General features: G+C 62.8%; 49 protein-coding genes, 1 rRNA gene and 5 pseudogenes (1 of these 55 only partly in view). 28 read left to right on the forward strand and 27 right to left on the reverse strand.

The window, feature by feature from the left end; all coding sequences use genetic code 11:
- The 4 genes from rrf to GV818_RS27840 all read left to right on the forward strand — a co-directional run.
- Nucleotides 1-84: ribosomal RNA gene (rrf, locus tag GV818_RS35355) — 5S ribosomal RNA — on the forward strand; the annotation flags it as partial.
- Between the two features lie 147 nt (nt 85-231).
- Complete coding sequence (locus GV818_RS27830) at nt 232-891, forward strand: paraquat-inducible protein A (RefSeq protein WP_161778062.1); 660 nt, start codon at nt 232-234, stop codon at nt 889-891.
- Nucleotides 878-1,501, forward strand: coding sequence for a paraquat-inducible protein A (locus GV818_RS27835; protein ID WP_161756893.1), 624 nt, complete (start codon nt 878-880; stop codon nt 1,499-1,501). The genes GV818_RS27830 and GV818_RS27835 overlap by 14 nt, the downstream gene beginning before the upstream one ends.
- Nucleotides 1,494-3,797 carry a PqiB family protein gene (locus tag GV818_RS27840; protein ID WP_161756892.1) on the forward strand — a complete coding sequence of 768 codons (2,304 nt, stop codon included), beginning with the start codon at nt 1,494-1,496 and terminating at the stop codon, nt 3,795-3,797. The genes GV818_RS27835 and GV818_RS27840 overlap by 8 nt, the downstream gene beginning before the upstream one ends.
- A 128-nt stretch (nt 3,798-3,925) precedes the next feature.
- On the opposite strand, the gene mksF is transcribed toward GV818_RS27840, so the two are convergent.
- From mksF to mksB, 3 genes are read right to left on the reverse strand one after another with little or no spacing between them, the layout of a single operon-like run.
- On the reverse strand, nt 3,926-6,775 hold the full coding sequence (gene mksF, locus GV818_RS27845; protein ID WP_161756891.1) for an Mks condensin complex protein MksF: 2,850 nt from the start codon (nt 6,773-6,775) through the stop codon (nt 3,926-3,928).
- Nucleotides 6,772-7,479 carry an Mks condensin complex protein MksE gene (gene mksE, locus GV818_RS27850; RefSeq protein WP_161778063.1) on the reverse strand — a complete coding sequence of 236 codons (708 nt, stop codon included), beginning with the start codon at nt 7,477-7,479 and terminating at the stop codon, nt 6,772-6,774. The genes mksF and mksE overlap by 4 nt, the downstream gene beginning before the upstream one ends.
- Nucleotides 7,469-8,746 carry an Mks condensin complex protein MksB gene (mksB, locus tag GV818_RS27855; RefSeq protein ID WP_178125148.1) on the reverse strand — a complete coding sequence of 426 codons (1,278 nt, stop codon included), beginning with the start codon at nt 8,744-8,746 and terminating at the stop codon, nt 7,469-7,471. Before mksB ends, mksE begins: the two co-directional genes overlap by 11 nt.
- A gap of 179 nt (nt 8,747-8,925) precedes the next feature.
- Between mksB and GV818_RS27860 the strand changes: the two genes are divergently transcribed.
- Nucleotides 8,926-9,714, forward strand: a complete 789-nt coding sequence (locus tag GV818_RS27860; protein ID WP_161778065.1) for an energy transducer TonB — start codon at nt 8,926-8,928, stop codon at nt 9,712-9,714.
- A gap of 8 nt (nt 9,715-9,722) precedes the next feature.
- Nucleotides 9,723-10,175: a ribosomal protein S18-alanine N-acetyltransferase gene (gene rimI, locus GV818_RS27865; protein ID WP_161756887.1), complete on the forward strand. Its 453-nt coding sequence runs from the start codon at nt 9,723-9,725 to the stop codon at nt 10,173-10,175.
- A gap of 114 nt (nt 10,176-10,289) precedes the next feature.
- On the opposite strand, the gene GV818_RS27870 is transcribed toward rimI, so the two are convergent.
- Nucleotides 10,290-10,622 (reverse strand): serine kinase/phosphatase, encoded by a 333-nt coding sequence (locus GV818_RS27870; protein WP_161778066.1) that lies wholly within the window; start codon nt 10,620-10,622, stop codon nt 10,290-10,292.
- A 151-nt stretch (nt 10,623-10,773) separates the two neighbouring features.
- Here GV818_RS27870 and can point away from each other — a divergent pair, with 151 nt between their 5' ends.
- Complete coding sequence (gene can / locus GV818_RS27875) at nt 10,774-11,418, forward strand: carbonate dehydratase (RefSeq protein ID WP_161756885.1); 645 nt, start codon at nt 10,774-10,776, stop codon at nt 11,416-11,418.
- A gap of 130 nt (nt 11,419-11,548) precedes the next feature.
- On the opposite strand, the gene GV818_RS27880 is transcribed toward can, so the two are convergent.
- The 5 genes from GV818_RS27880 to GV818_RS27900 form a co-directional block, all read right to left on the reverse strand.
- Nucleotides 11,549-12,721 carry a hypothetical protein gene (locus GV818_RS27880; RefSeq protein ID WP_161778067.1) on the reverse strand — a complete coding sequence of 391 codons (1,173 nt, stop codon included), beginning with the start codon at nt 12,719-12,721 and terminating at the stop codon, nt 11,549-11,551.
- Nucleotides 12,722-12,820: 99 nt separating this feature from the next.
- Nucleotides 12,821-14,446, reverse strand: coding sequence for a J domain-containing protein (locus GV818_RS27885; protein ID WP_161778068.1), 1,626 nt, complete (start codon nt 14,444-14,446; stop codon nt 12,821-12,823).
- An 11-nt stretch (nt 14,447-14,457) separates the two neighbouring features.
- The gene (locus tag GV818_RS27890; RefSeq protein ID WP_161756882.1) at nt 14,458-16,155 is read right to left on the reverse strand and encodes a molecular chaperone HscC; all 1,698 of its coding nucleotides are present in this window, start codon (nt 16,153-16,155) and stop codon (nt 14,458-14,460) included.
- A 163-nt stretch (nt 16,156-16,318) separates the two neighbouring features.
- Entirely contained in the window at nt 16,319-18,019 is a 1,701-nt protein-coding gene (locus GV818_RS27895; RefSeq protein WP_161778069.1) for an acid phosphatase, read from the reverse strand.
- A 198-nt stretch (nt 18,020-18,217) separates the two neighbouring features.
- Nucleotides 18,218-19,636, reverse strand: coding sequence for a short-chain fatty acid transporter (locus GV818_RS27900; protein ID WP_161756880.1), 1,419 nt, complete (start codon nt 19,634-19,636; stop codon nt 18,218-18,220).
- Nucleotides 19,637-19,750: 114 nt separating this feature from the next.
- Here GV818_RS27900 and GV818_RS34610 point away from each other — a divergent pair, with 114 nt between their 5' ends.
- Together GV818_RS34610 and GV818_RS27910 are read left to right on the forward strand one after the other, a co-directional pair.
- Nucleotides 19,751-19,984, forward strand: a complete 234-nt coding sequence (locus tag GV818_RS34610; RefSeq protein WP_161756879.1) for a helix-hairpin-helix domain-containing protein — start codon at nt 19,751-19,753, stop codon at nt 19,982-19,984.
- 4 nt (nt 19,985-19,988) lie between these two features.
- Nucleotides 19,989-21,377: a PLP-dependent aminotransferase family protein gene (locus GV818_RS27910; RefSeq protein WP_161756878.1), complete on the forward strand. Its 1,389-nt coding sequence runs from the start codon at nt 19,989-19,991 to the stop codon at nt 21,375-21,377.
- On the opposite strand, the gene panB is transcribed toward GV818_RS27910, so the two are convergent.
- Entirely contained in the window at nt 21,365-22,192 is an 828-nt protein-coding gene (gene panB, locus GV818_RS27915; RefSeq protein WP_161756877.1) for a 3-methyl-2-oxobutanoate hydroxymethyltransferase, read from the reverse strand. The two genes, GV818_RS27910 and panB, sit on opposite strands and share 13 nt — an antisense overlap.
- A gap of 174 nt (nt 22,193-22,366) precedes the next feature.
- On the opposite strand from panB, the gene GV818_RS27920 reads away from it, so the two are divergent.
- Together GV818_RS27920 and GV818_RS27925 are read left to right on the forward strand one after the other, a co-directional pair.
- Nucleotides 22,367-23,686 (forward strand): MFS transporter, encoded by a 1,320-nt coding sequence (locus GV818_RS27920; protein WP_161756876.1) that lies wholly within the window; start codon nt 22,367-22,369, stop codon nt 23,684-23,686.
- A gap of 179 nt (nt 23,687-23,865) precedes the next feature.
- The gene (locus GV818_RS27925; protein WP_161778070.1) at nt 23,866-24,366 is read left to right on the forward strand and encodes a hypothetical protein; all 501 of its coding nucleotides are present in this window, start codon (nt 23,866-23,868) and stop codon (nt 24,364-24,366) included.
- A 75-nt stretch (nt 24,367-24,441) separates the two neighbouring features.
- Here the strand turns inward: GV818_RS27925 and GV818_RS27930 are convergent, their stop codons facing one another.
- Together GV818_RS27930 and GV818_RS27935 are read right to left on the reverse strand one after the other, a co-directional pair.
- Complete coding sequence (locus tag GV818_RS27930; protein WP_161778071.1) at nt 24,442-24,861, reverse strand: lysozyme inhibitor LprI family protein; 420 nt, start codon at nt 24,859-24,861, stop codon at nt 24,442-24,444.
- Between the two features lie 86 nt (nt 24,862-24,947).
- Nucleotides 24,948-26,318 carry a gluconate:H+ symporter gene (locus tag GV818_RS27935; protein ID WP_161756873.1) on the reverse strand — a complete coding sequence of 457 codons (1,371 nt, stop codon included), beginning with the start codon at nt 26,316-26,318 and terminating at the stop codon, nt 24,948-24,950.
- A gap of 249 nt (nt 26,319-26,567) precedes the next feature.
- On the opposite strand from GV818_RS27935, the gene GV818_RS27940 reads away from it, so the two are divergent.
- On the forward strand, nt 26,568-27,464 hold the full coding sequence (locus GV818_RS27940) for a cation diffusion facilitator family transporter (RefSeq protein ID WP_161778072.1): 897 nt from the start codon (nt 26,568-26,570) through the stop codon (nt 27,462-27,464).
- A gap of 73 nt (nt 27,465-27,537) precedes the next feature.
- Here GV818_RS27940 and GV818_RS27945 read toward each other — a convergent pair whose 3' ends face one another.
- A complete protein-coding gene (locus tag GV818_RS27945; RefSeq protein ID WP_161756871.1) occupies nt 27,538-28,212 on the reverse strand; it encodes a heavy metal response regulator transcription factor in 675 nt (224 codons plus the stop codon).
- Between the two features lie 387 nt (nt 28,213-28,599).
- Here GV818_RS27945 and GV818_RS27950 point away from each other — a divergent pair, with 387 nt between their 5' ends.
- The 3 genes from GV818_RS27950 to GV818_RS27960 all read left to right on the forward strand — a co-directional run bounded on the left by GV818_RS27950 (nt 28,600) and on the right by GV818_RS27960 (nt 34,444).
- Nucleotides 28,600-29,850 (forward strand): TolC family protein, encoded by a 1,251-nt coding sequence (locus GV818_RS27950; protein WP_161756870.1) that lies wholly within the window; start codon nt 28,600-28,602, stop codon nt 29,848-29,850.
- Nucleotides 29,851-30,050: 200 nt separating this feature from the next.
- A complete protein-coding gene (locus GV818_RS27955; RefSeq protein ID WP_161778073.1) occupies nt 30,051-31,235 on the forward strand; it encodes an efflux RND transporter periplasmic adaptor subunit in 1,185 nt (394 codons plus the stop codon).
- A gap of 44 nt (nt 31,236-31,279) precedes the next feature.
- Entirely contained in the window at nt 31,280-34,444 is a 3,165-nt protein-coding gene (locus GV818_RS27960) for an efflux RND transporter permease subunit (RefSeq protein WP_161756868.1), read from the forward strand.
- Between the two features lie 275 nt (nt 34,445-34,719).
- Here GV818_RS27960 and GV818_RS27965 read toward each other — a convergent pair whose 3' ends face one another.
- On the reverse strand, nt 34,720-34,941 hold the full coding sequence (locus tag GV818_RS27965) for a hypothetical protein (RefSeq protein ID WP_161756867.1): 222 nt from the start codon (nt 34,939-34,941) through the stop codon (nt 34,720-34,722).
- Nucleotides 34,942-35,118: 177 nt separating this feature from the next.
- Complete coding sequence (locus GV818_RS27970; protein WP_161778074.1) at nt 35,119-36,447, reverse strand: OprD family porin; 1,329 nt, start codon at nt 36,445-36,447, stop codon at nt 35,119-35,121.
- A 332-nt stretch (nt 36,448-36,779) separates the two neighbouring features.
- Here GV818_RS27970 and GV818_RS27975 point away from each other — a divergent pair, with 332 nt between their 5' ends.
- On the forward strand, nt 36,780-37,112 hold the full coding sequence (locus tag GV818_RS27975; protein WP_161778075.1) for a DUF2790 domain-containing protein: 333 nt from the start codon (nt 36,780-36,782) through the stop codon (nt 37,110-37,112).
- A gap of 64 nt (nt 37,113-37,176) precedes the next feature.
- Here the strand turns inward: GV818_RS27975 and GV818_RS27980 are convergent, their stop codons facing one another.
- Nucleotides 37,177-37,671 carry a RidA family protein gene (locus GV818_RS27980; protein WP_161756864.1) on the reverse strand — a complete coding sequence of 165 codons (495 nt, stop codon included), beginning with the start codon at nt 37,669-37,671 and terminating at the stop codon, nt 37,177-37,179.
- Nucleotides 37,672-37,884: 213 nt separating this feature from the next.
- Between GV818_RS27980 and GV818_RS35160 the strand changes: the two are divergent.
- The 4 pseudogenes from GV818_RS35160 to GV818_RS35175 all read left to right on the forward strand — a co-directional run.
- Nucleotides 37,885-38,655: pseudogene (locus GV818_RS35160) on the forward strand (PAS domain-containing protein); the annotation flags it as partial.
- A 114-nt stretch (nt 38,656-38,769) separates the two neighbouring features.
- A pseudogene (locus GV818_RS35165) lies at nt 38,770-39,201 on the forward strand (methyl-accepting chemotaxis protein); the annotation flags it as partial.
- A 192-nt stretch (nt 39,202-39,393) separates the two neighbouring features.
- Nucleotides 39,394-40,119, forward strand: a pseudogene (locus GV818_RS35170) (PAS domain-containing protein); the annotation flags it as partial.
- 156 nt (nt 40,120-40,275) lie between these two features.
- Nucleotides 40,276-40,710: pseudogene (locus GV818_RS35175) on the forward strand (methyl-accepting chemotaxis protein); the annotation flags it as partial.
- Nucleotides 40,711-40,725: 15 nt separating this feature from the next.
- Here the strand turns inward: GV818_RS35175 and GV818_RS27995 are convergent.
- The gene (locus GV818_RS27995; protein ID WP_161756861.1) at nt 40,726-41,631 is read right to left on the reverse strand and encodes a LysR family transcriptional regulator; all 906 of its coding nucleotides are present in this window, start codon (nt 41,629-41,631) and stop codon (nt 40,726-40,728) included.
- Between the two features lie 110 nt (nt 41,632-41,741).
- Entirely contained in the window at nt 41,742-42,515 is a 774-nt protein-coding gene (locus GV818_RS28000) for an SDR family oxidoreductase (RefSeq protein ID WP_161778077.1), read from the reverse strand.
- Between the two features lie 160 nt (nt 42,516-42,675).
- Here GV818_RS28000 and GV818_RS28005 point away from each other — a divergent pair, with 160 nt between their 5' ends.
- Complete coding sequence (locus tag GV818_RS28005) at nt 42,676-43,281, forward strand: flavin reductase family protein (RefSeq protein WP_161778078.1); 606 nt, start codon at nt 42,676-42,678, stop codon at nt 43,279-43,281.
- Nucleotide 43,282: 1 nt separating this feature from the next.
- Here the strand turns inward: GV818_RS28005 and GV818_RS28010 are convergent, their stop codons facing one another.
- The gene (locus GV818_RS28010) at nt 43,283-44,365 is read right to left on the reverse strand and encodes an SDR family oxidoreductase (protein WP_256679543.1); all 1,083 of its coding nucleotides are present in this window, start codon (nt 44,363-44,365) and stop codon (nt 43,283-43,285) included.
- A 95-nt stretch (nt 44,366-44,460) separates the two neighbouring features.
- Here GV818_RS28010 and GV818_RS28015 point away from each other — a divergent pair, with 95 nt between their 5' ends.
- Nucleotides 44,461-45,363, forward strand: coding sequence for a LysR family transcriptional regulator (locus GV818_RS28015; RefSeq protein WP_161756858.1), 903 nt, complete (start codon nt 44,461-44,463; stop codon nt 45,361-45,363).
- Between the two features lie 96 nt (nt 45,364-45,459).
- On the opposite strand, the gene GV818_RS28020 is transcribed toward GV818_RS28015, so the two are convergent.
- A complete protein-coding gene (locus GV818_RS28020; protein ID WP_161756857.1) occupies nt 45,460-46,344 on the reverse strand; it encodes a LysR family transcriptional regulator in 885 nt (294 codons plus the stop codon).
- Between the two features lie 98 nt (nt 46,345-46,442).
- On the opposite strand from GV818_RS28020, the gene GV818_RS28025 reads away from it, so the two are divergent.
- Nucleotides 46,443-47,849 (forward strand): MFS transporter, encoded by a 1,407-nt coding sequence (locus GV818_RS28025; RefSeq protein WP_161778079.1) that lies wholly within the window; start codon nt 46,443-46,445, stop codon nt 47,847-47,849.
- Between the two features lie 5 nt (nt 47,850-47,854).
- Here GV818_RS28025 and GV818_RS28030 read toward each other — a convergent pair whose 3' ends face one another.
- Nucleotides 47,855-48,787: a DMT family transporter gene (locus tag GV818_RS28030; RefSeq protein WP_161756855.1), complete on the reverse strand. Its 933-nt coding sequence runs from the start codon at nt 48,785-48,787 to the stop codon at nt 47,855-47,857.
- A gap of 104 nt (nt 48,788-48,891) precedes the next feature.
- Between GV818_RS28030 and GV818_RS28035 the strand changes: the two genes are divergently transcribed.
- Nucleotides 48,892-49,791 carry a LysR substrate-binding domain-containing protein gene (locus GV818_RS28035; RefSeq protein ID WP_161778080.1) on the forward strand — a complete coding sequence of 300 codons (900 nt, stop codon included), beginning with the start codon at nt 48,892-48,894 and terminating at the stop codon, nt 49,789-49,791.
- 38 nt (nt 49,792-49,829) lie between these two features.
- On the opposite strand, the pseudogene GV818_RS35180 reads toward GV818_RS28035, so the two are convergent.
- From GV818_RS35180 to GV818_RS28050, 4 genes and pseudogenes are all read right to left on the reverse strand, one after another.
- Nucleotides 49,830-50,035: pseudogene (locus GV818_RS35180) on the reverse strand (sensor histidine kinase); the annotation flags it as partial.
- A gap of 123 nt (nt 50,036-50,158) precedes the next feature.
- Entirely contained in the window at nt 50,159-50,554 is a 396-nt protein-coding gene (locus tag GV818_RS28040) for a cupin domain-containing protein (RefSeq protein WP_161778081.1), read from the reverse strand.
- Nucleotides 50,555-50,634: 80 nt separating this feature from the next.
- The gene (locus GV818_RS28045; RefSeq protein WP_161756852.1) at nt 50,635-51,444 is read right to left on the reverse strand and encodes an AraC family transcriptional regulator; all 810 of its coding nucleotides are present in this window, start codon (nt 51,442-51,444) and stop codon (nt 50,635-50,637) included.
- A gap of 73 nt (nt 51,445-51,517) precedes the next feature.
- Nucleotides 51,518-51,862, reverse strand: a complete 345-nt coding sequence (locus GV818_RS28050) for a DUF190 domain-containing protein (RefSeq protein WP_161756851.1) — start codon at nt 51,860-51,862, stop codon at nt 51,518-51,520.
- 126 nt (nt 51,863-51,988) lie between these two features.
- Between GV818_RS28050 and GV818_RS28055 the strand changes: the two genes are divergently transcribed.
- From GV818_RS28055 to GV818_RS28070, 4 genes are all read left to right on the forward strand, one after another.
- On the forward strand, nt 51,989-52,630 hold the full coding sequence (locus GV818_RS28055) for a LysE family translocator (protein ID WP_161778082.1): 642 nt from the start codon (nt 51,989-51,991) through the stop codon (nt 52,628-52,630).
- Between the two features lie 74 nt (nt 52,631-52,704).
- On the forward strand, nt 52,705-53,184 hold the full coding sequence (locus GV818_RS28060) for a GNAT family N-acetyltransferase (RefSeq protein WP_161778083.1): 480 nt from the start codon (nt 52,705-52,707) through the stop codon (nt 53,182-53,184).
- Nucleotides 53,185-53,227: 43 nt separating this feature from the next.
- Complete coding sequence (ddlA, locus tag GV818_RS28065; protein ID WP_161756848.1) at nt 53,228-54,322, forward strand: D-alanine--D-alanine ligase; 1,095 nt, start codon at nt 53,228-53,230, stop codon at nt 54,320-54,322.
- A 30-nt stretch (nt 54,323-54,352) separates the two neighbouring features.
- Nucleotides 54,353-54,706, forward strand: coding sequence for a gamma-glutamylcyclotransferase family protein (locus GV818_RS28070; RefSeq protein WP_161756847.1), 354 nt, complete (start codon nt 54,353-54,355; stop codon nt 54,704-54,706).
- 10 nt (nt 54,707-54,716) lie between these two features.
- Here GV818_RS28070 and GV818_RS28075 read toward each other — a convergent pair whose 3' ends face one another.
- Both GV818_RS28075 and GV818_RS28080 read right to left on the reverse strand, forming a co-directional pair.
- A complete protein-coding gene (locus GV818_RS28075) occupies nt 54,717-55,298 on the reverse strand; it encodes a hypothetical protein (protein WP_161778084.1) in 582 nt (193 codons plus the stop codon).
- A gap of 90 nt (nt 55,299-55,388) precedes the next feature.
- Nucleotides 55,389-55,896, reverse strand: the 3' portion of a protein-coding gene (locus tag GV818_RS28080; protein ID WP_161756845.1) for a polyphenol oxidase family protein. Its footprint extends 218 nt past the window's final position; 508 of the gene's 726 nt are visible here — the last part of the coding sequence; its start codon lies off the right edge, out of view — the gene reads right to left on this strand; its stop codon occupies nt 55,389-55,391.

The raw sequence follows: 55,896 nt of genomic DNA on the forward strand, positions 1-55,896 counted from the left end.
TCCCATCCCGAACTCAGTAGTGAAACGATGCATCGCCGATGGTAGTGTGGGGTTTCCCCATGTGAGAGTAGGTCATCGTCAAGATTAAATTCCGAAACCCCAATTGCGAAAGCAGTTGGGGTTTTGTTTTGCTCGAAAGAAAAGCTGCTCTTATCCGAAAACAAATTTGCACAGTTATTTTCAGATTGGAACACTAGAATAGCCGCTACTTTTTCACTTCCAGAGCCTTCTATGCCTGATCCGGTTGAGGCCCTCGGGTTGTCAGAATTACCACTGGACGACCTGGTTGCCTGCCATGAGTGCGATTTTCTGATGCGCAAGTCAACGCTTGCCCATGGCGAAAAAGCCCAGTGCTCGCGCTGTGGTTATGAGCTGTACGCACATCGGCACAATGTCGTCGAGCGCAGCCTGGCTCTCGTAATTGCCGCTTTGCTGCTCTATGTGCCAGCGAACTTTCTACCCATCATGCAGCTCAATTTATTGGGGCAGTCTTCCGAGGATACCGTCTGGAGCGGCGTGCAAAGTCTGTTCGATACCGGTATGGAAAGCGTGGCGCTGGTGGTGTTCCTGTGCAGCATGGGTATTCCACTGCTCAAGTTGATTTGTCAGTTATTGGTGCTGTTGAGCATTCGTTGGGACATCGGCCGTAGCTACGGCCTGCTGCTCTATCGCATTTATCACCATCTACGCGACTGGGGCATGCTCGAGGTCTATTTGATGGGCGTGCTGGTGGCCATCGTCAAGCTGGCCGACATGGCGTCCATTACCGTGGGCCTTGGCCTGGTATGTTTTATCAGTCTGCTGTTGGTGCAGGTCTGGCTGGAAGTGGTGATGTCGCCTCACCAGATCTGGCAGGCATTATCTGGAGAGGACATGCATGCGGGCGATTGATGCAGGTATTCTGATTTGTACTGAATGCCACGAGTTGAACCGGCGGGAAGCCGACAGCGACGAGCAGATCTGCACTCGTTGTGGCGCTCTAGTACACCCACGTCGTCCCAACAGTATCCTGCGCACCTGGGCGCTGCTGCTCACCGCTGCGATTCTCTATATCCCTGCCAATGTGCTGCCGATCATGACGGTCAATTCCCTGGGCCAGGGTGACCCCAGCACTATCATGTCGGGCGTCATCCAGTTGGTGCAGCACGGCATGTTCCCGATCGCCGCGGTGGTGTTTGTCGCCAGTATCCTGGTACCGACCTTCAAACTGGTGGGTATTGCCTTGTTGCTGTTCTCCGTGCAGCGCCACCAGCCGTTGTCCGCAAGACAACGCATCATCATGTACCGCTTTATCGAGTTCATCGGCCGCTGGTCGATGCTGGATATCTTCGTCATTGCCATCCTGGTGGCGGTGGTCAACTTTGGACGACTGGCCAGTATCGAGGCCAATCTCGGTGCGGTCGCCTTTGCCAGCGTGGTGATCCTGACCATGCTCGCTGCAGTAACTTTCGATCCCCGACTGATCTGGGATAACACGGAGTCGGACGACGACCATGAGTGATTTGCCTACTGCCAAAACCCGCCCAGCCTCCAACTGGTCGGCCATCTGGGTACTGCCCCTGATCGCCTTGATCATCGGTGGCTGGCTGGGCTGGCGTGCCTACAGCCAGACCGGTATCGAGATCCAGTTGCGTTTTGAGAGTGGTGAAGGGATTTCTGCCAACAAGACCGAAGTGGTCTACAAAGGCATGTCTGTGGGCAAGGTCAAGGCCCTGGCTCTGGACGACGAAGGCAACTCCAGGGGGGTGATCGCCACGGTCGAGATGAACAAGGACGTCGAACAGTACTTGAGGACCAAAACGCGCTTCTGGCTGGTCAAGCCGAGTGTCAGCCTGGCTGGGATCACCGGCCTGGAAACCTTGGTTTCAGGCAACTACATCGCCGTCAATCCAGGAGAAGGGGAGCCCTCGCGCAAGTTCAAGGCCCTGGCTGAAGAGCCACCCTTGTCGGACGCCAAGCCCGGCCTGCACCTGACCATCAAGGCTGAGCGCCTGGGTTCGTTGAACCGTGGCAGCCCGGTGTTCTACAAGCAGATCCAGGTCGGACAGATCAAAAGCTACCTGCTCTCGGAAGATCAGAACACTGTCGAGCTCAAGGTCTATATCGAGCCGACCTATGCCAGCCTGGTGCGCAAGCACACGCGTTTCTGGAACGCCAGCGGCATCAGCATCGACGCCAACCTGTCCGGGGTAAAAGTGCGCAGCGAGTCATTGTCCAGCATCGTTGCCGGCGGTATCGCCTTCGCCACTCCGGAGAATCGCAAGGACAGCCCGCCTACCGATCCCAGCTTGCCGTTCCGTCTCTACGAAGACTTCGATGCGGCCCAGGCTGGCATCCGGGTAAAGGTCAAACTTAGCGACTTCGAAGGCCTGCAGGCCGGGCGCACCCCGGTGATGTACAAGGGTATCCAGGTGGGTAGCCTAAAAGCCCTGAAGGTTGATCCTGACCTGTCCAGTGCCACCGCCGAACTGACTCTGGACCCACTGGCCGAAGACTACCTGGTCCAAGGCACTCAGTTCTGGACGGTCAAACCCTCGATCTCCCTGGCCGGCATTACTGGCCTGGAGGCACTGGTCAAAGGTAACTACATCGCCATTCGTCCTGGCGACAAGGGCGCTGCGCCACAGCGTGAGTTCGAGGCGCGAGCCAAGGCGCCACCGTTGGACCTGCGTGCGCCGGGCCTGCACATGGTGCTGTTCACCGACAACCTCGGCTCCCTGGATGTTGGCAGTCCGATTCTCTACAAGCAGGTCAAGGTCGGCTCAGTGCAGAGCTACCAGTTCTCCCACACCCGCAAGCAATTGGTGATCGGCGTTCACATCGAGAAAGAATACGAAGGGTTGGTCAACGGTTCGACGCGTTTCTGGAATGTCAGTGGCATTACCCTGACTGGCGGCCTGACCGGTGGCATTCAGATCAAGAGTGAGTCGCTGCAAAGCCTGATGGCTGGCGGCATCGCTTTTGAGACACTGCAGCCTAATGTACCGTTGAAAAAACGCATTCCACGCTTCCGTCTGTTCGCCAATCAAGAAGAGGCGGCGCAGCGCGGCACTCTGGTGAATATCAAGGTCGAACGTGCCGATGGCTTGCGTGCCGGTACCCCGGTGCGCTTCAAAGGTCTGGACGTGGGCAAGCTGGAAGAGGTGACCCTGAGCGCCGACATGCAATCGGTGATGCTCAAGGCGCGGATCACTGAAGTACCTGAGCGCATCGCCCGGGTCGGCAGCCAGTTCTGGGTGGTCAAGCCGGAACTGGGGCTGATGAAGACCGCGAACCTGGAAACCCTGGTTACCGGTCAGTACATCGAAGTCCAGCCAGCAGTGAAGAGCCAGGGCGTGCAAACCAGCTTTGTGGCGTTGCCACAGGCGCCGGAAGCCAACGTTCCAGAGGCGGGCTTGAGCCTGGTGCTGAGCGCTGCCCGCCGTGGTTCGCTGAAGGTCGGTGTACCAGTGACCTACCGCGAAGTGAGCGTGGGCAAGGTCACCGGCTATGAGCTGGGACGAACTGCCGACCGCGTGTTGATCCACATCCTTATCGAGCCCAAGTACGCTCCGCTGATTCGTGGCGGCACGCGCTTTTGGAACAGCAGCGGCTTTGGCGTGGACTTCGGCCTGTTCAAGGGCGCCACGGTGCGCACCGAATCCCTGGAGACCCTGATCCAGGGCGGTATTGCATTCGCCACTCCAGAGGGTGAGCGCATGGGTAATCCCGCACTGCCTGAGCAGACCTTCCCACTGTTCGACAAATTCGAGGATGAATGGCTGACCTGGGCACCGAAGATCTCCCTCGGCAAATAACCCTGTAGAAGCCGGCTGCCGGTGAACTCGGCGCCGGATGTTCGCTAACGCTTTCGCTGGCAAACCGGCGCCTACAAAAAAGGCCGCGCTCTTTCGAGTGCGGCCTTTTTGCTATCGGCGCTGTGGAATCAGACTTCGTCCAGTTCCGCTTCGGCCTCGGCTTCCGGCTCCACGTTCAGGGTAGCTTTGACCTGATCGTGGCGACGGATGAACTTCCAGTCCGCCTCGTCGATATAGATACCGTTCGGCCCGCTGCCACCCTCCAGGTCGATGGCCACCTGAGCCGAAACCTGCGGCTTCACGCTCGCCAGGATCGGCACAAAGCCCAACTGCAGGCTGGTTTCCAGCAACGCCGCCTGGTTGCGTTCGTCGATGTCTGCCGCCTCGTCGAGGTAGTAAGGCAGGCGAATGCGACCGGCCTGGTCGCGGTCCATCAAGTGCAGCAACAAGTACATGTTGGTCAGCGCCTTGATGGTCATGGTGGTGCCGTTGGACGCCGCGCCATCGATGTCGGTGTGGATCACCGGCTGGCCGTTGACCTTGGTGATCTCGAACGCCAGCTCGAACAGGTCCTTCAAGCCCAACTGGTTGTGGTTGGCCGCCACCAGCCGCGCCAGGTATTCCTTGGCCTCTTCGTTCTTGTTGTCCTGATCGGCACTCTGGCTCAGGTCGAACACCGACAGGGTCTCGCCTTCCTCGTACTGGCCGGCGCTGTGGATGATCTGGTCGATGTGCTTGAGGGCTTCCTTGTTCGGCGCGAGGACGATGCGGAAGCTCTGCAGGTTGGACACCTGGCGCTTGTTGATCTCGCGGTTGAACAGCGCCAGCTGGTGTTCCAGGCTGTCGTAGTCGCTGCGGATATTGCGTAGCGTCCGGGCGATGTCGGTGACCGCTGCGCGGCGAGCCTTGCCCAAGGTCAGGGCTTCATCGGTGCGGTGAGCATAAGCGTTGATCAACAGTTGCAGGCGCCGCTCGACGTCATCCTCGCTGTCGAACTTGGCCACGCCCTTGAGGCGCACTTGTGCATACAGCGCCTCGATCTGCCCGTCGACCCGCTGCAAGCCCTGCCAGCTGTCCTGATAGTCATTGAGCAGCGGCAGCAGGTTATCCATGGAGTCGTCCACCGGATCCATGCACGGGGTACCGAACGGCAGATCTGCCGGTAGCAACTGACGGCGCCGCAGCGCATCGTCGAGGGTGCGCTGCTTGGCTTCCATGTCGCCAATCTGCCGGCCGACCAGCTGCAGCTTGGCCGACAGCTGCTGGACGCGCTCGGTAAAGGCATCGCTGGAGCGCTTGAGTTCGTCCTGGGCGGCTTCCATCTGGGCCAGCTGTTCCAGTTTCTCGCCTTCCTCGGCGCTCAGGGTCTGGGCGCGGCGGAAATCTTCCAGGGCTTTCTGTGCATCCAGCACCTGCTGGTACAGGGCTTCGGTCTGGGTCTTGCTCGCGGCACGGTCGGCGGCCACGGCGGCTTGAGTCTTGAGCTGCTTGAGTTCTTTTTCCAGGCGCTCTTTCTGATCGCGCAGGGCCGCACGGTCAGCCAGGGCCTGCAAGGCCGGCGGCTCGATGTGCGAGATGTCGATGGACAGCCCTGGCACTTCGAAGCGCTCGCCTTTGAAGCCGTCGAGGATCAGCTCCACGGATTTCACCCAGTCGCCGTTCTCGTCGAGGGCGATGCCGTGTTCGCCCAGGGGCAGGCTGAACAGCGCGCTGTTGAACAGGCGCATCAGGCGCTCCACATCCTGCTGGGAGAACTCTTCTCGCAGGCGTGCGTAGCTGTTGTTGTCGGCATGATCCAGCTGCAGTTTCACCGACTTCAGGCGCTTTTCCAGGTCCCGCAGGCGTTCTTCCAAGTCTTCGGCAGAGAACTGTCGCGACTGGGCCAGGGCACCGGCCAGCTCATCGTGGGCATCCTTGGCCGCCAGCAATTGCTGCTCCAGCACCTTGACGTCGTCCACCAGGGCGAAGCGATGCTTGAGCACCGAGAGTTCGCCGAGCCAGCGCTGGGTGCCGGAGATTTCCCGTTCCAGGCGCATCATTTCCTGGGTGCTGCTGCGCTGGTCGTTCTGCAGCGCGTCTTGCTCGTTGCGGTAGTGCTCGGCCTGGATGGTCAGCTCTTCCTTACGCGCTCCGGCGTAGTCCGACCAGGTGCCCAGCAGCGAGTCCAGCAGCGGTGACAGACGATGCAGCTTGCCGCGCAGGCTGTCGCGCTGTTTCACGCCATTGGCCAGGGCTTCCACCAGGGGGCCGGCGGACACCAGCGAGTTGTAGTCCTGTTCCATGCGCCGCACATCGCGGAAGGCTTCGTCGCAGGCGGCGATGTAGTCGACGCTGCCCGAACGCAGGCTGTGCTCGAAGGCATCGAGGAACAGCTGCTTGAGCTTGGCCGCAGTGATCTCGCGCATGTGCAGCAGGTTGATGAACAAGGCGCGGAAGGTCTTCAGGCTCTGCTCGCTGGTGGAACGCAGCGGGATCAGGGTCAGATCGAGGGGGATCGAGGTGTGTCCGCCCACTAGTAGACGGCGCAGTTCGTCCGGCTTGAGCTCATAGGCTTTCAGGCCCTGGCGCTCAAGGTTGGTGAACAGCTCTTTCTGCCGCAGGCAGGTGTCGTCTTTCTGGTAATGAGCCAGGTCCAGTTGTCCGGCATAGGCGAAGAACTGGTGACCGAAGCCACCGCCGGGGCCACGCCCGACCACACCGATCACGTGCGGACCGTGGGGCAGCGAGACTTCCACCAGGATGTAGCTGGTGTCGGAGGCGAAGTAGAAGCGCCGGGACTGTTCCAGGCTGTACTTGCCGAAGCTCATGTCCGACATGCGCGCCAGAATCGGGAATTGCAGGGCGTTGATCGACGCCGACTTACCCAGGTTGTTGGCCCCGTAGACCGACAGCGGCTCTTCCAGCGGAAACAGCCCGAGGCTATAACCAGCGGTATTCAAGAGGGCAAAGCGGCGGATACCGTAGCGTTCCTTGCTCATGCGTCGAGCTCCTGTTCTTCGGCAATGGCGCGAGCCATGGCGTCTTCTTCACTTTCTTCGGACTCGTCGAATACGCTCAGGTCCAGCGGGTCATCGGTCTGCAGCAGCTTTTCGTCGCTGTCTTCGTCGATCAGTACCGGGGTCGGCAGCGGCAGCACACTGTGCAGGCTGGCAGCCAGGTCGCGGTCCTGCTGTACCGACAGGCAGACATCGAGGAAGCGGTGCATTGGTGGCAGGAAGCGGTAGATGCCCGGCTCCTCGACGGCGAAGCCCAGTTGGGTCATGCGGCGCATGATTTTTTCTTCCAGCTCTTCCTGGGTCTGTACTTCGGCCTGGATGAACAGGTCGCGGTATTTTTCCAGCAAGGACGGCAGCTCGTCACGGCCCAGGCTACCGCCATCAAGCACGGCAATCGGGTCGCGGCCCTGGTCGGCCAGGTGTTCCACCAGGATGAAGGTGAACAGCGCCAGGCGCTGGGCGGTCTTGTTCACCTGGGCCGCGGCGTTGTCCGGTACGAAGTAGTAGAAACCCCGGGTATCGCAGACCAGCTCGAAGCCCAGGGCCTTGAACAGGGTGCGGTACTGGTCCTGGAAGTTCGACAGTTGCGCGTACAGTTCCGGGTCGCGGCGGCTGACGTGATAGCCCTTGAACAGCTCGCGGAAGATCGGCGCCAGCTGGGACAGTTCGGAAAGATCAAGATGCATTGGCAGTACTCGCAGGATGCTCGGGCTGGTCATCGCGGGCCGAGAGCAGGGCGAAGGAGCGCAGGCTGACCTGGTGCTCCTGGGTGTGGTAGTCGCGGCGTTCGAGGCGCTCGCGCTTGAAGCGCTTTTCCCGCGACAGGCGGGAGAACCAGTACAGCAACTCGTCGGTGGCACCGTCCGGTTCCTGGTCCAGCAGCCAGTTCATCAGGTCCGGCAGCGGCAGGGCGTCTTCGCAGCGCTCGAGCATTTCCCGAACCGTGCGCGGTGCCTTGGGCGCGAGGCCCTTGTGGGTCTTGTGGGCCTTGGGGAAGCGCGCCGGCTTGGGCTCGAAGCGGGCCAGGGCGTAGACATAGGCTTCCACCTGGCCAGAGCTGCCGAGGAAGGTGCTCTGCGGGCGAGTGAACATCGGCATCGCCGCTTGCGGCACGGCGTCGATGCCCTTGCGCCGGATCGCCGCCAGGGCCAGGGCCGCGCCGCGGGTCACGGCGTTGTGCCGGCGGGCTTCTTCACGCAGTGGCAGCAACAGTTCCCGGGCGTGACGCAGGGTCAGCTGGGCGTTGGTCTGCATTTCCAGGATCCGCGCGTGGGTGCGCAGCAGCATATCGTCGTCCACTAGGTGACCCAGGCGCTGCTGCTCGGTGAGCAGGCGCAGCAGCACCAGCTCGACCTTGCGCACGCCTTGCTCGAAGGCGCCGTCGGCATTCACCAATTGGATCATCGGCTCGACGTATTCATCCCAGGTCGCCAGTACCTCGGCGTAACGCTGGCGCAGGGGAATCTGCCGGTCGCTGGTCTTGGCCCGTTCGGCCACTGCCACCAGGGCTTGTTCGTCGTTGGCGAGCTTCTTCAGTACGTCGCGCACGCGCATGTCCAACAGTCGCAGCTGGCGCGCCAGGTCGTTGCCGTCGCGCACGTCGAAGGCGTCCTGGATGTAACCCGCCAGGCGTTCCAGGTGACGCAGGTAGGCTTCGATCTCCAGGCACAGGCCCAGGCGGTGCTCGCGGCGCAGGTAGGCGAGGAAGTCGTGGATCTGTGCATTCAGCTCGAAACGGTTCGGGCTTTTCGCCACCGGGACCAGGATGTCCAGGCGTATCCATACGTCCAGCAGGCTGGTGATGTCCTGGGGCGTGCTGTCCAACTGTTGGGCGGCCAGCTGTGAACGCAGTTCGGCAAGACTCAGGGTGCCTTGGTCGAAGTGCTCGCACAGTGGCTCCAGAAGTGCCCAGTGTTCGGCGAGGGCGCGCAAGACGCGCTTGGGTTCGATCATCGGAATGGCCGGCTGGTTGGCAATGAAAAGCGGCGATTGTACTGCATCAGGGGGCCGACGATTCACCCCCAGGCTCAGCTATGAGACGGACTGTCACTTTTGCGCGCAATCAACAGCGGGCGATCTTCGGCGAAGGACGGTAGAATCCCCCACCTCAGTTATCCACAAGTGGCCGACCTTTGCTTATCGAGTCCCGTCGTCGCGCTTATCTATCCGCCATGCAGGTGGTCAGTTGGTTGCCGCGCAGCGAATTGCCCTTTGCCGCACCCTCGCGCCCCGAGTTGCTGGCCCTGCCCGAGCCGGTGCTGGAGGCGCTTCCTGCGCCTGTGGCCGAAGTAAAAGCCCCGGCGGCGCCTGCGGCCAGGTCGATCGAACGGCCGAAAATCGAAGTGCCGCGCCCGTCTGCCGCGTCCTCGCGTCTCGCCAGTAAACCCGTAGCCGATGCCGAAGAAGCCCCGGCGCCGGTGGTCAAGGCCCCGGTAGTGCCTCCGCCGCGTTTTTCCCTGCAACTATTGCGGGCCGGTCGTTGCCTGCTGCTGGTGGAGTTACCCACAGGCGAAGCCTTCCAGAGCCGCGACCCAGCCTACCTGCTGCTCAAGGACATGCTGCGCGCCGCCGGCCTGCCAGACAGCCCGCAGATCCTCGCCGAGCCGGTGCGCTGGCCGATGCTGACCCGGGGCAACCTGGACCAGGGCCCCGAAGCGGCCCGGGACTTCGTCCAGGCGTTTGTCGGTGTGCGGGTCGAGGACGAGCCTTGTGTCTGCCTGTGGCTGATCGGCCTGCCGGCGGTACGTTTCGCTGGTGAGGCCGATGCTGAATCCTACAACCGTGAACTCCAGGTCGAAGGCCTGGGTTCGGCCTGGGCATTGCCGGGGCTGGAACTATTAATGGAAGAGCCACAGCGTAAGGCTGATGTCTGGCAAGCCATGCGTCGGCTGATGGCGCGCTGGAAAAGCACTGATGAGTAAAAGTACCAATGAGTGACACCTTGACCTTCCGCCTGGCCACCGAGGCGGACCTGGATGCCATCCTTAAAGTCGAATACGCGGCGTTCAGCCATCCCTGGACCCGAGGCATTTTCATCGATGCCTTCAAGTCCTACGAAGTCTGGCTGATGTTCGAGGGCAGCCAGCAAGTCGGCCATGGAGTGATCCAGGTGATCATCGACGAGGCTCATTTGCTGAACATCACCGTCAAGCCGGAAAGCCAGGGCCGAGGCCTGGGCCTGCGGTTGCTGGAAGAGCTGATGAAGCGTGCCTACCAGAAGGATGCACGCGAGTGCTTCCTGGAAGTGCGCTCCAGCAACCAGAGTGCTTATCGGCTGTATGAGCGTTACGGTTTCAACGAAGTCGGGCGGCGCCGCGACTATTATCCAGCGGTGGGCGGTCGTGAAGACGCCCTGGTCATGGCCTGCACCCTGGTTGATTGAACCTTGTAATCGATACCGGCGCTGGCTGCAGGCGCTGGCTTGCCAGCGAAGGTAGCTGCGCAATACCGGCTGGCATGCGCCATCTGGTTCGCCGGCAGGCCGGCTCTTGCAGGGTCAGGGTTTGCCGTCCAGCGGATCGCTGCGGGCCAGCTCGGCTTCATCCAGACCAGCGCCGCCACCAATATCCGCGCCATCGACAATACTCAGATCCCAGTCGGCCGGTTTATCGGCTCCGGTTTCACGGGCTGAGCGGGCGCCGTCTTCGCGGATCAGGGTTTCCGGGTCCAGGTCGTCATCACTGAAATCGTCATCGTTCAGTGTGGCGTCGCTCCCGGCGCCGGGTTCATCGTCATCGAAGTGCAGCTCCTCGATGGAGCCCATGCGGTCCTGATCGTCGTCGATGGGTTCGGGTTGGGGAGCTGCGTAGGGACGTCGTGATTCGGTCATGGCGATTGCTCATACTTCAGGGGCTTGAACGGTGGACCCATGGCCGCCCGGAAGATTCCCCGCAAGGGATAGCCGGTATCTGCAGCAACACGCGTGACCCCAACCGACGGTCGTCTGTCAAAGCAGCGCATCATTCTTGAGGCTTCACAGCATGAACGAACTACAAGATCTGATTGATAACAACGAGCGTTGGGCCGAAGCGATCAAGCAGGAAGACCCGGATTTCTTCTCCAAGCTGGCTCGCCAGCAGACGCCGGAATACCTGTGGATCGGCTGCTCGGACGCCCGGGTGCCGGCCAACGAGATCGTCGGCATGTTGCCGGGCGACCTGTTCGTACACCGCAACGTGGCCAACGTGGTGTTGCACACCGACCTCAATTGCCTGTCGGTGATCCAGTACGCCGTGGATGTGCTCAAGGTCAAACACATCCTGGTGACCGGCCACTACGGCTGTGGCGGCGTGCGCGCTTCGATGCAGGACCGCCAGCTGGGCCTGATCGACGGCTGGCTGCGCTCGATCCGCGACCTGTACTACGAGCACCGTGAAGCGCTGGGGCAACTGCCCAGCGAAGAAGAGCGGGTCGACCGTCTCTGCGAGTTGAACGTGATCCAGCAAGTGGCCAACGTCGGCCATACCAGCATCGTGCAGAACGCCTGGCATCGTGGGCAGAGCCTGTCGATCCATGGCTGCATCTACGGGATCAAGGACGGTCGCTGGAAAAGCTTGAACGCCACCATCAGTGGCTTTGAGCAACTGCCGCCGCAGTATCGCCTGCGCCCGGTTGGCGCTGTCTGAAGCGCCGCTGAAACACTGTAGCCACGTTGCGCAGGAGACCCGCTCCTGAGCGCCCGGGAAGGCTCTTCGAGCCTTCGCCCGAATGCGGCCCAAGCCTGCGGTAGCGGCTACAGGTGTTTCAGCGGAGCACTTAGAGGTGTGGCACCTCGGTGCTTGGCGCCGGTGCTGGCGCCTTGAGCTGGTTGAGCTGGGCCTTGACCGGCGTGCTGGTGCATTGGGCCGCGGCCTGTTGCTCGGTCAGCTTGCGCACCGAGGTGTAGAACAGCTCGCAGGTCTGCACTTTTTGCGTTACCTGCCAGGTCTGGGTGCAACTGCTGAGCAGCGTGCTCGGATCGCTTTGCGGCTTGCTGCCCATCCCCGCCTGCCAGCAGGCAGCACTTAAATCCTGGCCCATGACTTTCAGGCCTGCGGCATCGGCCTTGGCTTGATCATTGTCATAGTTTGCCGGGTCAGCCGCGTACCAGATGTAGCTTGGGTGGTTGGAACCCAGTACCGGCACGTTCACTCCTTCGCTCGGGCTGATCTGTGCCAGGCCCAGCACATTCACCGTGACCCCATATTGCTGCTTGAGCCAGCTGCGCACTGGCGCGCCAAAGGCCACCATGGGCAGGGGCGCGCCACTGGCGTTCTGGCTGACTTGTTTGACCATGGTGGTCTGGTAGCTGTTGAAGTAGCTGTAGACACCTTCCAGGTCCTTGCCAGCATTGGACGGCGCGGCAATCGGCGCGATGTCGACAATGGTCTGGTAGGCCGGGGTTTGATCGACGGCGATGCCATTGGCGGTGAGCAAGGTGGCCCAGCGGTCGGTGGTGGCCGATTCCAGGTAATCCTGGGCCTGGGTCAGCGAGTAGTCCGGCGGAAAGTGCAGCAACTCGATGCTCTTGCGGTTTTCCAGGGCCATGCCCAGGGGCAGGAACAGGTACCAGTTGTAGGCCCATTTGCCATCGGTATTGAGCTGGCTGGCGCCGCTGTAGGCCAGGTCGCCGGCATCCAGCAGTGCGCTCAAGGGCTTGTCGTAGCCATCGGGTACGCCACTGATGGAGGCCACGACCTGGTCACCCGCGGTCTTGACGCTGACCTTGGCGGCACTGTAGCCGTCGCGCTGTACGCTCTGGGTCAGGTAGTGCTCCACGGTCTGTTCCAGGGTCCAGTTGCGAAAGCAGATGACGTTGCAGTTGTTGGGGTAGGCAAACAGCTGGGTGACGCGCTGGGGGCTGCCCAGATTGACCTCGACATCGGCCATGACGGTGGCGCTTAGCGACGCGGCGGCCAGGGCGAGGGTCAGTCCTGCGAATTTGAACATGCTCAGATCCTTTTCAGCGTGAACCCCGAGGGGCAAGACATTCCGGCTCAGGCCTGCAGTAGGGAACGTGAAAAGGCCCTTGTTGCAGGCGCCAACCGTTCAGGACGGTTTCAGAGTGGTCAGCGGAAAGCCAGGATAGTACAGCTGGCAAAACACCGTGATCGCCAGCATCAGGGGCAGGAAGATGGCCTGCAACGGGCTCCAGTGTGCCCAATGCAGCGCAGTCAGCCATGGATAGCTGGCACTCAACTGCTGGTCTATGCGTCCCAGTCGTTTGTGCTCCAGCAGGTTGAGCAGGACCATCCCCAGGTAGGTCAACATGCCCAGCGCGCCTTGCAGTGCACCGAACATGGCCAGTATCACCAACTGCGGGAGACCGTGGCGCAGGACCAGCCATTTGCCGGTCGGGTCGAGGCGTCGAGGGATCAGGCGTTCACTCAGCCACAGATCCTGGCTGATCATGCGGGTGGCCAGCGGTATCCACTGGCTCATGAGCAGGATTCCAATCCACACCGGAACCCAGCCCAGCAACGACGCGGTGATGATGCTGAAGCCTGGCGAGTAATGATTCTGCTGCAGCAGATTCAGGCCCAATGCCAGTGAAGTGGCGGCCCAGAGTCTGACCCAGGATTGCGCGGCGACCGGGCGGCGCAGGTAGCGCAACCAGAAATACAGGTCTCTCTGGGGCAGGCGCTCGATCAGTTGTGGATAGCGCCAGGTCAAGATGTCCGCGAGCTGGTGGCAGGCCTGCCAGTCGCGTTGTCCGGAACCCCGCAGGAGGCTTTGCTGCTGCCGGGCGGTCATAGGCTTGAGCAACAGGTGGGCGGCCAGAATGTCGGGTTCCGAGGTCCGCTTGTCTTCGCTCTTGAGTTGTTGGATCCGATAAAAGTTTTCCTGCTGGCGGCGCTCCATCAGTGCTTCCCAGTCCAGGGTCGGCTCTGGGTGCACGCCGCTTTTGTCGCTCCACTGGAACAGCTGGCATACCTGCTCCAGCAGCAACAGGCTCCATGGGTTGTCCTTGAGCAGTTGCAGCACAATGCGTTGCCACTCCTGGCGGCGGTCGAACTCCTGTATCCAGGGCTGCTCGGTGCAAGCGCTGAGCTGCTGGATAAACGCCAGTTCCTCTTGTGCCGCCATGAGCTGCTGCAGGGTTTGCTGGTATTGCTGCAGTAGCCTTGCCGCCAGCGCCTCTTGCTGCCAGGGGCTCATCACCACGTTCTGCCAGGGGGTCAACCACTCCAGGTGTTCCACGGCCCATAGGGTGATGGCCGTGTGTGCCTCCGATCGTTCGAGGCAGTGCAGCAGCAGCCCAGCCTCGAAGCTCTGCGCACAGTCCAGTTGCTGTGCCTGTTGCCAGCGTTGCGGCAGATTGTGCAGGGTCAGGCCAAGCAGCAAGCGGTGCGCCGCAGCGTCGATGTTCGGTCTCGTCGGTTCCTGTGGGTGTATTTCCAGCAACTGCGCCCACTCATGCAGGTTGTCATGCTCGGCGTGCACCAAGGCCGTCACTGAGGTGGGCGTAGCCGACCTGTGGTCGCGGCGTTCTTCAGCGCGGTTATCCAGGCGCTGGCGAGCCAGCTGCAGGGCCTTCTCATAGGCCGCACGGAGCCGCTGGAATCCCTCGGCATCAGCTTCGGGACGGGTGCTTTTCAGCAGTTTTGCGTAGCTGCGCTTGATACTGCGCGCGTCGGCATCCGCAGGCAGCTCCAGCAGGGTCCAGCAATCCATGTTGCGGCTCCTCAGTGCCAGTGGCCATTTTCCAGGCGTTGCAGTTGTTCAGTGAGCTGGCTACGCACTTCGCGGATCTGGCGTTCGTCCTGGGTCTCCAGCACTAGCTGGAATTGCCCGGCCCAATGGCCGACCTGTTCGCGCATCTCCCCCAGGCTCTCCTGATAAAGACGCTCCAGGCGTGCGCTGAGCAGGGTGTTGACCTGCTGGTCCCGAGGGTGAATCTTCAGTTGCTCGAGGGCCTTGAGGCGTTCCTGGATTTCCTCCGGGGTCAGCACCCCGGGGTTGTTCTCGATCACCAGGGAACGGCTTTCGCCAGTCAGGGGAATGTTCACCTGGGCTTCCAGCAGGCCGTTGATGTCGTAGGTGAAGCGTACGTCCAGCGACACTTCGCCGGCCGGGCGCTTGGGTACCTTCATCTCCAGTTGGCCCAGGGCGACGTTGTCGCGCACCAGGCGGCTCTCGCCCTGGAAGATCTTCAGCAGCACCAGTTCCTGATTGTCATGCAGGGTCTGTACGGTCTTGACCCGACTCACCGGCACCACGCTGTTGCGTTCGATGATTGGCAGGTAATGCCCACCTTCGATCTGGTTGCCGTATTGCTGGGAGGTTTCGATTCCCAGGGTGTAGGAGCAGACGTCGGTCAGCACCACTTCTTCCAGAGCCGCGCAGCGTGCCTTGAGGGCGGCCTGGACTGCCGCGCCCTGGGCCACGACCTGGTCGGGGTCGAGGCTGATGGAAGGAAAGCGCCCGAACAGCCCGGCCGCCAGCTTGCGCACCAGGGGCATGCGGGTGGCGCCCCCCACCAGGAGGATTTCATCCAGGTCACTGACGCGGATCCGCGCATCGCGCAGGGCCCGTTCGATGGGTGCCCGCAGGCGCTCCAGCAACGGCGTATAGAGCGTGGCCAGTTGCGCCTGGGTAATGCTCTGGGTCCATTGCCGCCCGTCGACCCGCAGGCTGAATTCGGCGCTGCTGTCCTGGCCCAGGGCGCGCCGCACTCGCTCGGCTTCACGGCGCAGGGCCTGGAGCACGCTGCGGGGTTCGGGAAAGTCCGGGGCCTGGGCCTGCTGTTCAATGAAATACTCCAGCAGCAGGCTGTCGAAATCCTCGCCGCCGAGGAAGTTATCGCCGGCACTGGCGCGAACTTCCATGACCCCGTCGAACAATTCCAGGATCGACACGTCGAAGGTGCCACCGCCCAGGTCGAAGACCAGGAACGAGGTTTCCTTGTCCCGCTGGTGCAGGCCGTAGGCCAGGGCTGCAGCGGTGGGTTCGTTGATCAGCTTTTCCACCTTGAGGCCCGCCAGTTCGCCAGCGATCCGCGTGGCCTTGCGTTGGGCATCGCTGAAGTAGGCCGGCACACTGATGACGGCTTCTTCCACCGGTTCGCCATAGGCGCGTTCAACATCTTCCTTGAGGCTCTTGAGCACCATGGCCGAGAGTTCTTCCGGGCGAAACGAACGGTCCCCCAGGCGCACCTCGGTGGCACTGCCCATGTAGCGCTTGAACAGCGCGGTGGTCAGTTGCGGGTGGGTGTGCAAACGCTCCTTGGCCGCCTGCCCCACCAGGACCCGGCCTTGTTCGTCCAGGCCCACCACGCTGGGAGTGAGGAACTGACCCAGGGCATTGGGCACCAGCTCGCTCGAGGTGTCGCGCCAGACGGCGACCAGGCTGTTGGTGGTCCCCAGGTCGATACCCACGATCATGACAACGAACTCCCTTTCCAATCGGAAAACAGATGAAACAGATAAGTGGGGAGCAGGATATTACCCGGAGGGGGAATGGGTAAAGCGCATGATGTCACATGGCTACTACTGGTGTCGGAGGAGGGCGGCAAGAGGCCGGGGGATGGCCCCCGGCCAGATTGGATCAGGCGTTGAAGTGCAGGGCGTTGGTCAGGTCGCCCATGGGTTTCTGGCCCCGCGCGATCATCGAGGCGTCACGTTCCTTGATGCCGTCCAGCGTCTCCAGTTGGAACACCCGGGTAATCAGCCGCAGGATCGAAGCGGTGTCGTACACGGTGTGATCCACCGTGCCCTTGCGCGCGAACGGCGACACCACCAGCGCTGGAATCCGCGTGCCGGGGCCCCAGCGATCACCCTGGGGTGGCGCCACGTGATCCCACCAGCCGCCGTTCTCGTCGACGGTGACGATCACCACCATGTTTTTCCATTGCGGGCTCTCGCGCAGCACTTTCAGCGCCCGGTCAATGTGCCGGTCACCGGCGGCTATATCGGCGTAGCCGGCGTGCAGGTTGAGGTTGCCCTGGGGTTTGTAGAAGGTCACCGCGGGTAGCTTGCCGGCCTCGGCGTCAGCGAAGAACTTGTTGGTCGCCGCTTCGTCCCCCAGGCCGCCGTCACGCAGGCGCTTGGCACGTTCTGCCGGGTTTTCCGGGCCCTGGCGCACGAAATAGTTGAACGGCTGGTGGTGGTACTGGAAGTTGGGGATCTTCGGAATGCCACCGGAGTCCTTGAACTGCTCCAGGGTCGCCTGCCAGGCACCGCCGTACCAGGCCCAGTCGACGTTCTTCTTCGACAGCTTGTCGCCGATGTGTTCGTGGGTTTGTGGCACCAGCACGCTGGGCAGGTCGGGCTTGGCGTAGTCCGGGCGCTCCGGGTCGCGGATCCAGGTCGGCCAGTAGGGCGGGGCCATGGTATTGACCGCGTAGCCGTCCGGGGTCAGGGCGCTGGGACCGAACTGCGGTGCCCCGTCCATGGCACTGGCCGGGGATTTTTCCAGAGGCTTGAGGCGCGTGCCCTTGGGGTCGTCGCCTTGCAAGGAGGCGATCTGCGACTTGGCCACCGAGTTGCCGGCATCCGGGTAGAACGGCACCTTGGCGCTGATCAGGTATTGGTGGTTGAGGAACGAGCCACCAAAGGCTCCCTGGAAGAAGTTGTCGCAGAGCACGAACTCCCGGGCCACATCCCACAGGCGCAAGGAATAACGGGTCTGGGCGTAATGGCCCATGGTCAGGGCGCCGGAATCGGCCCAGGCCACGAAACCATCGTTCTTGCCGCCGTTGATCTGCATCTGGTTCTGGTAGAACACGTGCCACAGATCGCGAGTCACCAGGCCCAGAGGCAGGTCTTCGCCGCTGGGGCCCTTGAGGGCGAACGGCGCGTTGGGCAAGTTATCCTGGAACTGGGTTTCCACCGGGTAGGTGACGCCGTCCAGGGTTTGCGGCCCGACCTGAAGAATACCGCCCCAGATGGGCGGCAGTTTTGGCAGCAGGCTGCCGTCGCGGTCGCGTTGCTGGGACGCTTCGGCCGGGAGGGCCGAGAGCGGTTTTTCCACCCCGGGGAAGTTGGCGAAGAGGTTATTGAAGCTGCGGTTCTCGGCGAAAATCACCACCACGTTCTTCACTTGGTCTTGCAGCGCCTTGTCCAGCTCAGTCGGGGACAGCGGACGCTCATCCGGTTTGCTTCCAGGCTCACCGGCCTGGCCACAGGCGCTCAGGGTGGCACCGACCCCCAGAACGGCAACGCCGCCTAGGAAGCGGCGGCGGCTGGTATCGGTGGGCTGGTCGGTGGTGGAATCGGGGGTGTCGCGCAGGTCGGTATCGTCACTCATGGCGGTTCCTTGCTCGTCTCTCTGAGGATTCGTTACAAAGTATTTCGGTCGCACGGTAGCAACCGAATATGACGCAAAGACTACATGAATGCTTCGGGAGTCCACTGCAATGGGCTCGGAAATTTCTGGAAACCTTGTTGGAAATCACTTATCCACAGGCCCGCGCTTGTCTGCTGGAGCGGGCCTGTGGAGCCACCGTCAGGGGATGATCGGGGGCAGGTACGCCAGGGTAGTGCCCAAGGCCCAGAGCAACACCAGCACCAAGGGCGTGTGCACCAGCAACTGGACGAAGGAGAAGCCGATCAGGTCCCGGGCCTTCAAGCCCAGCACCCCTAGCAGCGGCAACATGTAGAAGGGGTTGATCAGGTTCGGCAGGGCCTCGGCAGCGTTGTAGATCTGCACCGCCCAGCCCAGGTGGTATTGCAGGTCATTGGCCACCTGCATCACATAGGGCGCCTCGATGATCCACTTGCCGCCGCCTGATGGAATGAAGAACCCCAGCACCGCCGAGTACAGCCCCATCAGCAGCGCGTAGGTGTCGTGGGAGGCGATCTGCACGAAGAAGGTCGAGATGTGGTGGGCCAGGGTCTGGCCATCCACACCCTTGACCACGGTCATCAGCGCGGCAATCGAGCCATACAGCGGGAACTGGATCAGCACCCCGGTGGTGGTGGGCACCGCCCGGGCCACGGCATCGAGGAAACTGCGCGGGCGCCAGTGCAGCAGGGCACCGGTCATCAGGAACAGGAAGTTGTAGGTGTTGAGCCCGGAGATCGCGGTAATCGCCGGCTTGGTGGCGAACTCGTGATACAGCCAGCCGGCGGCCAGCAGCGCCAGGAGAATGGTCAACAGCGGGCTGTATTCCAACCACTCGCCGGGGCGGGTACGGGGCTGCGGTTTGGGCATGCTGAAACTCGGGTCAACGCCACAGGCTTGTGCATCACGGGCGCTGTTGGGGCCGGGAGCGGTGGCGTAGGCGACGATCAGCGAGACGATGATCAGGGCCAGCAGCAGTACCCCCGATTGCCAGAGAAAGATGGTCTGGGTGAAGGGAATTACCCCGGTGATGGCCAGGATCGACGGCGGCAGGCTGCCGGGGTTGGCTTGCAGCTGTGCGGCAGAAGACGACAGGCCCAACGCCCAGACAGCGCCGAGGCCCAGGTAGGCGGCGGCACCGGCAGCGCGGTAGTCCATGCGCAGCTCGGTGCGCCGTGCCAGGGCTCGAACCAGCAGGCCGCCGAACACCAGCGACAGGCCCCAGTTGAGCAAGGACGCAACCATGGAAATCAGCGCGACCCAGGCCACTGCCGAGCGGCCGTTCTTGGGGATGCGCGCCAGTTTGTCGATCAGCTTCACCGCCGGCGGCGAACTGGCCACCACATACCCGCCGATGACCACGAAGGCCATCTGCATGGTGAAGGGGATCAGGCTCCAGAAACCGTCACCGAAAGCCATCGCGGCCTCGGTGGGCTTGGCGCCCATGGCCAGGGTGGCCAGGGTAACGATGATCACCGCCAGTGCGGCGAACACCCAGGAGTCGGGAAACCAGCGTTCGGCCCAGTTCGAGCAGCGCAGGGCGAAGCGGGCGGAGCGGCTATCTTGAATTTCAGCGGCCACGTAGATACCTCGTCTTTCTTATGTTTATAAGGCGGTCGGCCGCCCCAGGCAGAGGCGGCCGAGAACTGTGCAAGAATGCGGCAATTGCCACGGACTGCAAAGGACTGAACGCACATGTCATTTTCCCCTGATGAACGCGCCGCACTGCTCAAGGTCAAGGGTGTCGGGCCCACGGTGGTGGGGCGCCTGGAACAGCTGGGGATCATTTCCCTGGCGCAACTGGCCGCTGCCGACGCCCTGGACATCGTTACCCAGGCGTCGGCCCTGGTGGGTTCCAGCTGCTGGAAAAACAGCCCCCAGGCCCGCGCCGCGATCCAGGCCGCGATCGCCATGGCCAAGGGCAACTGAAGTCGTGAGCCGCGAGCAGCCCTTTGCCTATCAGGTGGTGTATCGCTACCTGTTGCAGTGGCTCGACAGTGTTGCCAGCGATCAGGAGCAGCGCCTGCCGTCATTGCGTGAGTTGGCGCAGCGCCTGAAGGTTTCCCTGTCCACCACCAAATACGCTTATGCCCTGTTGGAAGATGAGGGGCGCATCTGCTCACGCCCGCGCCAGGGCTATTTCACTCGGGTGAGGGGGCCTGCCCCCTTGACCGAGACCGGCCCTGCGCTGCTCGACAATCTCTATGCCCAGGCCCGCCAACCGGGGCGCCTGGCACTGTGCAGCGACGCGCCGGCGATGCTGCTGTCGCTGGAGCATCCGTTGCTGATGACCGAGCGCGAACTGGCTCGCCAGTACCCGCGCAACCAGGCGCCGCTGTACCAGCCCCTGGGCGAGCAGGAGCTGCGCAGTGAGCTGGCCCGGCGTTACACCCGCTCCACTTGCGACTACTGGCAAGCCGACCAGGTGTACCTGGGGGCCGATCTGCGCAGTGTGCTGGAGGTGTCGCTGCAGGCCCTGGATCTGGCCGGCAACGTGGCGTTGGTGGAGTCCCCCTGTTCCTGGGCGGTCCTGCGCCAGTTGCGGGCGGCGCGCCTGCGGATCATCGAGCTGCCGCTGAATGCCGCTGGACGCTTCGATCTGCAACAGCTGCAGGACCTGCTCAGACAGCAGCCGGTGCGTGTGGCAGTGCTGTCCTCAACGGTGAACATTCCCCACGGCAGCCTGATGCCCGCTGCCGACAAACAACAGCTGTGCCAATGGTTCACCGAGCGTGGGGTCTGGTTGCTGGAGAACGACAGCTATGGCCCATTCAGCTTCGTGCCCGATGCTGCGCGTTATCGGGATTTCGCCGATCCCGAGCGCCTGCTGGTGTTTGCCTGCCTGGACAAGGTCATTGGTGCCGAAGCGCCCTTCAGCTACGTACTGAGCCGCAGCCTGGGACCGCAGCTGCAGCGGCAGTTTCTCGAACGCTCTTTCCGTCTTTCGCCGATCCGCCAGAAAGCCGTGGCCCGCCTGTTCAGTTCCGGACGGATCGACCAGCACCTGCTGAAGCTGCGGGGGATGCTGCAGCAGCGCATGGGCCAGTTGCACCGGCTGCTGGATGAACAGGCGGGGGCACAATTGCATGCCTCGCTCCCGGCGGGTGGCGCAACCTTGTGGGTTGAGGCGCGGCGGCCGGTGGCGATGGCGCGGGTGTATGAGCAACTGCTGGCCCAGGGCATCGTGATTGCCCCGGGAGCGATCTTCAGTCAACAAGGGCTGTGGCAGCACCACCTGCGCCTGAGCTACACCCTGGACTGGAGCAAGGACATTGCTGCCGCCTTGCGCCAGTTGGCCCAGGCAGTGGCTCAGGCGTCCTGAACCACCCCGTAGCAATGCTTCAGCTCTGGGAACACGCCGTCCCGAACCTCCGCCGCAAAGTGCTCGCAGGCCTGGCTGATCAGGGCCCCGGCATCGGCGTACTGTTTGACGAAGCGCGGCACCTGAGGCCCGCCCAGCCCCAGCAGGTCCTCGGTCACCAACACCTGGCCGTCACAAGCTGGGGAGGCACCGATGCCGATGGTGGGCATCGGCGAGAATTCGCTGATCCGGCGCGCGAGGTTTTCCGCGACCCCTTCCAGCACCAGGCTGAAGGCCCCTGCATCGAGGTGGGCGCGGGCATCCTCTTCGATCTTGCGGGCCGCCTCGCCATCGAGTCCCTGGGCCTTGAAACCACCCATCTGGTTGACGTACTGCGGCATCAGGCCGATGTGCGCCATGACCGGAATCCCCCGCTGCACCAGGAATTCCACAGTCGGTGCCAGGGCCTTGCTACCTTCCAGCTTGAGCGCATCACACCCGGTGCGCGCCATGACCTCGGCGCAATTGCGGTAGGCCTGTTGCGGCGATTCCTGGTAACTGCCGAAGGGCATGTCGGCGATCACGCAAGCCAGCCGGCTGCCGGCCACCACGGCGCGAGTGTGGGCGATGATTTCGGCAAGGTTCATGTCCAGGGTCGAGGTACGCCCGTAGCCGACCATGGCGGTGGAGTCGCCGATCAGGATGAAGTCGACGAAGGGGTCCATCAGTCGCGCCATATGGCTGGTGTAGGCGGTAAGGGAGACGATTTTCTGCCGGCCCTTCATGGCCACCAGTTGCGGGACGCTCAGGCGGCGGGTGCGGGTATGTATGCTCATGACGACTTTCCTGGTTTTGCAGGGGTTGGAAAGTGCCTGATTATTGGCCTGGCGCCGGGGCATTCAATGCACAGGAAAGCGCAGAAAACCGACCCAGGGCAATGGGTGGGTTGTTCCCCGGAACGTTTGCGTAGACCATGGCGCCTTTGCTTTGTGCCGCCATTGAGTTGCCTTATGACCCCCTCCACTGCAGCGTCGCCGGCGCGGTTTTCCCGCTCCGACTACAAGACCCTGGGCCTGGCCGCCCTGGGCGGAGCCCTGGAAATCTACGACTTCATTATCTTCGTATTTTTCGCCCTGACCCTGAGCCAGCTGTTCTTCCCCCCGGAAATGCCCGAATGGCTGCGCCTGCTGCAAAGCTTCGGGATCTTTGTTACCGGCTACCTGGCCCGGCCTCTGGGCGGGATTCTGATGGCGCACTTCGCCGACCGGCTGGGGCGCAAGAAGGTCTTCAGCCTGAGCATCCTGATGATGGCGCTGCCCTGTCTGCTGATCGGCATCATGCCCACCTACGCCCAGATCGGTTACTTCGCGCCCTTGCTGTTGCTCGTCCTGCGGGTGCTGCAAGGTGCCGCCGTGGGCGGTGAGGTGCCCAGTGCCTGGGTGTTTGTCGCCGAGCATTCGCCACGCGCCCATCGCGGCTACGCCCTAGGCTTTCTCCAGGCCGGGCTGACCTTCGGCTACCTGCTGGGTGCCCTGACCGCGACGTTGCTGGCGCGGGTGTTCAGCCCCGAGGAAATCCTCGATTACGCCTGGCGTTATCCCTTCCTGCTGGGCGGAGTGTTTGGCGTGATCGGGGTCTGGCTGCGCCGCTGGTTGAGCGAAACCCCGGTGTTCGTAGCGCTGCAGAACCAGAGCGATGCGGCGGGCGAGTTGCCCCTGCGCACCGTATTGCGCGAGCACCGGCTGGCGATCCTGCCGGCACTGATCCTCACCTGTGTGCTGACCTCGGCGGTGGTGGTGTTCGTGGTCATCACCCCGACCATGATGCAGAAAAGCTTCGGCATGAGCGCCAGCCACACCTTTGCCCTGAGCAGCCTGGGCATCGTCTTCCTCAACCTCGGCTGCGTGCTGGCGGGTCTGATCGTCGACCGCCTCGGCGCCTGGCGCACAGTGATGCTCTACAGCCTGCTGCTGCCCCTGGGAATCGCCGTGCTCTATGGCTGCCTGATCAGCGGCGGTGACTGGATCGGCCTGGCCTATGCCATTGCCGGCCTGAGTTGCGGCGTGGTGGGGGCGGTGCCTTCAGTGATGGTCAGCCTGTTCCCGGCACGAATTCGAGTCTCCGGGATTTCCTTCACTTACAACATTGCCTATGCCCTCTGGGCCAGTACCACTCCGTTGCTGTTGATTGCCCTGATGCCCTGGAGCCCTTGGATCTGCGTGATCTACTGCGCGGTGATGGGGGCGGTCGGGGTGGCCAGTGCCGCCTACTTTGGCGGGCGCGTCGGCGAGGAGCGGCAAGCCTCGGCGCAAGGAGATTGGTGTCGCTGATTGGCCTGGTGAACTTTTTTCAGCGGCTAGTGATTGAGCCAAACAGCGAGCTAGAGCCTTCGCCACACCACGCCTGAATCCAGGCTGGAATCGGGCTGAAGATTCACCTTCAGCCCCGCGGGTTTTTCCCGCTAATCTCCCGGAATGCGCGGCCTGCGCATGGGTTTCCGGGAGCTGTCTTGATTCGTTCGACGCTGTGTTCCTTGCGAAATTTCTCCACCCTGGCGCCGCTGTTGCAAGTGGCTCTGGTGAGCTTTGTGCTGGGGCTGGCGTTTGCCCTGATCCAGGCCTGGACCTGCAATCTGCAGGACTATGGTCTGGAAGGTGCCAGCCCCGACGGCCTCATGGCCCGCGTGGTGGCAGTGGAGGCGGAGGCGCTGCTGATCGAGGAGATCGACAGTGGTGAACGCCAGCGTTTGCGCCTGAATCGAGATTTCACTCAACTCAAGGTGCCGCTTTCACAGCTCTCCGGACAGGTCCTTGCGCTCAGTCACCTGCGGGGCTATTTGCTCAGTTGCCTGCACGACGACCAGGAGTGGTGTCGTGCCCAGTGTTCCAGAGCCGATCAATGCCAGGAACGCCTGCGCCAGCGCGAGTCCGCCCTGGGCATGTTGTGTTTTGCCTGGTTCACCAGCCTTGCCTGCCTACTGCTCCAGGCCCTGAAGTCGCGCCAGCCGTAGCCGCCCGTGAGTCTTGGCTGGGCGCCGATGATGCCTACGCTGGCAAGCCTGGGCCGGCATGCGCGGTGGGCATGGTTATTGGGCGAGCAGTTGGTCCAGATAGTGGGTGCGCTCATTGCTCAGGCGGGTCACGCAGAGATTGATCAGGGTGACGTGGGCCGGCTTGCCCGGTTCCACTTCAAAGGCCTCCAGCACGCAGGTGCTGTCGCGGTATTTGATCCAGGCGCGTTGGGCGTTCTTCAATTTGCCGAGGTATTCCTGCTCTTGCAGCAGGCTGCTGGGGTAGAGGTTGTGGACCCGCTCCAGCAGCGCCTGATAACGCTGGTTCAGGGCGTCGTCGGCGCGCTCCTTGTCCTGCTGGGCGCAGCGATCAACCTGTTCGCTGACGCTGATCTGGCTGCAGTCCAGCGGTGCCGTCTGGGCCGGCGTCCAGCCTGCGCCGACCCCCAGCAGCAGGGCAACGGCAAGGCCGGATATCCAAGGCTGATGGTGCATGGCGGTCCCTTCGCGCTGAGAATGAAGCGGCATTCTACAGCGCCATCACTCATGCAACAGGGGGGACGCGTTGCGCGCAAGCGTAGTTATTGCAGCCAGTGCCAGAGCAGCAGGGTACCCGCCAGGCCTACCAGCGAGACGATGGTCTGTAGCACCGACCAGACCCACAGCGTCTGCTTGAGCTGCAGGCCGAAATACTCGCGCACCATCCAGAACCCGGCGTCGTTCACATGGCAGAAGAACACCGAGCCGGCACCGATGGCCAGGGCCACCAGGGAGCTTTGGGTGGCCGCCAGTCCAGCCATCATCGGCGCCAGGATGCCCGCGGTCGTGGTGGTGGCAACTGTCGCCGAACCGGTGGCCTGGCGCAGGGCTACGGCGATCAGCCAGGCCAGGAGGATGTACGGCAGGTGCGCACCCTCGGCCACCTTGCTGATGGTCTGGCTGACCCCGGCATCCAGCAGGGTCTGCTTGAGTCCGCCACCAGCGCCGATGGTCAGCAGCAGCACGGCAATCGGCGCCAGGCTTTTACGCAAGGTACTGCCCACCTGATCCCGGGCCATGCCGTTGGCCCAGCCGAGGCAGATCACCGCGGCAATCACCGCAATGCCCAGGGCAATCAATGGCTCGCCGAGAAACTTCAGGGTCAGGGCCAGGGTGTTTTCCGGGCTCATGGCCACCTTGGCCAAGGTGCTGCCGAGCATCAGCAGCACCGGCAACAGGATGATCAGCAGCGACACGCCGAAGCTCGGCTGGCGCGGGGCCTTGGGCGGGGCGCTGAACAGCGCGCCGAGTTCCGCCGGTTCCTCCACGTGCATGCGTTTGGACAACCAGTTGCCATACAGCGGGCCGGCCAGGATCACCGCCGGCACGGCGATGCAGAAACCCAGCAACATGGTCAGGCCGAGATCGGCGTGCAGGGCACTGACCGCGATCAGCGGGCCCGGGTGTGGCGGCATCAGCGCATGCAGGGTGGTCATCCCGGCCAGGGCCGGAATGGCGATTTTCAGCAGGGGCAAGCCCGAGCGGCGAGCCATCACGAAGATGATCGGCACCATCATTACCAGGCCGACCTCGAAGAACAGCGGCAGGCCGATGACCATCGCCACCAGGGCCATGACCCAAGGCAGGGATTTTCCCTTGCCCAGGCCCAGCAGGGTCGAGGCGATACGGTCGGCGGCGCCGGACTCGGCCATCAGCGCACCGAGCATCGAGCCCAGGGCGATGATGATCCCGGCCTCGCCGAGAATCGCCCCGGCGCCCTTGCTGAAGGCCTTGGCCACGTCCTCCGGCGGCAGGCCGGCGCCGACCCCGGCGATAAAGGTGCCGATCAGGATCGACAGGAACGGCGGCAGTTTGGTGGCGCTGATCAGCACGATGATGGTGGCGATGGCCAGCAGGCAACAGAGAATCAGGCGGGTGTCGTGAATCATCCAGGCGGCAGTCGATACATCCAAGGCGGGACTCCTCAATCGGCTATTTTTGTCTGTAACTTTTTGTTTCACTTTTTCTGGAGGATAGCCGAGATGCCTGCCACAGAGGGGCTTTGCCCGGTTTTGGTGCATTGATTAGCCAGCTAACAATATCGCTGCCATGGATAACCGCCAGATAACCGCACGATGACAATCCGTTCATCCAGCGCAGGTACAACGGGCAATCGAACTATCATCAGGTCGACGCTTGTTGAAGCCACAGGAGGATGTTCCATGGGGGCAGGACACAGTCACGGCCAAGTGCGGGCCGGACATGAACGCAAGTTGTGGATGGCCCTGGGGCTGACTGGCAGCTTTATGATCGCCGAGGTCATCGGCGCCTTTGTCACCGGCAGCCTGGCGCTGCTGTCAGATGCTGCACACATGATGACCGACACCCTGGCGTTGGCCATTTCCCTGGTGGCGATCCAGATTGCCAAGCGCCCGGCGGATCGCAAGCGCACCTTCGGTTACGCGCGCTTCGAGATCCTCGCTGCCGCGTTCAATGCTCTGCTGCTGTTTGTGGTGGCGTTCTACATCTTGTTCGAGGCTTGGCAACGCTTGCAGGCGCCGGCCGAAATCCAGTCCACGGGCATGCTGGTGATTGCGCTGCTGGGGTTGATCGTCAACCTGATCTCCATGGGCCTGCTGGCTTCAGGCAGCAGCGAAAGCCTCAACGTCAAGGGGGCCTACCTGGAAGTCTGGAGCGACATGCTGGGTTCGGTGGGGGTGATCATCGCCGCGGTGGTGATCATCTATACCGGCTGGGGCTGGGTCGACTCGGTGGTGGCGGCGGCCATTGGTTTCTGGGTGCTGCCACGGACCTGGACCTTGCTCAAGGAGAGCATGAACGTGCTCCTGCAAGGGGTGCCGGACGGAATCGATATCGATCAGGTGGAGCAGGGCATGCGCCAGGTACCTGGGGTCAGCGAGGTGCATGACTTGCATATATGGGCCCTGACCAGCGGCAAGAACGTGCTCAGTGCACATCTGGTGGCGCAGTTGGAGGGACGGGATGAGCAGGCGATCCTGGCGCAGGTCACCGAGTTGCTGCAGGAGCAGTTCGACATCGCCCATGTCACCTTGCAGGTGGAGCAGGCGGGGTTTCATCAACAGCAGCCTGAGCACTGATGATGCTCTGCGGGTTACTTTCTTGATGGGTGCCGGTGCTGGCTCCTGCAACCGCGAATAGGTTGTTGCCGGCTCAGTCGCGCTCTTCGAGTACGTAACCCACGCCGCGCAAGGTGTGGATCAACTTGGTGTCGAAAGGATCGTCGATCTTCGCCCGCAAGCGGCGGATCGAGACTTCCACCACATTGGTGTCGCAGTCGAAATTCATGTCCCAGACAAAGGAGATGATCTGGGTCCGGGACAGCACCACGCCGCTCTGGCGCATCAGCAGGTGCAGCAAGGCGAACTCCTTGGTGGTCAGGTCGATGCGCTGTTTGCCGCGAAAGGCCCGATGCCGGCCCTGGTCCAGCTCCAGGTCGGCAACCCGCAGCACATCCGGTACCGGTGCCTGTTGGCTGCGGCGCATCAAGGTACGGACCCGGGCCAGCAACTCGGGAAACTCGAACGGCTTGACCAGGTAATCATCGGCACCCAGGTCCAGGCCCCTGATCTTGTCCGCCAGCCGTCCCTGGGCGGTGAGCATCATGACCCGGGTGTTGCTGTCCTCGCGGATCTGGCACAACACCCCCCAACCGTCGATGTATGGCAGGTTGACGTCGAGAATCACCAGGTCATACGCGTGCTGGCGGGTTAGGTGCAGGCCGTCCGCACCGGTGTTGGCGCAATCCACCACATAGCCACTTTCAGTCAGTCCCTGATGCAGGTAGTCGGCAGTTTTGAGTTCGTCTTCAATAACCAGGATACGCATGCTGATGAGGTTCTCGGCAGATAAGAGGCAGTGCAAGAAAGTCGCGAATAAGAACTGGATTAATGAGCTGGAAGAACACCTGCCCATGTGCAGTTTCAAATGCTGGAAAGTTAGGCTGCAGCACTTTGAAAGTATCAGCGCGGATATCTTGGAGTGGCCGGATATTAATACAAAACCTTGATCCAGAGCCTTGGCTAACGGATTTGTAATATTTGCGCCACCCTGCTGATAAGGAGTGAAAGTTAAAGTTGGCCGATCTTGAAACGCTCTCTTTCAATGGGCGGAATGTTGCAGTTTCATATCGGCTAAATACTCTTTTGAATACCTGACGATATGTTCCGCTGCCGTTCCGCAGCCACTTTGCCTCTGTAGGGGCCGGAACCTGTCATGTCGAACTTCCCGAGAACACCCGCCCAGGCTGTGCGGTTCTGCTCTGCGGTGCTGCTACTGGCTTTTGCCGCGCAGTCTGTGAGCGCCGCTGAACAACCCGCGTTGAGCCTCGACAGCGCCCTGGCCAAGGCCTTTGCCAACAACCCTGAACTGGCCGCTGCACGCTGGGAGATCGAGATTGCCCAGGGCGCGCGCCAGCAGGCGGGGCTGATACCCAATCCGGTGCTGTCGGTGGATGCCGAAGACACCCGGAGGGATTCGCGCACCACCTCGATCAAGCTCAGCCAGGCGCTGGAGCTGGGGGGCAAGCGCGGGGCCCGGGTGGAGGTGGCCAGTCGCGCTCAGAAATTGGCAGACCTGGAGCTGGAACGTCGACGCAATCAACTGCGTGCCGATGTGCTGGAGGTGTATTACGCCGCCTTGCGGGCCCAGGAGCGCACGCAACTGGCCGGACGTTCCCTGGCCCTGGCCGAGCGTGGCCTCAGCGTGGCCCAGGGCCGGGTCAATGCCGGCAAGGCCTCGCCGGTGGAAGCCACTCGGGCCCAGGTACAACTGGCGGAGATTCGCCTGGAACTCAACCGTGGGCAGATGGAGCAGGACAACGCCTATCGGCAGTTGGCCAGGGTTACAGGCACTGCCACCACGGATTTTGGCGCGGTGCAGGAACAGCCGTTGACGGTGGCCCCGCTGCCAGCTTCGGCGCAGTTGTTGAGTCGTTTGCAGGAGACTGCGGAACTGCGCCTGGCGGAGCAGGAAATCGTCCAGCGCGAGGCGTCCCTGGGCCTGGAAAAAGCCCAGCGCATCCCCGACCTCGACGTCAGCATCGGCAGCCAGTACGACGCCACGGTTCGTGAACGGGTGAACCTGGTGGGGCTGTCGATGCCGTTGCCGCTGTTCAACCGCAACCAGGGCAATGTGCTCTCCGCCGCTCGGCGTGCCGATCAGGCCCGCGACCTGCGTAACGCCACCGAGCTGCGTCTGCGCACTGAAACCCGCCAGGCGCTGGCGCAATGGAGCACGGCAAAGGGCGAAGTGCAGTCCTTCAACCAGACCATCCTGCCCGCCGCCCAGAGCGCGGTGGACAGCGCCACCCGCGGCTTCGAGATGGGCAAGTTCAGTTTCCTCGAAGTCCTGGACGCGCAGCGCACGTTGATCGGTGCTCGCAGCCAGTACCTTGCCGCCGTGGCGCAAACCACCGATGCCTGGGTGCGGATCGAACGCATCTATGGCGACCTCAGCGGTTGGTGAAATCCCGCGGGTTGCGGCTGGCATGCCTCGCCGCGTTGCTGCTCAGCGACTGCAGCGCGATGCCTGCGGCAACCACCGATGAGCTACCCCGGCACTGGTGCATTCACGAATGGCACCGGGCCCTCGGCGAATTTTTCTTTCCATCGACCTCGTAAGGCTGCGCCTGGCGCCGCCGTCCCTCGATTCTTTCAGGAGCACCCATGGACAAAAAACGCAGCCTTGTTGTGGCGATCACGGCGGTGGCCGGCCTGGGGCTGGCAGCCTTGCTGCTGCCGGACCTGTTGGCCAATCCGCAACCTGTCAGCCTCCAGGCCCCTGCTGCGAGTGAGCCGGCCGGGCATGCTGAGGAGGAGCCGGAAGGTCACTTGGAACTCAGCGCCGAACAGATCAGCAGCGCCGGCATCGAACTGATCGTGGCCGGTCCGCGCGGGATCAATCGCCTGCTCAGCCTGCCGGGGGAGATTCGTTTCGACGAGGACCGTACTTCCCATATCGTGCCGCGGGCCGCCGGGGTGGTGGAGTCGGTCAAGGCCAACCTCGGCCAGAGCGTGAAGAAGGGGGACTTGCTAGCGGTCATCGCCAGCCAGCAGATCTCTGACCTGCGCAGCGAATTGGCGGGCGCCGGCCGCAGGGTCGAACTGGCCCGTACCACCTTTGCGCGCGAACGCCAGTTGTGGGTCGATCAGATCTCCGCCGAGCAGGATTACCTGCTGGCGCGCCAGACCCTGCAAGAGGCGGAAATCGCCCTCAACAACGCTCGGCAGAAAATGAACGCCCTGAGTGGCAGCGCGCAACTGGTGGGCGGCAATCGCTACGAAATGCGCGCGCCGTTCGACGGCGTGGTGGTGGAAAAACACTTGAGCGTCGGCGAGGTGGTCAGTGAAACCAGCGCGGCCTTCACCCTGTCCGACCTGTCCCAGGTCTGGGTCACGTTCGGGGTATTTCCCAAGGACTTGAACAAGGTCCAGGTCGGCAAGCCCGTCACCGTCCATTCCACAGAGCTGGGCACTCAGGTGCAGGGCCGGGTCGCCTATGTCGGCAGCCTGCTGGGCGAACAGACACGCACCGCCACGGTGCGGGTCACGGTGCCTAATCCTGACGATGCCTGGCGGCCGGGGTTGTTTGTCTCGGTACAGGTGGCAACCGACAGCTATGAGGCGGGTGTGGTCGTGCCGCAAAGCGCGATTCAGACCGTAGAAGATAAACCCTCGGTATTCGTGCGCAACGCCGAAGGTTTCCAGGCTACGCCGGTGGTGCTGGGCGGCAGCGAAGGCGGCTTCGTCGAAATCAAGCAGGGGCTGGATGCTGGAGTACAGGTGGCCTCCACTGGCAGCTTCATCCTCAAGTCCGAACTGGGCAAAGGCTCGGCTGAACACGGCCATTGATTCGCAGCACCCCCCGAGCGGCTACACATACAGAGTGACTTCCCATGTTTGAACGCATCATTCAATTCGCTATCGAGCAGCGCCTGATCGTGCTGCTGGCAGTGCTGCTGATGGCCGGGGTGGGCATCGCCAGCTACCAGAAACTGCCCATCGACGCGGTACCGGACATCACCAACGTCCAGGTCCAGGTCAACACCTCCATGCCCGGCTACTCGCCTTTGGAAACCGAGCAGCGCATTACCTACCCGGTGGAGGTGGCGATGGCCGGTCTGCCGGGTCTGGAGCAGACGCGGTCGACCTCGCGTTCGGGCCTGTCCCAGGTCACGGTGATCTTCAAGGAGGGCACCGACCTGTACTTCGCCCGCCAGTTGGTCAACGAACGCCTGCAAGTGGCCCGCGAGAAACTGCCCGAGGGTGTGGAGGCGAGCATGGGCCCGATCTCCACCGGCTTGGGCGAGATCTTCTTCTGGACCGTGGAGGCCGAGGAGGGGGCGCTCAAGGAGGATGGCACGCCCTACACGCCGACCGACCTGCGGGTGATCCAGGACTGGGTGATCGCCCCGCAGCTGCGCAACGTGCCGGGTGTGGCCGAGATCAACACCATCGGCGGTTTCGCCAAGGTCTATCAGATCGCCCCGGACCCCAAGCGCCTGGCGGCCTACAACCTGAGCCTGAGCGACCTGATGACCGCGCTGGAGCGCAACAACGCCAACGTCGGTGCCGGCTACATCGAGCGCAACGGCCAGCAGTTGCTGATCCGCGCGCCGGGCCAGGTCAAGTCCATCGAAGACATCGCCAACATCGTGATCAACACTGTGGACGGCACGCCGATTCGCGTCAGCAACGTGGCGACCGTGGACATTGGTCGTGAGTTGCGTACCGGTGCGGCCACCGAAAACGGCCGCGAAGTGGTGCTCGGCACGGTGTTCATGCTGGTGGGTGAAAACAGCCGCACCGTGTCGCAGGTAGTCGGCGCCAAGCTGGCCGAGATCAACCGTTCGCTGCCCAAGGGCGTGACGGCGGTGACCGTCTACGACCGCACCAACCTGGTGGACAAGGCCGTGGCCACGGTGAAGAAAAACCTGCTCGAAGGCGCGTTGCTGGTCATCGCCATTCTGTTCCTGTTCCTGGGCAATATCCGTGCGGCGCTGATCACCGCGATGGTGATCCCGCTGGCGATGCTGTTCACCTTTACCGGGATGTTCACCAACAAGGTCAGTGCCAACCTGATGAGCCTGGGGGCCCTGGACTTCGGGATCATCGTCGATGGCGCGGTGGTGATCGTCGAGAACGCCATTCGCCGCCTGGCCCATGCGCAGAAACATCATGGGCGTTTGCTGACCCGCTCCGAACGCCTGCATGAAGTCTTTGCCGCGGCCAAGGAAGCCCGGCGCGCGCTGATCTACGGACAGCTGATCATCATGGTGGTGTACCTGCCGATCTTTGCCCTGTCCGGGGTGGCCGGGAAGATGTTCCACCCGATGGCCTTCACTGTGGTGATCGCCTTGCTGGGGGCGATGATTCTCTCGGTGACCTTTGTGCCAGCGGCGATTGCGTTGTTTGTCACCGGCAAGGTCAAGGAGGAGGAAAACTTCGTCATGCGCAACGCTCGGCGTGGTTACGAACCGGTGCTCAACTGGGTCATGAACCATCGCTCCCTGGCCTTCGGCCTGGCGTTCCTCACGGTGTTGTTGTCGGGCCTGGTGGCCAGCCGCATGGGCAGCGAGTTTATCCCTAGCCTGAGTGAAGGTGACTTCGCCCAGCAGGCGATGCGCGTGCCGGATGCCAGTCTCACGCAATCGGTGGAAATGCAGAAAGCCCTGGAGAAAGCCCTGGTGGCCCAGGTACCGGAAATCGAGCGCGTGTTCGCCCGTACCGGCACCGCCGAGATCGCTTCCGATGTGATGCCGCCGAACATCTCCGACGCCTACCTGATGCTCAAGCCCAAGGACCAGTGGCCGGACCCGCGCAAGTCGCGCGAGGCAATCATTGCCGATATCGAGCGGGTCAGTAACAGCCAGCCGGGTAACGTCTATGAGCTGTCGCAGCCGATCCAGCTGCGCTTCAACGAGCTGATTTCCGGGGTGCGCAGTGACGTCGCGGTGAAGGTCTTCGGCGACGATATGGACGTATTGAACAAGACCGCCGAGGAAATCTCGCAGACCTTGCAGAAGCTGGAGGGCGCCGCCGAGGTGAAGGTGCAGCAGACCTCCGGTTTGCCGGTGCTGACGGTGAGTGTCGACCGTGACAAGGCCGCGCGCTTTGGCCTCAACGTGGGTGATGTGCAGGACGCAGTGGCGATTGCGGTCGGTGGCCGTAAGGCCGGCATCCTGTATGAAGGCGACCGGCGCTTCGACATGCTGGTGCGCATGTCCGACCCGATGCGCACCGACATCGACGGGCTTTCGCGCTTGCTGATTCCGGTGGCCGCGAGCGCCGGCAGCAGCAATGGCCAACTGGGGTTCATTGCCTTGTCGGAAGTGGCCAATGTCGATCTGGTGCTCGGCCCGGCCCAGGTCAGCCGTGAGAATGGCAAGCGTCTGGTGATTGTCAGCGCCAACGTGCGAGGGCGAGACATGGGGTCGTTTGTCGAGGAGGCCACTGTAGCCATCGGCGACAAGGTGACGATCCCCACAGGTTATTGGATCACCTGGGGGGGGCAGTTCGAGCAGTTGCAGGAGGCCTCCAAGCGCCTGGAAATCGTGGTGCCGGTGGCGCTGCTGTTGGTGTTCGGCTTGCTGTTCATGATGTTCAACAACCTCAAGGATGGGCTGCTGGTGTTCACCGGGATTCCCTTCGCCCTGACGGGCGGGATCATGGCGTTGTGGCTGCGGGATATCCCGCTGTCGATCTCGGCGGGGGTGGGTTTTATCGCCCTGTCCGGGGTGGCCGTGCTCAATGGCCTGGTGATGATCGCTTTCATCCGCAACCTGCGTGAGGAAGGGCGAACGCTTGCGGTGGCGGTCAACGAAGGGGCACTGACCCGGTTGCGGCCGGTGCTGATGACCGCGCTGGTTGCCTCCCTCGGCTTCATCCCCATGGCCCTGGCCACCGGTACCGGTGCCGAAGTGCAGCGGCCGCTGGCCACCGTGGTGATCGGCGGCATTATCTCCTCTACCGCCTTGACCCTGCTGGTCTTGCCTGCGCTGTATTACTGGGCGCATCGCAAGGAGGAGGAGCGGGAGTTGCAGGACATGCTGAGCAACTGACCGCTTGCCTGGCATCACCCAACCCCGCCCCTGTGACCCAGGGGCGGGGTTTTTATTTCCCTGGCGTACTTCCCAATCCTGGGGCCGAACCTGTAGCCGTGTCGCACCTGCATCGTTGCGATCGACCGGTGTAGCCGCTGCCCCAAGGTTGGATGCCGAGGACAAATCGCAGGCAAAAAAAAGCGCCCCAAACGGGACGCTAAAAATTCATCTCTTTCCAAAGGAGCATCAAAAAAAACGCTTCAGAGATGAATGTGCTCTGCAGGCAATTGCCGTCAAATATCTTCTTCGGCCGCCGGCGGCGTTGAAGCATCGGGGGGGCTATTGCCGGTGCCACCGGTGGTGGCAGTTTCCTGGTTGGCTTCGCCGTGAATCTGCTCCTGGCTGGCCAGGAAGGCTTCGCGGACCTGCTGTGGGCGTTCGCTGCCATCAGCAGCCCAGACAGCGGAGCTGGTAGTGGCCAGAAGGCCGATCAACAACAGTTGGGTTGGGTGCATGGACGCTCTCCTGACACGCTGTCCGGCCGTGGGAAAGTACGGCAAGTCCAAGTGTGTCCGGGAGTATATGGAGGCCAACCTAACGAGAAGGTGAGGCTGATATTACAGTTCTGAAAGCCATGAGTCTGTGAAGAAGTTTTAACGCCGGACAGGCCTCAACCTGCCCGGCCAGAGAGGTCAGAGCAGCGCCAGCGGGTACTCGACAATCAGCCGGAACTCTTCCAGGTCGGACTCGAACTGGCTGGAGCGGATGGTTGCCTGGCGGATGCGCAGGGACAGGTCCTTGAGAGTGCCGCCCTGGACCACATACTTGGCCTCGATGTCCCGTTCCCAACGACGTTGGTCGGTCAACGGATCACCTGCCGCATCGCGGCGCATGTACACCGAGTTGGCGTGGCTGTAGTCGGCGCCGCTGCCGCGCGCGTAGCGGGTCATGAAGGACAGTCCGGGAATGCCGAAGGGCTGCATGTCGAGGTCGTAGCGGACCATCCACGAGCGTTCCTTGGGCGAGTTGAAATCGCTGTACTGGATCGAGTTGTCGAGGAAAATCGAGTCCGACTGGCGCAAGTAGTCGAAATCATCGTTGCCGTTGTTGCGCTGGTGCGACAGGGCCAGGGTATGGGCGCCGTAGGTAGCGCCGACTTTGGCGCTCCAGATGTTGTTGTCGAATTCGCCGAGGAGTTTCTTGCCTTCATCCACGGCCTTGTAATAGTTGAAGCCGCTGAACAGCGTCAGGTCGTCGGACACTGGGTAGTTGCCCGTGGCGCCGAAGTAGTACTGATCCCAGGCGTCTTTCAGGCGGCTGCTGTAGAGGCTGAAACCGAGGTTGGGGTTGAGCTGGTAGTCGCCGCCGAAGTAGCCGATCCAGGGCGAGTCCACCTTGCCCGCGTAGAACGTCGCGAAGCCGTCGCGCATGCCGCTGCTGTCGGGTTGGCTCATGGCATGCAGGCGTCCGCCCTGCAGGTCAAGGCCGTCGATGCTGGTGTTCTGCAGGGTCACTCCGCGAAAGCTTTCCGGCAGCAGGCGCGAGTCGCCGTAGTGCACCACCGGGGTCTTGGGGAATACATCGCCGACCTTGACCACGGTATCCAGCGCCCGCAGTTTCACCGCGCCCCCGGCCTTGCCGTAGCCGTCGGCGGGCTCGTTGTCGTGGTTGAGCGCCAGCATGCCGAAGGAACCGCCACCGCCGCTGCGGCCCTTGCCGGAGTCCAGCTTGAGGCCGTACATGGCGAAGGCGTCGATGCCGAAACCGACAGTGCCCTGGGTGAAGCCGGATTCGAACTTGCCGATCAGGCCTTGGGCCCAGGCTTCGGAGTAGCCGTTGCCGGTAGGGCTGGATTGGCCCTTGCGGTCGTCACGGTTGAAGTAGAAGTTGCGCAGCAGCAAGTCGAGGCGGCTGCCTTCGACAAAGCCTTCGGGCCGTTCCTCGGCGGCCACTGCCGCCACAGGACTGAGTCCCAGCACCGCAGCGAGCACGGACAGGGACAAGGGGGGATTGATACGCATTGGGGGTCGCTCCTGAGTGTTGGCAGCTATCAACTTTTGTATCGCCAGAGGCGTTCTTATGGGGTCGACCAACAGGCGTTGAAGCGCCTTGAAAGTCGCTGTCGATAGTTGCAAACAGCAGATAACGGCGGGGTGACCCGGTGATTACAATTGTGCAAGAAAGCCTCGTGCCAAGCCTCGGCCAGAGAGCCTGAAACCTCGATGGGGCGGGCCTCTTGTCGCTGGCTGCCGGGCACCTGGAACCTGCCTTACAGATAAGTAATGTGCCTGCGATCATCCTGACAGGGTTGGCTGTTTATCCTCGCTGGGGTCAACTGGACGAGGAAACTGTCATGAAGTCATTCAACCTGAGTATCGCTGCGCTGTTGCTGTCCCTCTCTTCCCTGGCCTTGGCCGAAGGTGGTGGTGATCGCACCTTTGCCCGGGCCATGGTGGAAAACCAGAAGGCCATGGAGCTCTACGCGGCCAACCAGGGCAAACCGGCCCCAGTGGTGCAGAACTACCGGTATGGCATGAAGCTGGATATCGCCAAGGTGGTCAACGTGACCGCGCCGATCAAGGCCTGCACAGTGGTGCCGTCGCGCATGACCTATGAGGACTCCGCCGGCCAGCTCAAGACTATCGAGTACCAGGTCATGGGCCAGTGCCGTAACAACGGCAGCTGATCCATGGGCTGCCGAAGTGCGGGTGCCGGGCCCGGAGTGGTCGGCCCGGCCAGCACGCTGGCGGTCAGTCGTGCGTCGGTTCGGGGTGCAGGGCGACAATCATGTCGACTTCCACTGAGGCATTTTTCGGTAACTGATAGACCCCTACCGAGGTCCTGGTGTGCACGCCGGCTTCGGCGAAAATCGAATACAGGACTTCCGAGGCACCGTCGGCCACCTCGCTCTGCTGGGTGAAGTCCGCGGCACTCTGGACATAGACGTTAATCCGCAGAATCCGTTTGATCCGCTGCAGGTCGCCAAGCATTTGCTGAAGGATCGCCAAGGCTCGCAACGTACAGATCTGCGCCCCGTGGCGGCCCTGCTCCAGGGACGTTTCGGCACCGACCCGGCCCACCACCACCAGCGTATTGTCGATGCGCGGGATCTGTCCGCTGACATACACCTCATCACCGTTGCGCACCGCCGGTACATAGTTGCCGCCAATGCGCATCTCGCCCTCGAAACTGTGCCCGACCCGCGCCGCTGCCTGTTGGAAAAGTGCCTTGCGTGATGCATCCATGGTCCAACTCCGTCGATCAGCGTTGATTTTCCCGAAGCCGACTATACGCGCTCCATGGGGGCGGTAAATCCTCGGCGAAAGCCCCGTATCGAGGGGCTTTGCATGGCGTTGAATTATTTTTGTCAGACAAGTCCTGATGACTATTAAGAAAACTCTTTCAGGGCCGATGTTAGGCCCAAAGCAGACTATTTTTTCAGTCCCCGGTGCATCCCCATGTTCAATAAACGCTTGAAGCAAGAGCTGTCGACTCTTCGTGAAGAACTTTCGAGCCTTCAGCAAGTGAAGGAAAGTCTTGAAAGCGAGATGCTCGTGATCAATTTGAGCGCCGATGGACGGATTCAATCGGTCAATCACAATTTCGCCCAGGAAATGCTCTACAAGAGCGGCGATCTGGTGGGCCGGGCCCTGGAGGATATTGTCCCGGCCCACGTCAAGCACGACGAATTTCATCAGCGCTTCAAGGCGACCCTGACCCGGGGCGAGCACTTTGCCGGAGCGGTGCGACTGCTGCGCGGCAATGGTGAGGAAGCTTGGCTGCGTTCGATCTCCCAGCCGATTCGTGATTCCGAGGGGCAGATCAAGTCCTTCGCGATTTTCTCCAGCGACCTGACGCGTACCATCGAGGCCTCCCGGGAGCACGAGAACCTGATCGGCGCCCTGGTGCGCTCCACGGCGGTGATCGAGTTCGACCTCAATGGCAACGTGCTGAATGCCAATGCGCGGTTCCTGTCGGGCATGGGCTACAGCCTGGCGCAGATCAAGGGCAAGCATCACCGGATGTTCTGTGAGCCGGAGGAGTACAACAGCGCGGGTTACCAGGCGTTCTGGAAACGCCTGAATGCCGGGGAGTTCATTGCTGAACGCTTCAAGCGCATCGATGCCCATGGCCGTGTGGTCTGGCTGGAGGCGTCCTACAACCCGGTGCTGGACGCCAACAACAAGCTCTACAAGGTGGTCAAGTTCGCCACCGTGATCACCGAGCAGGTGAACCAGGAACTGGCGGTGGCCGAAGCGGCGAACATTGCCTACAGCACTTCCTTGCAGACCGACAGCAGTGCCCAGCGCGGCACCACCGTGGTCACCGAGGCGGTGGCAGTGATGCGTGACCTGGCCAAGCACATGCAGGACGCCGGCGACGGCATCGGCGCTCTGAATGAGCAGTCCCAGGTGATCGGCAGCATCGTCAAGACCATCAGCGGGATTGCCGAACAGACCAACTTGCTGGCCCTCAACGCCGCGATCGAGGCGGCCCGGGCCGGTGAGCAGGGCCGGGGGTTTGCCGTGGTGGCCGATGAGGTCCGGCAACTGGCCTCACGCACCAGCAAGGCCACCGAGGAAATCGTCGTGGTGGTGCGGCAGAACCAGGACATGGCCCGCGAAGCCGTGGAATTGATGGCCGAAGGCAAGCAGCAAGCCGAACAGGGCTTGGCCCTGGCGGCGGAAGCCGGCACGGTGATCGTCGAGATCCAGGACGGTGCGCAGAAAGTGGTGAGCGCGGTTGGGCAGTTCGCCAATCAGTTGTCGTCCTGAGTAGCGGGTGCCCCGGCGCTGGGGCACTGCTGATTCTCCAGGGGAGCGTCTGTGGTTCCCCGAGGGTAGTTAGGAAGTTTCTGAGCGGGACATAAGAAATTTCTGAAAGGCTGGGCAAGGCTTGGAGAAAGGTCACCGGGGGCCGATGGCAAGAGGGATCGCTGTATCCACTCTTAGTCTGTCGGTGTATCCATGTTCAACAAACGTTTGAAGCAACAGCTTGCCACCTTGAGCGACGAGCTGAATGCTCTGCAGCAATTCAAGGCCTGTCTGCAAACCCAGGTGCTGAGCATCGAACTGGATGGCGATGGGGCGATCCGCCAGGTCAACCAGAACTTCACTCAAACCCTTGGCCTCGATGCTCCGCAACTCTGTGGGCATTCCCTGGAACACCTCGTCTCGCGTCATCCCCAGGCGCTGGAGCTGTATCGCGCCTTCAAGGCGGCCTTGGGCCGCAACGAAACCTATAGCGGCCAACTGCGCCTGCAGCGCGGCGACGGGCGCGATGCCTGGTTGCACACCTGCGTCCAGCCGATCCGCGATGGCGCCGGGCGGCTCGATCATTACTCGTTGATCTGCACTGACCAGACGGCCTCGGTGGAAAGCGCTTGCGAGCATGAAAACCTGATGGCGGCGTTGTTGCGTTCCACCGCGGTCATCGAGTTCGACCTGCAGGGCCGGGTGCTCACTGCCAACCCGCGGTTCCTGGCCTGCATGGGCTATCGCCTGGATGAGGTCCAGGGCCAGAACCACCGTTTGTTTTGCGAACCCCAGGAGTATGAAAGCCCGTCGTACCAGGAGTTCTGGAGGCGCTTGAACAGCGGCGAATATGTTGCCCACCGCTTCAAGCGTATCGACAGCCAGGGGCGCGTGGTGTGGCTCGATGCCTCTTACAACCCGGTGCTGGACGCCAACGGCCAGCTCTACAAAGTGGTGAAGTTCGCCACGCTGATCACCGATCAGGTGAACCAGGAACGTTCGGTCGCTGAGGCTGCGGACATTGCCTACAGCATTTCCCGGCAGACCGACACCAGCGCCCAGCGTGGCTCCGCCGTGGTCACCGAGACCCTGGACGTGATGCGTGACCTGGCCAAATGCATGGAGGAGGCCGGTGATGGTATCGAAGCCTTGAACGAGCAATCGCTGGTGATCGCCAGCATCGTCAAGACCATCAGCGGGATTGCCGAGCAGACCAACCTGCTGGCGCTCAATGCCGCTATCGAAGCGGCCCGGGCCGGTGAACAGGGGCGGGGTTTCGCCGTGGTGGCCGACGAGGTCCGGCAACTGGCTTCGCGCACCAGCAACGCCACCGACGAGATCGTCGGCGTGGTGCGGCAGAACCAGGACATGGCCCGTTCTGCGGTGGAGTTGATGGCCGAAGGACGGCAGCAGGCCGAACAAGGCCTGGTCCTGGCGGCAGAGGCCGGCACGGTGATTGTCGAGATTCAGGACGGCGCGCAGAAGGTCGTGGGCGCAGTGGGGCAGTTCGCCAGTCAACTGGCGGTCTGACACGCGCGGGTGCAATCAAGCCTCAAGGTGAGGCTTGATCAGCTCGGCGAACCACTCGATGAACACGTTGAGCCGCCGTGAGCGATGGCGGCGGTCAGGGTACAGCGCGCAGATATCCATGGGTGCCACCGGCAGTTCATGGAGCACTTGCAGCAACTCTCCACGCTCCAGCAGGTGCTGTACATCGAAGCGCGGTACCTGGATCAGCCCCAACCCCTGGCGGCAGCAGGCGATGTAGTTCTCGACGTTGTTGACGATCACCCGGCTGGGTAAACCCAGCAGGTGTTCGCGACCTTCCAGCAGGTATTCCCAGGGCTGTTCGCGGCCCGTATCCGGCGAGGCGTAGCCGACCATCCATTGGCCATTCTGCAGGTCCTGGGCGCTGTGGGGTTCGCCGTGTTCGGCGAGGTAGGCCGGGCTGGCACAGTTGATCAGCGCCAGTTGCCCCAGGGGGCGGGCGACCAGGCTGCTGTCCGCCAGGCTGCCGACGCGGATCGCGCAGTCGATGCCTTCCTGGACCAGGTCGATGCTGCGGTCGCTGGCGCCCAGGGCCAGTTGCAAGCCGGGATATTGTCCCAGCCACTGGGGCAGGGCCGGGACGATGAGGCGCCGGGCGATGCGACTGGGCACGTCGATATTCAAGCGTCCGCTGACATCCACCTGGCGATGATGGAACAGCTGGTTGAGCTCCGCTGCGTCGGCCAGCAGGCGCCGCGCACGCTCCAGCAGAATGGCGCCGTCGGCGGTCAACTGCACATGCCGGGTGGTGCGGTGCAACAGCCGGGTGCCGAGGCCGGTTTCCAGTTGCTGCACGGCGGAGGAGACGGTAGCCCTTGGCAGCTCCAGGACATGGGCGGCCTTGATGAAGCTGCCCATGTCGGCTACCTGGATGAACACGCGATACTGTTCAAGCTTATCCATCGTAGGAACGATCCTGGTTTGGGGGACGCCTGACGGCAGTGGATCGCGGCATGGTTCAAGGTGAACCAGACCGCGGCTCGACAGGCCAATTTACCCCTTGGGCTCCAGGATTACTTGGTGGTGTAGCCGCCGTTGATCAGTAAGGTCTGCCCGGTGATCCACCAACCCTCGGTCACCAGATGGCGAATGAAGGGCACCACGTCCTCGATATCAGTGAGCCCGGTCCTGCTGGACGGTGAAAGGGCCGCGGCGCTCTTGTGATAGGCCACGGCATCGGCGCCTTCGGCGGGGTAGAAGAATGGCGTGTCCATGGGCCCAGGACCTACGGCGGTCACCGAGATACCGCGGGCGCCGAACTCCTTGGCGGCGGCCCGGGTGAAGTGTTCCACCGGAGCCTTGGAGCCGCCGTAAGCGGCGTAAAACGGCGTGAAGGCACCCAGCAGCGAAGTCACCAGGGTCACCAGCTTGCCGTTGTCCTCCAGGTGCTTGCCTGCTTCCTTGATGAAGAAGAACGCACTCTTGGCGTTGACCGCGAACATCTGGTCGTACTCGTCTTCGGTAATCTCGATGATGGGTTTTTTCAGCACCTTGCCCACGGTGTTGATGGCAATGTCGATTTTGCCGAAGCGCGCCTTGGCCTCGTTGAACAGACGCTCTACGGCGCCAGCGCGAGTCAGGTCGGCTTGCCAGGCATGGGCATCGACTCCCAGTGCCTTGAGTGCTGCCACGGTGTTGTCGGCATCGGCTTGGCTGGCGTTGCTGTTGTAGTGCACCGCCACTGCCTTGGCGCCGTGGCTGGCGAGGTCACGGGCAATCAGGCCCCCGAGGTTTTTCACCCCTCCGGCAATCAGCACGACTTTGTTGTTCAGGGAATGATCAGCCATGGCGCAGGTCCTTCAACAGTAGGGGAGGGATGAGTCTAGTGTCTGCTGTGGCCTGGATAAGCCACTGCCGGCTGGACGCTTTATCCAGGAAGTCCGCCTAATCAAGGCGTATTCAGGCGCCTCGGAAGGACTACAATCGGATTTTTTTCAGGAGCCAGCCATGCCCGCATTTCGTCGTCCGGTTCCTCTGGACAAGGCTTACCGTTTGCTCAATCACGGCCCTACGGTGCTGGTCAGCGCCGCCCATGGCGGGCAGCGCAACATCATGGCCGCCGCCTGGGCCATGCCTCTGGATTTCCTGCCGCCGAAAGTCGCCGTGGTGCTCGACAAGTCCACCTGGACCCGGCAACTGCTGGAGGCTTCGGGCACCTTCGTGCTCAACGTGCCCTGCGCCGCCCAGGCCGATATCGTGCAGAGCGTGGGCAACAGTTCCGGGCTGGAGCTGAGCCAGGCCGGCCGTGACAAATTCGCCGCCTACGGTCTTGCCAGCTTTGCCGGCGAGGCGCTTCAAGCACCATTGCTGGAAGGCTGCGTGGCGTGGCTGGAATGCCGGCTGCTGCCCGAGCCGCACAACCACCAGCAGTACGACCTGTTCCTCGGCGAAGTGATTGCCGCCCAGGCCGATACCCGGGTGTTCAGCGAGGGCCGCTGGCACTTCGACGGGCAGGACCCGCTGCGCACCTTGCACCATGTGGCAGGCGGGCATTTCCTGACCATCGGCGGCGCCGTGGACGGTCGCCAGCTACCCCTGGACGGCGCGTCCTGAATCAGGGAATCAGCCGGTAGTCGCGCAGGCGCTGCAACTGCTCGAGGACGCTCTGGTGGCTGTCGATGCAGCCGCTAAAGCCGGCCTGGCGGATCTTGATGGTGCTCTGCACCATGTCGTAGCCGGCGTTGAGCCAGCCGTCGACGAAGGGCCACGCGGCGATCTGTTCCAAGGGTGTTTGACGCAGGTCGTGAGCGTCGACAATCGCGGCCCACAGCGGCGCCTTGTCCGCCATCTGTACCCCGAGGTTCATCGGCTGTGGCGCGGCGCTGTCCAGGCCGAAGAAACCGGCGATCTGCGGCCACAACTGCTGCCAGCGAAAATGATCGCCGTTGGTGACGTTGAACACCTGTTGCCGGGCATTCGCTGTCGTCAGGGCCCACAACACCGCGTCGGCCAACACCCTGGAATCGGTGGCCTGGTGCAAGGCCGTCCAGGCCTCCAGGCTGCCGGGAAAACGCAGCGGCAGGCGCAGGGCCTGACTGATGGCGGCGAAGCTGGCGATACCGGTGAGGATGTTCATCGGTGAGTTGAGGCTGGGCCCCATGACTCCGTCCGGGCGCAGCACGGTCCAGGCAAAACCTTCACGCTCGGCTGTGCGCCACAGCAAGTCCTCCTGGTCGTTGTAGAAGATCGGTCCCATGAAGCGCGGGTCGCTTTCCTTGGCCGGGGTCTTATAGGGGCCCAGGTGTTCGCCATAGGATTTGCCGCCGCCGATCAGCACCACCTGCTGCAGCTTCGCTCCGGCCTGACCCAGGGCCTTGAGGCTGTGATCGAGCATTGCCAGGTTCGGCGCGACGCTGGCGGCCATGCTTTCACGCTCACTGTAGGCGCAGAACACCAGGTCGGTGACGCTGGCCAGATCGGCAAAGGCCTGTTGGGTGCTGGCGGCATCCAGCAGATCGACGCGGATGTGCGCCGGGGCCGGGCTGCCGTCAAGCAGGCTTGCTGGCGGGCTGCGCCGGGCGGCGGTGGTCAGTTGCCAGCCTGGGGTCTTGGTCATCAGGTCGACCACTGCGGTGCCGACCACGCCATAGCCGCCAATGACCAGCAAGTGACGGGCCGGGGAGAGTGAAACGCTCATGGGAGATACCTCGAATGAAAGGATCGCCAGCATAGAGTCGTGCCCATGAGTGAAATAGACTGCCTGCCGGAACAGCATCTGTGAGTTGAATTCATATGGCGGGCAGCGAGACCAACCGGTTTGCCGAGATGGAAACCTTCGTCAACGTGGTGGAGTGCGGGGGCCTGTCGGCGGCTGCGCGGCTGCGGCGCGTGACCCCTTCCTCGGTCAGCAAGCTGTTGGCCCGCCTTGAAGCGCGCCTGGGCGTGCGCTTGCTCAATCGCTCCACCCGCCAGTTGCAACTGACCCCCGAGGGCCGGGGCTTCTACGAGAACAGCGTGCGCCTGCTGGCCGACTTGCGTGAGGTGGAAGGTGAGGCCAGCAGTGGCCGGGAGCCCATCGGCCGAGTGCGGGTCAACACCAGCGCGTCCTTCGGCCTGCATGTACTGGCGCCCTTGGTGGCGGAGTTCCTTCAACGGTACCCGGCGGTATCTTTGGACATGGTCCACAGCGACGCGCTGGTGGACCTCCTCAGTGAACAGACTGACGTGGCGATTCGTACCGGGCCGCTGTTGGACTCGCAACTGATTGCCCGCAGGCTAGGGGAAACCCGCGGCATCATCGTCGGCTCCCCGGTTTATCTGGCCGCTCGCGGTACGCCGCAGACCCCGGACGATCTGTCCCGGCACACGTTGCTCGGCTTCGACTATGCCCGGGCGTTGCCGGGCTGGCGCTTGGGCGTCGATGGCCAGCACACCCTGGTGCAACCCCTTGGCCGGGTGCAGGCCAGCGACGGCGAAGCGCTGCGCCACCTGGCGCTGCACGGTGTCGGGTTGGCACAACTGGCGGCCTTCACCATCGTCGACGACCTGGCAGCGGGGCGCCTGGTGCCGGTCCTGGAAGCGTTCAACCAGTCCCCGGTGGAAAGCTTCTACGCACTCTATGTGGGGCAGGGTGGTCATGTGCCGTCCCGGGTGCGGGTGTTCATCGATTTTCTGGTGCAGCGGGTGCGGCTGTAGTTTCTCCCGAATGCTGCTGCTCAGTTGCCCGGTTCCGTCTGTTGAGTGTGCCCCAGGCTCTGCAAGCCGAAAGCGTCCAGCCCGCCTGAGGGTTGTTTACCAGCTCATCTGCCCCAGGGCGTCGGCGAAGGCGGTCAGTTTCGGTGAGCACTGGCGCGACGGCGGATAGACCAGCGACAGCTCCCGACAGCGCCCGTCATGGGCTTGGAGAACCGGGACCAAATGGCCGTCGTCGAGGGCCTCGCGCACCGCGAACTCCATCAACTGGGCGATGCCGAAACCGCCGAGTACTGCGTCCACCAGAGCATCGCCGATGTCGAAGATCAGGCGCCCCTGGACGGCCAGGTCCAGGGGCTTGCCCTGGTCCATGAACTGCCAGTCCACCAGCCGGCCGCTGCGCAGGTTACGCACCGTCAGGCAGTTGTGCCGCTGCAGATCGGCCAGCCGCTGCGGCGTGCCATGGCGTTCCAGGTAGGCCGGTGCCGCCACTGTGACCCAGCGCAACGGCGCCAGGGCTCGGGCAATCAGGCGCTGGTCCTGGATCACTCCAGTGCGCACCACCGCATCGAAGCCTTCGTCAACGATGTCCACCACCCGGTCGGTCATCACCGCCTCGATGCTCAACGCAGGGTACAGGTCCATCAGTTGGCCTATCACTGGCATCACCACCTTGCGCCCGAACAGCGACGGTGTACTGATCTTCAGCACACCGCTGGGGGAGTCGCGGCGGTCCCGCAACAGGTTTTCGGTGTGGGCCAGTTCCGCCAGCAGCGGCCCGGCACGGTCCACCAGCACCTGGCCGTCCGGGGTCAGGCTGACGCTGCGGGTATTGCGTTGCAGCAGGCGTACGCCGAGCTGCTGTTCCAGGCGGGAAATGGCCCGGGACAGTCCGGACTGGGTCAACCCCAGGTCCCCGGCGGCCCGAGTGAAACTGCGGGTTTCGGCCACGCGTACCAGTAGGCGAAGGGCGTTCAGATCCATGATTAAAGTCATTACTGAAAGAGTGAATGGCGTGTTTATCATTTAAACAGCATGGATGAAACTGGCGACCGGTTATTTTCCAGACAAGGATTTTCGCGATGTCCGCGACCCCATTAGCCAAGCCGTCGGGCTGGATGCTGTTACTGCTGGCCACCGCGCAATTGATCATCGCCCTGGACGCCACCATCGTCTTTGTCGCGTTGCCGGAAATCGGCAACCGCCTGGGTTTTTCCGCCCAGCAACTGCAGTGGGTGGTCAGCGCCTACAGCGTGGCCTTCGGCGGTTTCCTGCTGCTGGGTGGGCGCGCGGCAGACCTGCTGGGCAAGCGCCGTTTTTACATCGTTGGCCAGTCGCTGTATGCCCTGGCATCCCTGGCTGGAGGCTTGGGCGGTAGCGCGCTGTTGCTGGTGCTGGCGCGTGCGGTGCAGGGCGTTGGCGGAGCGATGCTCTTCCCGGCGACCCTGGCCCTGATCAACACCTGGTACGCCGAAGGCCCGGCACGTAATCGCGCCTTTGCGGTGTGGAGCGCGGCCTCGGCAGCGGGGCTGGCTCTGGGCGCCTTGCTGGGCGGCGTGCTGACCCAGTACTGGGGCTGGGAAGCGGTGTTCCTGGTCAACGTGCCGCTGGCCGGTGCTTGTGCGCTGTTGGCTCGGCGCTGGATTCCCGCCGACCCGCTGCGCCAGCGCGGACGCCAGTTCGACCTGCGAGGTGCATTGACCGTGACCCTGGGTGGCACGCTGTTGGTGTTTTCCATTGTCCAGGGCCCGGAGTGGGGCTGGAGCGCGCCGGCGACCCTGGCTTGCCTGGGATTGTCCCTGGCGTTGCTCGGGCTGTTTGTCCTGCTGGAGCAGCGCAGCCGCGATCCACTGATGCCATTGCGTCTGCTGAGTTATCCACAGCTGCGCATGGCCATGGTGATTACCGCGCTGTTTATGAGCAGTTTCGGCGTGCAGTACTACTTCCTCAGTCTGTATTTCCAGCAGGTTTACCAGTTCAGTGTGTTGCAGAGCGGCTTGGCGTTCCTGCCCTCGACCCTGCTCTGCACGCTGGGCATCTGGGTGGCGGAACGGGCGCTGCTGCGTTTTGGCCTGCGGGTGACCCTGGTCAGCGGTTTGCTGGCCGGTGCCCTGGGGATCGGCATGATGTACCTGGCGCTGCCCGGCAGTAGCGGATTTGTCGGCCTGCTGCCGGGTATCGTGATCATGAGCATCGGCCAGGGCATGACCTGGACCGCGATGTGGGTTTCGGCCGGGCAGGGCATTGCCGCTGCCGAGCAAGGGGGGGCGGCGGGCGTGGCGTCCACCAGCCAGCAGATCGGCGGAGCCTTGGGGCTGGCGCTGTTGGTGTCCCTGGCCAACACCTTGAGCCCCACTGGCAACCAGGCTTATGGCATCGAGATCGCTACCGCCGCCAGTGCCCTGCTGGCCTTGCTTGGGGCCCTGCTGGCGTTGCGCTTGCCCCGCGGTCCAGCGGCGTTGCCGGTCTGTTCCGCGGTCCAAGGCTGAAGTGCCTAGCAATGGGGTTGCGGCAGGTGGCGACGCACGGCCCACAGGACCCCGGCCAGCAACAGCAGCGCGGCGGTGCTTTGCAGCAGGCTGGGCAGATGCTGCAGGCAGATGAAGCCGTAGAGCAGGGCGAACAGGGTCTCGAACACGATCAACTGGCCGCTCAGGGTCAGCGGCAGGCGCCGGGTCGAGGCATTCCACATGCGATTGCCGAACCACGAGCCAAGCACCGCGCTGGACAGGCTCAGGCCCCAGAACAGCATCCAGCGCTGATCGCTGGCCTCGACCTGGGTGCCCGGCAGTGCAAAGCCCTTGGCCAGCAGCCAGACCAGAGCGCTCATCAGGCCGGTGGTGATGCCCCACAGGGTTGACCACTGGCTGCTGTTGAAGCGGCTGCTCTTCAGGTAGCGGGCGTTGTCGGTGGCGAACCAGGTCCAGCACAGCAGGGCGCCGAAGGCACAGAGCAGGCCCAGCGCGCGCTGGCCAAGTTCCGTCGAGTCACTTTGCGCGATAAGCAGAGTGTCGAGATTGATGCAGCAGATCCCGCTGAACACCAGCAGCAACGGCCAGCGCAGCCGACGCAACGGCACGGCGTCGGCATCACCGCGTCCGGCCAGGGTGATGGTCAGCGGCAACAGGCCGACGATCAGCGCGGTGCTGGCCACGCCGGCCCATTGGATGGCACTGGCCAGGAGCATGAAATAGATCAGGTTGCCGGTCAGTGCCAGCTTCATCAGCAGTGCGGCGTCGCCCCAGGTCAGGCGTTGCAGCAGCTCTCGGGCCTGAGGTGCAGCCAGGAGCAGGGAGAATGCACCGTACAGGGTGAAGCGGGCGCAACTGAGCATCAGCGGACTGAACTCCGGCAGCAGGCTGGGCACCACAATGGCCAGGCCCCAGACCGCACCGGCCAGGGCGGCATAAGCAACTCCGCGTTTCATGCACACACACTCACAGCGATTCATCAAGGTGCGCAGGCTAGCCATTGCTGAGCGGGTGGACAAAGGATATATAGGCAACTACCTATTCTCCTGGGGAATATCTTGTGAGTCGCTTCGCTCGCCATCTACCGCCGCTGGAAACCCTGGTGACCTTTGAGGCAGTTGGCCGCAACGCCAGCTTCACCCGCGCCGCCACCGAGCTGTGCTTGACCCAGAGCGCGGTGAGCAAACAGATCCGTGCCCTGGAACTGTCGCTGAAAACCGAACTGTTCGAGCGTCAGGCCCGAGGAGTGAAACTCACGGCCAGCGGCGCCTCGCTGTTTGCCGAGGTCAGCACTCAGTTGGAGGCCTTGCTGCGCAGCGTCAGCCGTCTGCGGGCCGGGCGCGACGCCAACACCATTACTGTGCAGTGCACCCACGCGGTGGCGCAGTTCTGGCTGTTCCCGCGGTTGCTGGCGTTCAACAAGCAGCACCCAGACATCACCGTGAGCATTCACGCCAACAACGACATGGACGAGTCCAGCGTGGCCGAGCATGACTTCGCCATTCTCTATGGCGCCGGGCACTGGTCGTCCCTGGCGGCGACGCCATTGTTCGCCGAGATCGTCTACCCCATCGTCAGTCGGCACCTGGCACTGCCCGCTGTCAGCGAGCTGGCACAGTTGACCGAGCTGCCACTGATCCAGCTGGATGCCTCGGCATGGAACTGCATTGACTGGCGGGACTGGTTCCGCCATTTCGGCCTGGACTACAGCGCAGCGCCGGGTGCCATGGGCTTCAACCAACTGACCCTGATGTTCAGCGCGGTGCAGCAGGGCATGGGGGTCGGCCTGGGCTGGGATTTCATGGCCAATCAGTTGGTTGCCCAGGGCGAGTTGCAGCGAGTGGGCGCGTGGGCGTTCCGCACCGGCCAGGCAGATTTCCTGGTGCACGTGCGGCACAAGCGACTGTCCGCCAGTGGCCAGCTGTTTCATGACTGGCTGGTGGCGCAATGTGCTGAGTGAGTGGCCCGGGACGTTGTGGCGAGTCCCGGGGTTTTGGCTCAGCAGCGGGCGCGGGGCACGCTGAAGCGGAACGCGCTGCCTGTGCCTGCTTCACTCAATGCCTGGATCTTGTCGCCGTGGCTTCGACGATGCCTCGGCTGATGTACAGGCCCAGGCCAGTGCCGTTGGGGTTGCTTTCCTTGAGGGGCCAGTCGCGATCGAAAACAGGCGGCAGTTGGTCTTCGGCAATACCTTCTGCGCAATCGCACAGAAAGATCAGAAGCTCACTTGGTCGGGCTTTTTGCACCGCCATATGGCTATCAGAGGGGCTGACATCGCCAGCGAGGCAGAAACTCCTTTTTCCGCCTGACAGGTTCAGGCCTGGGGATCAGATCCAGACATCGTTCTGCGCCGTGCGCTCGCCACCCAGGTCGCCGGTATTGAGCACGCCCTTGGGTTCGATCAGCAGCAGCTTGACCTCCTGCTCGGACCAGGGCTTGTGCTCGATCCCCTTGGGCACCACGAACATCTCACCGCTGCCGATGGACACCTGGCCGTCACGAAAATCGATGTGCAACTGGCCGTCGAGGACGATGAAGGTTTCGTCGGTGTCGGCGTGGCAGTGCCAGACGAACTCCCCTTGCAGCTTGGAGATCTTGAACTGGTAGTTGTTCATCTCGGCAATCACCTTGGGCGTCCAGTGTTCGCTGAACAGGCCGAGTTTCTGGGCGAAGTTGATGCTCTTGTAGGTGCGTTGCGCAGTAGGGGCAGCGGGGCTGTGCATGGGTGGCTCCACATCAGTGATGAATGAGCCGTGAGGGTAAACAGCCAGCGGTGGTGGATTCTTGAACGATTGTGCGTGACTCAGCGGCCGAGCATCTTCAACCAGCGTGCCGGCGGCAGACCGAAGGCCTGGCGAAATTGCCGGGTCATGTGGCTCTGGTCGGCAAAGCCTGCCATCAGCGCCGCGCTGGCCAGGGGTTGGCCCTGTACCAGCAGGGCACGCACCAGGTCCAGGCGACGCATGCTCAGGTAGCGATAGGGGCTGGTGCCGAACAGCAGGCGAAAATCCCGGGACAGGCTCCAGCGATCGCGTTCGCTGTGGGCGGCCAGTTCGTCCAGGGTGATGGTGCGATCCAGGGCACTGTGGATGTATTCCCTGGCGCGCTCGGCCGCCACATAGTCGAAGCGCTGCCGGGGCACGGTGACGCCACCGACGCGCCTCAGGGCGTGGCTCAGATCGAACAGGGCGTCCTCCTGTTCCAGCGGGTCCAGGGGGTTGTCGAGGCTGCGCAACAAGGCCTCGGTGGCGGCGAACAGTCGCGGATCATCGGACAGGCCGCCGGCAATGAATGGCAACGGCTGGCCGCCGAGGATCTGCTGGATCAGTGCCGGCTCGACGTACAGCATGCGGTAGTGAAAACCGTCGCCGGTGCCGGCTTCGCCATCGTGGGCCTCATCGGGGTGCAGGACCATGGTTGCGCCCGGCAGGCTGTGGCGCCAGCCGCCGCGGTACTGGAAACTCTGCACCCCGCGCAGGGTGCGGCCGATGGCGTAGGTATCGTGGCGGTGCATGTCATAGCCATGGCCGGCGAAATACGCCTCGATGCGCTCCAGGCCCCGGGCGGGCGGCGCGCGGTGAACCCAGTCGGTGACAGCTGCGGGTTTGGCCATGGAACGGTCCTGATGGATGAAACCAAGGGCCGTACGTTAACTCAGGGGCGCGCTGGCTGTCTTGCTCCAGGGCTCACGCAGCATCGGGCCCGGTGCCCGGGGCCTGTTTGCCCAGGTGGCCGAGTTCGATGGGCGCCTTGATGTAGAACAGCGAAAAGTCTTCGCCCTGCAAGCGCTCGAACAGCTGCTGCGATTCCGCTTCGCTGATGGCCAGGCGAATCTCCAGGGGCTGGTCGGCCAGCTCGAAGAAATGCGCCGAGTGCAGGTGCCCGGAGTGACCGAAGCCTTCGATGGCGGTGGACAGCGTAGCGCCGCGCAGGCCCATCTGCCGGGCCAGGTCGACCACCCAGTCGCCGAGCATCTTGCCGTGGTAGCGACGGTTCTGCTGAGTGAAGAAAATCACCAGATAGCCTTTCATGATTGCTCTCCTGCAACGTTGCTGCCGGTTCCTTGAGCATAGTTGCGGGCCCCATCGGCGGTTGCCTGAGCGGGCGCGAGTGGAGTAGCGTCAGCCCCCAGCCCCTCTTCACGGTCACCTGCACTCATGCACGCCTCACACCTGGTTTATCTCGCTCCGCTGTTGTCGCTGGCCCTGCTCTGGAGCGTGGCGGTGATCACCCCCGGACCGAACTTTTTCACCACCGCACAACTGGCGGCGGGCTGTTCGCGGCGCCATGGCCTGTTCGCGGCCCTGGGGGTGGCCAGCGGCACCGTGCTCTGGGGGCTGGCGGGAGGCTTGGGCATCAAGTCGCTGTTCAGCGCGGCGCCGGCGCTGTTTGTGTTGTTCAAGGTCGCCGGTGGCTGTTACCTGATCTACCTGGGGCTCAAGCAGTTCCAGCGCAAGCCGGCCCTGGACACCCCAACCGCCGATGGCGTGGCCCATGCTTCGCGCAGCCTGTTCTCGGCCTACCGGCTGGGCTTTCTCGGCAACATGACCAACCCCAAGTCGGCGCTGTTCGTGGCCACGATCTTTGCCACTTCGATGCCGGCCTCCCCACCGCCGCTGTTGCTGGGGCTGGCGGTGCTGACCATGGCCGGCCTGTCGCTGTCCTGGTACTGCTGCGTGGCGCTGTTTTTCGCCAGCAGCCGGGTGGCCGGGTTCTATGCCCGGGCCCGTCGATGGCTGGACCGCCTGGCCGGTGGCTGTTATGTGCTGTTTGGCGGGCATCTGCTGGCCAACCGTTGAATGGCCAGCGCCTTGCGCTGGCCAGGATCTAAACCCCAACAAGGACGACCCGTCCCCGTATCAGGAGACTGAACATGGCTGTTACTTTTCGCCCGGTGGCAGACGCCGACATTCCGCGGATCTGCAATTTCGTGGGCACTCCCCAGGAGTTGTATTTCTTCTTTCCCGCCGCCACCTGGCCGCTGACCCCCGAGCAGTTGCGCGACTCCATCGCCCAGCGCAGCGACTCGACGGTGATCGAGCGTGACGGGCAGGTAGTGGGTTTTGCCAACTTCTACCACTGGGCCAACGGCGGCACTTGCACCATCGGCAATGTCATCGTCGACCCAGAGGTGCGCGGTGCAGGCCTGGCGGCGCAACTGATCGGGCAGATGATCCACATCGCCTGCAGCAAGCACCAGGCCAGCGAGGTGACCCTGTCCTGCTTCAACAGCAACGTGGCGGGGTTGCTGCTCTATCCGAAGCTGGGCTTTGTGCCGTTCGCTATCGAAGAGCGCAAGAACAAGGAACAGGAGCGGGTGGCGCTGATCCATCTGCGCTACAGCCCTCGCTGAAACCTAGCGTCATCAGCGATCATTTTTCAAACGGGAACCAGTCATGAGCAAGTTGCGGGTCGGGATTATTTTTGGTGGCCGTTCGGCCGAGCACGAAGTGTCGCTGCAGTCGGCGCGCAATATCGTCGATGCCCTGGATCGCTCGCGCTTCGAGCCGGTGCTGATCGGCATCGACAAGCAGGGGCACTGGCACCTCAACGACACTTCGAACTTTTTGCTCAATCAGGACAATCCGGCGTTGATCGCCCTCAACCAGTCCAACCGCGAACTGGCGGTGGTGCCGGGCAAGGCCAGTCAGCAACTGGTGGAGACCTCCAGCCAGGAGATGCTCGGGCACGTCGATGTGATCTTTCCGATCGTCCACGGCACCCTCGGCGAAGATGGCTGCCTGCAGGGCCTGCTGCGCATGGCCGACCTGCCATTCGTGGGCTCTGATGTGCTGGGTTCGGCGGTGTGCATGGACAAGGACATCAGCAAGCGCCTGCTGCGTGATGCCGGGCTGGCGGTGACCCCGTTCATCACCCTGACCCGGGCCACGGCGGCGCGTACGAATTTTGCCCAAGCGGTGGAAAAGCTCGGCCTGCCGCTGTTCATCAAGCCGGCCAATCAGGGATCGTCGGTGGGTGTGAGCAAGGCCGACAACGAAGTCGATTACCTGGCAGCGGTGAAGCTGGCTCTGGACTACGACCACAAGGTGCTGGTGGAGTCGGCCATCAACGGCCGGGAGATCGAGTGTGCGGTGTTGGGTAACGATCAGCCGACAGCCAGCGGCTGCGGCGAAATCGTGCTTGGCAACGGCTTCTATTCCTACGACAGCAAGTACATCGATGAACAGGCGGCGCAGGTGGTGGTGCCGGCGCACATCAGTGTTGAGCACAGCGAGCGGATCCGCGCCCTGGCCATCGAAGCTTTCCAGGTACTGGGTTGTTCCGGTCTGGCCCGGGTCGATGTGTTCCTCACCGACAGTGGCGAAGTCCTGATCAACGAAATCAACTCGTTGCCAGGGTTCACTCGGATCAGCATGTACCCCAAACTCTGGCAGGCCGCTGGCATGACCTATAGCGAGCTGGTCAGCCGTCTGATCGAACTGGCGTTGGAGCGTCATGCCGAGCGGCAGGCTTTGAAAATCAACCGCTGAAGCGGATCACCATGGTTCAGGATGTGACGAATGAGTGTGGCAACCGAAGCAACGATTTATCTTTTTTCCTACGGCACCCTGCAGGACAAGGCAGTCCAGATTGCCAACTTCGGCCGTGAGTTGAGCGGCAGCGCCGACGCCATGCTCGGCTATGACCAGCACTGGGTCGAGATCACCGACCCCGAGGTGCTGGCCACCAGTGGCAAGACCCATCACCCGATCCTGCGCCCGGGTTCGGCGGACAGTGCGCCAATTGCCGGCATGGTCTTTCAGATCACCCCGCAGGAGCTGGCGGCGGCCGACAGCTATGAGGTCTCGGACTACAAGCGGGTCAGCGTGAGCCTGGCGTCCGGGATCGAAGCCTGGGTCTACGTCAGCGCCTGAGTCTTGCGGCTCACTCCGGCGGCAGCATCACCCCGATGCACGCCAGTGCCAGCAGCAGCGCCCCGAGCACGATGAACACATAGTTGATCGGCGTGAAGCGGGCGTTGCTGCGGCCTTCGAGATCGCCGGCGGCGGCATTCAGGCCGCGCTGGCCCAGCCAGGTGATCCACGCCAGCACCGGCAGCAGCGCCAGGCTGGCGATGTCGGTCACCGGGTAGCCGATGTTCTTGCGCGACAGGGCATCAATCACGTTATTGACGATCAACCCCACCACAAACAGGGTCGCCAGCTCACCGGGCCGCCAGTCATGGCTGCGACCGTCGCGCTTGAGTATCGCGTCGGCTTCTCGGTACAGCGCATGGGTGAAGAAGATGGCGAAGAACGCCCGGGCTACCGGCCACAGTTCCTGGCCGCTGGCGTGCCTGAACTGATGCCAGTTCCTGTAGGCCCAATACAGCTGGTAGATACCGAAGGTGAGGATGTACAGGGTCAGGAACTTGGCCTTGGACACCACATAGAACGGTTGTGGTGCTGCGTGCGCCGAAGGGGCGACTAGATCCGCCTGGGGTGGGGCATAGAGATTGTCAGACACGGGCACTCCATGGGTTGGGTCTGAGGGGGAAGGCGGCAAGGTTAGCGCAGCTTGGGCGGCAAGCCTAGCGCAGTCGGGCGGCTCTTTTGATCATGAAACGGCTGTCCGGCCGATCCACGAATACTGGAAGGCTTTCGCTTCACCCCGGTGCCCGCGCCGGCGATAGCTGGCCAGGGTTGGGGTCGAGCAGTAGGTGCACAGCTCGCTGATTTCGATCTGTTCATCGTTGATGCCGGCGGCATTCAGCAGGTACACGGCGTAGCGGCTCAGGTCGAACCACAGGGAGTCAGCCTGGGTCGGTTGTGGTGGAGGAATCTGTGGGGGCAGGAGCGGGGCCGGCTGCTGGCGACTCCAGGGCGCCTGCGCAGCAGGCCACAGCGGATCCTGAGTGGCGGACAGGGTATCGATGAAATCGGCGCTGACTTCATAGCAGCAGGGTTTGATCGACGGGCCGATGGCCACCCGCAACTGGCGTGGGGTGATGCCCTTGCTGGCGAAGTGTTGTAGCACATTGTCGATAATCCCGCCGTGCAGGCCTTTCCAGCCGCCATGTACCGCGGCCACCCAGGAGCTGTCGTCGCTGCTGATCAGCAGCGGC

The sequence above is a fragment of the Pseudomonas sp. Fl4BN1 genome, from assembly GCF_009908285.1.
GTDB lineage: Bacteria > Pseudomonadota > Gammaproteobacteria > Pseudomonadales > Pseudomonadaceae > Aquipseudomonas.

What these genes read in the sequence shown, in the direction of transcription:
- GV818_RS27950 (WP_161756870.1), top strand. Translation starts at nt 28,600, where the DNA reads ATGTCGAACTTCCCGAGAACACCCGCCCAGGCTGTGCGGTTCTGCTCT.
- GV818_RS28060 (WP_161778083.1), top strand. Translation starts at nt 52,705, where the DNA reads ATGGCTGTTACTTTTCGCCCGGTGGCAGACGCCGACATTCCGCGGATC.
- GV818_RS27885 (WP_161778068.1), bottom strand. Translation starts at nt 14,446, where the DNA reads ATGGATTGCTGGACCCTGCTGGAGCTGCCTGCGGATGCCGACGCGCGC.
- GV818_RS28010 (WP_256679543.1), bottom strand. Translation starts at nt 44,365, where the DNA reads ATGAGCGTTTCACTCTCCCCGGCCCGTCACTTGCTGGTCATTGGCGGC.
- GV818_RS27870 (WP_161778066.1), bottom strand. Translation starts at nt 10,622, where the DNA reads ATGACCGAATCACGACGTCCCTACGCAGCTCCCCAACCCGAACCCATC.
- mksE (WP_161778063.1), bottom strand. Translation starts at nt 7,479, where the DNA reads ATGCATCTTGATCTTTCCGAACTGTCCCAGCTGGCGCCGATCTTCCGC.
- GV818_RS27940 (WP_161778072.1), top strand. Translation starts at nt 26,568, where the DNA reads ATGGGGGCAGGACACAGTCACGGCCAAGTGCGGGCCGGACATGAACGC.
- GV818_RS28045 (WP_161756852.1), bottom strand. Translation starts at nt 51,444, where the DNA reads ATGGCCAAACCCGCAGCTGTCACCGACTGGGTTCACCGCGCGCCGCCC.
- GV818_RS27945 (WP_161756871.1), bottom strand. Translation starts at nt 28,212, where the DNA reads ATGCGTATCCTGGTTATTGAAGACGAACTCAAAACTGCCGACTACCTG.
- GV818_RS28005 (WP_161778078.1), top strand. Translation starts at nt 42,676, where the DNA reads ATGCCCGCATTTCGTCGTCCGGTTCCTCTGGACAAGGCTTACCGTTTG.
- GV818_RS28055 (WP_161778082.1), top strand. Translation starts at nt 51,989, where the DNA reads ATGCACGCCTCACACCTGGTTTATCTCGCTCCGCTGTTGTCGCTGGCC.
- GV818_RS27970 (WP_161778074.1), bottom strand. Translation starts at nt 36,447, where the DNA reads ATGCGTATCAATCCCCCCTTGTCCCTGTCCGTGCTCGCTGCGGTGCTG.
- GV818_RS27830 (WP_161778062.1), top strand. Translation starts at nt 232, where the DNA reads ATGCCTGATCCGGTTGAGGCCCTCGGGTTGTCAGAATTACCACTGGAC.
- GV818_RS27980 (WP_161756864.1), bottom strand. Translation starts at nt 37,671, where the DNA reads ATGGATGCATCACGCAAGGCACTTTTCCAACAGGCAGCGGCGCGGGTC.
- can (WP_161756885.1), top strand. Translation starts at nt 10,774, where the DNA reads ATGAACGAACTACAAGATCTGATTGATAACAACGAGCGTTGGGCCGAA.
- GV818_RS27960 (WP_161756868.1), top strand. Translation starts at nt 31,280, where the DNA reads ATGTTTGAACGCATCATTCAATTCGCTATCGAGCAGCGCCTGATCGTG.
- GV818_RS28070 (WP_161756847.1), top strand. Translation starts at nt 54,353, where the DNA reads ATGAGTGTGGCAACCGAAGCAACGATTTATCTTTTTTCCTACGGCACC.
- GV818_RS27895 (WP_161778069.1), bottom strand. Translation starts at nt 18,019, where the DNA reads ATGAGTGACGATACCGACCTGCGCGACACCCCCGATTCCACCACCGAC.
- rimI (WP_161756887.1), top strand. Translation starts at nt 9,723, where the DNA reads ATGAGTGACACCTTGACCTTCCGCCTGGCCACCGAGGCGGACCTGGAT.
- panB (WP_161756877.1), bottom strand. Translation starts at nt 22,192, where the DNA reads ATGAGCATACATACCCGCACCCGCCGCCTGAGCGTCCCGCAACTGGTG.
- GV818_RS27835 (WP_161756893.1), top strand. Translation starts at nt 878, where the DNA reads ATGCGGGCGATTGATGCAGGTATTCTGATTTGTACTGAATGCCACGAG.
- GV818_RS28020 (WP_161756857.1), bottom strand. Translation starts at nt 46,344, where the DNA reads ATGGATCTGAACGCCCTTCGCCTACTGGTACGCGTGGCCGAAACCCGC.
- GV818_RS27995 (WP_161756861.1), bottom strand. Translation starts at nt 41,631, where the DNA reads ATGGATAAGCTTGAACAGTATCGCGTGTTCATCCAGGTAGCCGACATG.
- GV818_RS28025 (WP_161778079.1), top strand. Translation starts at nt 46,443, where the DNA reads ATGTCCGCGACCCCATTAGCCAAGCCGTCGGGCTGGATGCTGTTACTG.
- GV818_RS27975 (WP_161778075.1), top strand. Translation starts at nt 36,780, where the DNA reads ATGAAGTCATTCAACCTGAGTATCGCTGCGCTGTTGCTGTCCCTCTCT.
- mksB (WP_178125148.1), bottom strand. Translation starts at nt 8,746, where the DNA reads ATGATCGAACCCAAGCGCGTCTTGCGCGCCCTCGCCGAACACTGGGCA.
- GV818_RS28040 (WP_161778081.1), bottom strand. Translation starts at nt 50,554, where the DNA reads ATGCACAGCCCCGCTGCCCCTACTGCGCAACGCACCTACAAGAGCATC.
- GV818_RS28030 (WP_161756855.1), bottom strand. Translation starts at nt 48,787, where the DNA reads ATGAAACGCGGAGTTGCTTATGCCGCCCTGGCCGGTGCGGTCTGGGGC.
- GV818_RS27880 (WP_161778067.1), bottom strand. Translation starts at nt 12,721, where the DNA reads ATGTTCAAATTCGCAGGACTGACCCTCGCCCTGGCCGCCGCGTCGCTA.
- GV818_RS27955 (WP_161778073.1), top strand. Translation starts at nt 30,051, where the DNA reads ATGGACAAAAAACGCAGCCTTGTTGTGGCGATCACGGCGGTGGCCGGC.
- ddlA (WP_161756848.1), top strand. Translation starts at nt 53,228, where the DNA reads ATGAGCAAGTTGCGGGTCGGGATTATTTTTGGTGGCCGTTCGGCCGAG.
- GV818_RS27890 (WP_161756882.1), bottom strand. Translation starts at nt 16,155, where the DNA reads ATGATCGTGGGTATCGACCTGGGGACCACCAACAGCCTGGTCGCCGTC.
- GV818_RS27930 (WP_161778071.1), bottom strand. Translation starts at nt 24,861, where the DNA reads ATGCACCATCAGCCTTGGATATCCGGCCTTGCCGTTGCCCTGCTGCTG.
- GV818_RS28000 (WP_161778077.1), bottom strand. Translation starts at nt 42,515, where the DNA reads ATGGCTGATCATTCCCTGAACAACAAAGTCGTGCTGATTGCCGGAGGG.
- GV818_RS28015 (WP_161756858.1), top strand. Translation starts at nt 44,461, where the DNA reads ATGGCGGGCAGCGAGACCAACCGGTTTGCCGAGATGGAAACCTTCGTC.
- GV818_RS27965 (WP_161756867.1), bottom strand. Translation starts at nt 34,941, where the DNA reads ATGCACCCAACCCAACTGTTGTTGATCGGCCTTCTGGCCACTACCAGC.
- GV818_RS27920 (WP_161756876.1), top strand. Translation starts at nt 22,367, where the DNA reads ATGACCCCCTCCACTGCAGCGTCGCCGGCGCGGTTTTCCCGCTCCGAC.
- mksF (WP_161756891.1), bottom strand. Translation starts at nt 6,775, where the DNA reads ATGAGCAAGGAACGCTACGGTATCCGCCGCTTTGCCCTCTTGAATACC.
- GV818_RS28050 (WP_161756851.1), bottom strand. Translation starts at nt 51,862, where the DNA reads ATGAAAGGCTATCTGGTGATTTTCTTCACTCAGCAGAACCGTCGCTAC.
- GV818_RS34610 (WP_161756879.1), top strand. Translation starts at nt 19,751, where the DNA reads ATGTCATTTTCCCCTGATGAACGCGCCGCACTGCTCAAGGTCAAGGGT.
- GV818_RS27840 (WP_161756892.1), top strand. Translation starts at nt 1,494, where the DNA reads ATGAGTGATTTGCCTACTGCCAAAACCCGCCCAGCCTCCAACTGGTCG.